The sequence below is a fragment of the Methylotetracoccus oryzae genome (assembly GCF_006175985.1).
GTDB classification, from domain to species: Bacteria; Pseudomonadota; Gammaproteobacteria; order Methylococcales; family Methylococcaceae; genus Methylotetracoccus; species Methylotetracoccus oryzae.
The window spans coordinates 172,661-229,770 of the sequence record NZ_SRSH01000005.1; the positions used below are offsets into that span (position 1 = coordinate 172,661).

Genomic DNA, 57,110 nt, shown 5'->3' on the forward strand with positions numbered 1-57,110 from the left:
GATTCCACGAACTGAGTGGGTCGCTGACGTTTACGAAGCGTCAGGATCCGCTGGTGTTCGTCGGGACCGCTTCCTACGAGGGCAGCTTTACGAAAAACGGTGTGACCCCTGGCGACCAGTTGGGATTCGCGCTGGGAGCCTTCCTCGCAGTCAGCCCGGAAACCGCCTTCAGCATGGTCCTGGACCAGTCATTCGTCGGCAACGTCAAGACTCGCGGCAGCGACATCCGCGGAACGGACCAGACGCTGGGAACGATGAACTTCGGGATCTCGTCGATCGTCGGTTCGGCGCAATTCGTCAACCTCACGGCTGGAATTGGACTGACGAATGCCGCACCGGACTATAGCGTCGCGCTCGCCTACACCTGGCGCTTCGACATCCCATTTCTTTCGGGCGTCTATTGATGAACAGGAGTCATACGGGCGAGCCGCCGAAGGGAAGTTGTGCGCTTCACAGCCGCGCGAAACGGTCCCGAAGCCTGTCCGCTCTCTAGCGTAGGTTCAGGAACTCTTTCGGTTTGGGCGCCAGTTGGTTGGGAGGGGACGAACCGTCCCGCCGGTCCACCACAAACCCGACTTTGCCGAGTTCCGGGTAGTCGATCCAGGCCGCCTCGAACCGCTCTATCCGCATGGTGCGATTGCCCCACGCCGGATCCGCCAGCAAAACCCGATCGCCCATGATGCCGCGAAACACGACGAAATGGTTGTATCCGTGGAGATTGAGCGCAACCATGATCGGCGCGCGCTGAACCAGTTCATCCAGGTGCAGCTTGCCATAGCCGGTACCGACGTAGCCGCGCTGGTCGACATACCGCTTCAAATCCAACAAGGAAAAGCCTTGCCGGATCTGGACCAGCCGCGGGTTCTTGACGTACTCCTCGCGTCTGAACAGCCCCTTGGCAATCTCTCGCTCCGACACCGGATCCCCGTGCTGGTAGTTCAACAGCGTGCCGAGCGCGGCCGCACCACAACTGATGTCCCATTTCTGGACGATCACCTTGTCCCGGCGCATTTCGAGCAACGAAGTCACCGCTGCATGAGCGGAGGAACCACCCGACGCAACGCAGATAACCAAAGCCACCACAAGCGCCGTGTCCCTCGACCAGTGAGCCTTGGTCGGTCGCAGACAGCGCCACCCAAGGGACGCCTTACCATCAGGAAACTCGCACGGGCCCGCAGATGAATACCACGCCATTGATGGTTCCAAAGCCAAGGGATGGCAGAGCGTAAGCGAAAGAAAAAGAGGCCCCGGCGACTGCCGGGGCCTCGCAGGCTGAGGCGCCTATTTCTGAAGATCGCTCAACTTAGTAGCCAGTAGCGGAAACCGAGGCACCGGCAGAGCTCGAGCTGTAATCCGTCGTCAAAGTCGCGGTCTGCACTTCCGTAAAGGTGTTATTGCCGTAGGCGTCTGCGCTTCCGGCAGCAACCGCGGTATTACCCAGAATCAAAGCTGCGCTCGTGACAAGCGATGTCTCCTTGATCGTTCCGGTGATGTTCTTGTTCAGGTTCAGTGAAATCCCACAATACGAGCAGCCACCACCCGTCACACCGTCCATCTGTGCGGCCGTTAGCGCCTCACCAGCGCTAGCAAGACCGGCACCCGACATCAGAACTGCACCTGCGATCAATGAAATTGCTTTCATGGCTATACTCCAACTTAATTTGCGAAAGGAAAACATATTTGCTCTGCAAAATATGTCTTCATAAGTTGACCAATTGCGAACCCGGGGGATTTTCGAATTGGTCGGCGAACAGGATAGGAATTTTCGCGGGCGACCGCTAGTACTATTTGGCGGTATCACCCAACGATTCATATACAAGGCGATTCACAACCCGACGCGGTACACAATGCAAATGATTGGATCAGTGGCCCGACCAGTGACGCCGAGTCCTTACCTGCCATTAAAGAATACTTGCGACGGAAGCCGTTAGACTGGCTGACTATCCGTCGACGTTAATCTGTTCACGCGACACGAGCTTCACCCGGCTATAAAACCTGATAACGGGCACCGCGTGTCGGCGAGGGATCGGCACGAGGATCCGTGAATTGATCTTCCAGATGGCTGCCTTGCGGCAGGGAAATAGCTATTCGTGGTAGGCGCCTTGATAGGAATTTTACCCCTAAGGGCTAGATTCGTTTACACCAACAGGTAATGACTTTTAAATTTTTCCTCTGCTAAACTCGGATTGGCATTGACGGGCGCCGGCATATCCGAGCTCGCATGTCGGTAGTTCCTAATGATGCGGAAAGGCATTGACCAAGGAAAAGTCCATAACCGCGGTATATTGGACAGGTCTTTTGCTTGGTTATTAGTAGCGGTCCGTCAGGCGTTCTGCGACAGAATCCAAACTTTGTCTGGTTTAACCTAAAGAAAAAAACACGAAGGTGAAGCACTATGTCCATTGGTAAAAAATCGGTAGTGATTGCGGCACTCGCGACGATTTCATTTTGCACTGAAGGGGCCATAGGCCCCACAAGCAAGACGCAAACACTCACGCACGGCTCGGTCCTGTCGCTCTCATGCTATTCGAGCGCGGCAGCCGCTGCACTCGCTCAGGCCTCTGCCGGCGCTGTGCCGGACAACTGGTACGAATCCTTTGGGTATGCCAGTGCCGAAGCCTGGTGGGCCGAGGCTCTTGCGAAGGGAGTGATCGGGCTCCGTTGGAACACGACGTTCAAAATATCCCGCGCAGGGCCTTTTGGGGCGGTGACGCGAGTCGATCTCGGATCAGACATCAACAATGCGACCCTGACGGTGGCGAGTGCCGACAGCGAAGCGTACGCGCAGAGTGTCAGCGTGGCATGGCAGCCCAGCATGTTTCGGTGGAGCCGGCAATTTGGCTCTGCCCGTTCGTTTTCGCGAGGCGGGTCCAGGGCTGTCGGCCAGGCCGGTAGTGGGACCAGTACCAATGTGAACAACCTGGTCTTTGTGAATGGGAGAGCCATTGACGAGTTCAGGAGTCAGCTGACTTTCCGCGCCGAGTCATTCAGCAGCGCTTCGGGCGCTGCAGTGAGTGAAGTGCTGTCCATAGCGGCAGCAGAACATGGCTGGTCCTATACGGACGGATTCGCCGCGGCTGCCTCAAGCGCTCTCGCCACGGCGATCGCAAAGTCGCGCGTGGTGCTGGACCTGGTGGCGCATTACCGGGCAGCCAAATCGGGGGATGGCGTCCTGGCGTCGATCGACAACGCCGCAGTTTCCCTCCAATGCCTGGGGGGGGCAAGCGCCGGGGCCGAAGCTGTCGCGAAAGCCTACCCCTACTGAGTCAGACGCCGTCGCGTTACGGGATGCGGCCTGAGCCACGCATCCCGTAAGCCTCACGGCTCACCCCTCGCCGCGAGATGGCTCGGACCTCACCATTTACGACTTGGGTGTTGCCGGCGTCTTGACTTTTCTCGGCTCGGACGGCCCTCGCCTCCCGACGGACTCTCCTTCTCTCATCCACACCGATCTTCTCAAGGGCCCCGTCCTCGCACCGCGGCGCGGACGCTTGCAGACCCAAGGGCATAGGTTATTGGTCCGAAGGGTCAATTGTGCGCCGCTGCACAGCCCGTAGACTGATGGTGGAGCGCTCGGGGGCGAACGGTTGGGACAACAGCCGCTCGACTGTCGGGCAATCTGAATGCGGGGCAAGGACTCCTTCCGCTGGCGCAGTTGTCAGGCAGGGTTCGCCGAGTGCCATCGGGCGCCCCTCGGATCTCGTGTCGAGTAACCAGGTCAAGCTCGACGGAACCGTGGGGTATGGGCGAGCCGAAGGCTGCCGCCAGCCATGGGAGGTCTTCCCGCTGGGGGCCGTCTCGCTCGCGAGAGCGGCCGTATCCGGTCCAGTAATGACCTTATCGGGGATTTTGGAGCAACAAGATGAAAGCTTTACGTGATGTCACTTTGGGAGTTGCATGCCTGCTGTGTGTAGGGCGCGCCGGCGCTGGACTCCCGCTGAACGATGCCCAGCTTGATCACATCAGTGCGGGGGGAGGCATATCGGTAACGTCAGTCGCCATCGGCAAGGGCCATTCCTCCGCGGCCGCCTATGCCTACAGCAAGGGCGGAAAATCTGTTGGCTGGGGTCGCGCTTCCACATCTCCCGGCGGGTTGGCGTACGTGTCGAAGCGTTACCTTCCGCACATTCCGCCCGTCCCGCACATCTTTACGGTAACCCCTCTCGTCAGGTGAAACGTCAGTGGGAATCATGAAGCTGCTGAGCTGTGGGTAGGCTACCCGCCTACGCGCGCTGTGCGCGGCGACCTCGTGCCCTTTCGGATGCAGAGTTCACCGTCGGCCGTGCTGGCAAGCTTGTGTTATTCGCCCCAGGCATGCGGAGCGCCACAGGGCATTCGTGATATGAGTGTTGGACCAGCACCGTCTCTTTTAGGGATTCGTTTTCTGAACACGCTGCGAGTGAGCACAGTTAATGAGAGCAGGCGCCATCAACAACTGATCTTTGTAAATGTGAGGTGAATGTCATGAACAAGAACCTGCATGAGAGATATCAAGCGACGGCAGTGTATCTTTTTCTGGGTTTACTGCTCCTGCCGTTGTGCACGGTCTCGGCAGATCCACCACCACGAGGGGACACGCATGGAAACCCTTATGGGCAGTTGGCGGCATCTTGGTGGTCTTGGGCACTCGAAACGCCAGTCGTTCTGCCGGACTCCCACCCGGGTTTTGATCAGGGCAGCGTCGACTGTTCGATTGGCCAACACGGGCAAGTGTGGTTCCTGGCCGGGAAAATATTCGATAGCCAGAAAGTGAATCGTTCCTGCTCGTTGCCCATGGGGAAGGGACTCTTTTTTCCGCTCTACAATAATGTTTACATCAACTTCGCAACCGATCCACCCCTGACGTCTGAGGTCTGTTATGCATTTACCCAAAGTGGAGTGAAGGCCTTGGGTAAAGTAAAAATTGAGGCTCTTCTAGACGGGAAGCCGTTGAATTACAGCCAAAAAGCGTTTGAGCAATCACCGATTTTCTCGGTACAGATGCCCGAGCCGACAGACACAGAAACCAATCTGCTCGCATACCTCGGTTTTTCAGAAACTGAATTTCCTGATTGGGTTGCCTCCGCCAACTGCGATTTCGGTTGGTATGGATACGTCGCGCCGCTGTCACCTGGCCGGCATTCCATCAAATGGAAAGTGGCGAGTTCGAAGTTGGGTCTGCTGCAGGACGTCGAGTACAAACTGACGGTCCTGCCACGCGGCAGATAGCGGGGGGAGAGTCAGCAGGACTCTCTCGTGCCCACTGGCTTCTAGATGCTGCCCACCAATCGGCTCAAGGGGGGCGCTTTGCGCTTAGGCGCTTGCGTCCCTTAGCCTCGTCCTTGGTCAGCAGGTGCCCGCCTGGTTTGTCGCCAAACGCCCCAGCGGAGAGGTTGCCGTCCAGTTCTTCATTCAGCCGGATCAGACGCGCGGACGCGCGAGGCGGCCGCGATCGATGACAACAGAATTACCGCCCTTGCCGCGACGTTAGTACAGCCGCAGCATACGCCCGAAATCGCGCCGGAACACCGCGGCAACCGCCGACAAGCCGCAGATCTTGTCGACGTCGTGGAACTCCGGCGTCAGGCTGTCCGGCCGTGGGTTTCGCGGCACCGGCCGCTCCCCGCGCCGGACACGGTCGGAGCCCGTGGGCGCGGGCGGCGCGCCGCGCCGCTTCGGTCTGTCTCTGCCATTCATGTACACTTCGAGCGCATGGCGCCTCGTCTCCGTTTGCTATTGGTCGATTTCGCCACCTGAGTCATGGCGCAGCTGATCCTGTTCAACAAGCCCTTCGGTGTGCTATCGCAATTCACCGATCGCGAGCGCCAGCGCCCGACACTGGCCGATTTCATTCCGCTCGACGGCGTCTATCCCGCCGGGAGGCTGGATTATGACAGCGAAGGCCTGTTATTGCTGACCGATGACGGTGGATGGCAGGCGCAGATCGCCGATCCGCGCTTCAAGTTACCGAAGATCTACTGGGCGCAGGTCGAGGGCATTCCCGACCAGGCCGCCCTCGCCGCGTTGGCTCATGGGGTCATGCTGTCCGACGGACCGACACGTCCCGCCAGGGCAGCGGCCATACCGCCTCCGGAACCGCTCTGGCCGCGCGAGCCGCCTATCCGTTACCGGGCCACGATTCCCACGTCGTGGCTCCGCCTAACCGTGCGCGAAGGGCGCAACCGCCAGGTGCGACGGATGACGGCCGCCGTGGGTTACCCGACGCTGCGCCTGATTCGCTATGCCATCGGAGAGTGGACGCTGGAAGGACTGGAGCCGGGTGCCTGGAAGGAGATCGAACTGCCGGCCCTGGCCGCGCGCAGACGGCGGCGCTGAGCAACAGTAGGGGTTGCCTTCAGGCCGCGACGTGGTCGTGCAGGACCTGAGCGACGCAGGCCGTCACGCGTCGGGCCGTCGGCAGATGCAGGAACTCGTTCGGGCCGTGCGCATTCGACTGCGGTCCCAGCACCCCGGTGATCAGGAACTGCGCGTCCGGGAAACGCGTTCCCAGCATCCCCATGAACGGGATCGTCCCGCCCTCCCCCATGTAGAGCGCCGGTTTGCCGAAAAACTGCTGTGACGCAGCGTCCACCGAGCGCGCCAGACGCTCGGTCAGCGCCGGGGCGTTCCAGCCATCCGCCGCCTGCTCCGGGCTGAAACGTACCGCGGCGCCCGCAGGGGGATCGCATTCGAGCAGTTCCTTGAGCGCTTCTGACGCCGCTGCGGCCCGCACGATTGGCGGCAAACGCAGCGCCAGTTTCAGCGCCGTCCGCGGGCGCAGCACGTTGCCCGCCTGTTCGAGAGGCGGAAGGCCGTCGGCTCCGGTGACTTCCAGTGCCGGCCGCCAGGTCCGGTTCAGGATCAATTCGACCAGACTCGTTCCGGCCGGCCGTACGCCTGACGCGAACGGAAACTTCGCATAGACCTGCTCACCGAGCACTTCCGCCGCCTGCTGGGCCTGGGTAACGCGCTGAACCGGAATGTCCGCGTGAAACTCGCTTCGGGCAACCGTGCCGGTGGTCTCGTCTTCGAGTCGCGACAGCAGTTGCCGCGCGATGCGGAAACTCGATGGCACGATGCCGCCGGCATCGCCCGAATGCACCCCCTCGGTCAGGATCTGCACTGACAATTCCCCGCCGATCAGGCCGCGCAGCGAAGTCGTCAGCCACAGCTGCTCGTAGTTGCCGCAGCCGGAATCGAGGCAGATCACCAGCGACGGCCGACCGATGCGGTCGCACAGGTGCTCGACGTAATCCGGCAGGTCGAAACTGCCGCTCTCTTCGCAGCATTCGATCAGCACGACGCAATGCGGGTAGGCCGCGGACTGTTCCCGCAGGGCTAGGATCGCCGCAACCGAGGCGAACACGGCATACCCGTCGTCGGCGCCCCCGCGTCCGTACAGACGGTCACCCTCGATGACCGGCAGCCAGGGGCCCAGGCCATCGCGCCATCCAGTCATTTCCGGCTGTTTGTCGAGGTGGCCATACAGCAGGACGGAATCGGGGGCGGTGCCGGGAATGTCGAGGAAGAGCACGGGCGTCCGCCCCGGCAAGCGGACGATCTCCAGCGTCGCGTCGGACGGGAGGTGCTCGCGGCACCACGACGCGGCCAAATTCACGGCCTCGTCCATGTAGCCGTGCGCTTCCCAGTCGCGGTCGAACAGCGGGGACTTATTCGGAATCCGGATGTACTCGATCAGCCGGTCGACGATCGAGTCCCGCCAGATCCCATCCACGAAACGAGTGACACGCGCAGCGTCCAAAGCAGAGGACTCCTCAGAAAAGTCTGGAAACCGAGTAACCCTTGGCACGCCTCAGCGGCACCACAAGGCCCCGCATTCCCCAATCCATCGCCGGGAGCCCCGCCACCGAGTCGTCCGTCTCGGAGGGTGCGCCCTGACATTCAGGGAATGGCGAACAGTCGTCGTCGCCGAACTCATCGGAAAAAGGATCGGAAAAGAGATCCGTCAACAGCTCGTAGGAATGGTTCACAGGTCCCCCCCAACGCAGTTACCACAAGCTCCACCCGTCGATGGACCGGGGGGCGGGCGAACAGTCGCGCGAATGCCGCGGGACACACGGCCAGCAGAGGACGCTACCCTAGCGCTGTCGCGTCCCGGAAGCAAGCCGGAGCCGGCAACTCGGCCTAGACGGCGGCTCGCCACGCGTCGCCTGGGCTGCAGCGCGGGCGGTCTCCGGGGAGAGTCGAGCGGACAGTCAGGGGATCACGATCGACAAGCCTTCACCCCGCGGATCGCTCGCGGCGCTCAGTCGGCCGTCGCGCTCGCGAACAACGATCTGCAGGTTGCCGTAGGGACGTTCCAGCGGCTGCAACCGATGCCCCAATGCGGTGAGCTGCGTCCGGTCCCCGGCCGGCAGTGCGTCGGGTTCGAGTTCGACCTGGTCGGGAAGATACTGATGGTGGAAACGCGGCCGCGACGCGATCCAGTGCGGGCCCCGCCCGTCGGCAAAGTCCAGCGTGGCCAGCAGCACCATCGAAATGATGCGGCTGCCGCCGGGGGTGCCGAGGACCGCGAAGCGCCCCCGGTCATCGAGAAAGGTCGGCGTCATACTGGACAGCATGCGCTTGCCCGGAGCGACGCGGTTGGCCTCGCCGCCGACCAGGCCGTAGACGTTCGGCACCCCCGGCAACGTCGCGAAGTCGTCCATTTCATCGTTCAGCAGAACGCCGGTGCCCGGCGCCACGAAACCCGAGCCAAAGCCGTAATTGATGCTGAGTGTCGCGGCGACGGCGTTCCCCTCGCGATCGACGATCGACAGATGCGTCGTGTTCGCACCGTCGCCTTCCGGGGCTGCCGCATCGGGCAGGTAGGCGCTGGGCAGCGCCCGGTCCGTTCGCAGCGCCGCATTGAGTCCGGCGGCATAGTCCCGGCTCAGCAGGCGGGTCAGTGGAATCCGGATGAAATCCGGATCGCCGAGGTAGCGGTCCCGATCGCGATAGGCCCGTCGCATGGCCTCTATCGTCACGTGGGTCGCGATCGGCGGCGGGTAGCGGTTCAGCTCGTGCTCCGCCAGGATGTTCAGCGTCTCCAGCAGCACGACGCCGCCGCCGGGGGGCGCGGCCGTGACGATCCTGACGCCGCGGTATTCCCCCCGTAACGGCTCGCGTTCGATCACGCGGTAGGCAGCGAGGTCTTCCGTTGCCCAGCGCCCGCCGGCGGCGCGTACGCCTTTCACCAAATCCGCCCCTACCGCTCCCCGGTAGAACCCGTCCGCGCCATCCTCGGCGAGCGCCTCGAGCGTGTGGGCGAGCTCGGTTTGCACCAGGCGGAAGCCCGGCCGGGGCGGCCGGCCGTGATCGAGAAAAATCCGTGCCGCCGCCGGTGACTGACGCAGTGCCTTCTCGCGGCGGGCGGCAGCGCGGCAGTAGGCTTCGCCAACCGCGAATCCGTTGCGTGCGATGGCGATCGCCGGTTGCAGCGTTGTGCTCAACGGCAGCGCGCCATAGCGTTCTGCAACGTGCGCCAATGTGGCCGGCAAGCCGGGAATTCCCGCCGCCAACGGGCCATCGATCGAAGCGCCGGGCAATGGCCGGCCGGCGCCATCGAGGAAAAAGTCGGCGTGCGCGGCCAGCGGTGCCCGCTCTCGCCCGTCGACCATGACTTCGCGGCCGTCGCGGGCGCGATGCAGCATCCAGAAGCCGCCGCCACCCAGGCCCGAGCCCGACGGTTCGACAACGGCCAGTGTTGCGGCGACGGCCACCGCGGCATCGAAGGCATTGCCCCCTTGAGACAGGATCTGCACACCTGCCTGCGTGGCGAACGGGTGCGCGCTGGCGATGGCAGCCCCTGCGGCAAGCGGACGCGCCACAGCGGCGCTCGATACCAGAATCAGGGCAGTGAGCACCCAGTTGCCAGCGACCAACCAATGAGGCCGAGTCGTGCGTTCGTGTGTCGGATCAGCCAGTGAATTCATCGGTGGCGGGAGCTGCATGGGCGGGCGGAACGGGCGCTTAATCGGGGTGATTCCTTGCTTGCCGGAGGATAGCACAGGCCCATCCCGCTGCCCGGTAAGACCGTGGAAGGCCGGAATTCAGGCAGAGCACACGCCGCGTGTCCCAAAGCTGGGAGGTAAGCCGCTCCGCCCGGACGTCTGGCAGGGCAGGCAGTACGGCGCCCAGCCGACAGCAGACTTGCAGCGCGCGGCCCATCGGCGGACACTGGGCGCCCCGTTGGCGGTTACCAAAGGTTCGAATGAAGCGACTGTGCGTATTCTGCGGTTCGCGCGAAGGCGCCCGCCCCATCTATCGCGTTGCCACCCAACAGCTTGGGAAATTGCTCGGCGAACGCGGCATCGGCCTGGTCTACGGTGGCGGCCGTATCGGCTTGATGGGACTACTGGCGGATGCGGTGCTGGCCAGCGGCGGAGAAGTAATCGGCGTGATTCCGGATTTCCTCGCGGGGCCGGAAGTCGCGCACGGTGGCCTGACAGAGTTGCGCGTCGTGCACACCATGCACGAGCGCAAGGCCATGATGGCGGAACTGGCCGACGGCTTCATCGCCTTACCCGGCGGTTACGGCACGCTGGAAGAGTTTTTCGAGATCCTGACCTGGGCCCAGCTCGGTCTGCATCGCAAGCCCTGCGCGTTGCTCAACATCGGGGGCTACTACGACCCCCTGCTGCGCGTCGTGGCGCACGCGCTCGACGAGGACTTCATCCGGACGCGTCACCGTGGCCTGATTCTCGACGACGCGGACCCGGCGCGTCTGCTCGACGACATGGCTCGCTACGTACCGCCCGGCGTGGAGCCCATCCTCCATACCGATCAGATCTGAAGCGCGCGCCGGCCGCTCAGGCGTTGTAGGTCCTGCCGCCCAGGCTCCTGCCCTGCGCCGCCAGGTGCGACTGCCACCATACCGTGAAGTCATCGGATGACAGCGGCTGGCTGAACAAATAGCCCTGCGCGAAATCGCAGCCTTGCGAGATCAGGATGTCACGTTGCTGCTCGGACTCGACGCCTTCTGCGACGACCTTCAGGCCGAGACTGTGACCTAGCGCGACGACCGTGGCCGCAATGGTCCGGTCGTCCGAATCGGTCGTCATGTCCCGCACGAAGCTGCGGTCGATCTTCAGCGACGCGAGCGGCAGATGCTTGAGGTACGACAGGCTCGAGTAGCCCATACCGAAATCGTCGATCGCCAGATCCACGCCCTGACACTTCAACTGTTCCAGGGTCGAGAGCGTTTGCTCTCCGGTCTCCAGCAGGGTCGATTCGGTCAGTTCGAGTTCCAGTGAATGGGGTGGCAGCCGGTATCTGTCCAGCAATTCCCGCAGCCGCTCCGCCAAACCGGGTTCGCTGACGTGCCGGGCCGAGACGTTCACGGCCACGGTCATCGGCGGAAAGCCCTCATCCCGCCACTGGGCCAGCTGCCGGCAGACATCGTCGAGTACCCAGTTGCCAATGCTGACGATCAGATCGGTACGTTCGGCTGCACTGATGAAATGTCCCGGCAGCAGCAGCCCTTCTTCCGGGTGTACCCATCGCACCAGGGCCTCGCTGCCGACCAGCGTGCCGTCGGTCAGTCGGATCTTGGGCTGGAAATAGGTGCGCAGTTCGCCGCTCTGGACCGCCTTCCGCAGCGCCGACATGAGCTTGAGGTACTGCAGCGTCGCCACGTTCATGTCGGCGTCGTAGAACCGGCAGGCATTGCGTCCCATCTGCTTGGACCGGTACATCGCGGTATCGGCGTTCTTCAACAACGCCTCAAAGTGTGTCCCGTCATGCGGGAACAGGCTGATGCCGATCGAGACCGTGATCGCGAAGCTGTCGCCCGAAATCTCGAAAGGCGTGTTGAACGACTCCATGATCTTATCGGCGACGTGCGAGGCGCCGTCCCGGCCGACGCCGGGCAGCAGCAGCACGAACTCGTCGCCGCCGACCCGGGCGATGGTGTCCGTCTCACGCACCAGGGCCTCGAGGCGGCCGGCCACCTTCTTCAGCAGGGTATCGCCCTCCTGATGGCCCAGCGAATCGTTGACGTACTTGAAGCGGTCGAGGTCGAGGAACAGCACCGCGAGCTGCTTCTGGCTTCGGGCATGCTGGGCCAGCGCGAGCTTGGCCCTGTCCGCCAGCAATTCCCGGTTGGGCAGCCCGGTCAGCGCGTCGTAATAGGCGAGTCGCCGGACGCGCTCCTCGGCACGCTTCAGGGTGGAGATGTCGGTCGAGACGCTGATGTAATTGACCAGCGCCCCGGCCGGATCGCGCACCTCGACGATGGTTTGCATCACCGGGCTGATCCGACCGTTCTTCTGGCGGTTCCAGATCTCGCCGCGCCAGGAACCCTCGCGCTCGATGGTGCGCCAGCGTGCCGCGTAAAAGTCTTCGTCGTGCAGGTCGGACCGCAGAATCCGGGGATCCTTGCCGATGACCTCGTCCTGGGAATACCCCGTCATCTCCTCGAAAGCCGGATTGACGGCAATGATGCGACGGTCGCAGTCGGTGACCAGAATGGCTTCGCGAGCAGCCTGGAACACCTTGCCGGCAAGGCGCAGCCGTTCCTCGGCCTGCTTGCGTTCGGTGATGTCGCGCGCGAACGCGCAGGCGAATTCCTGATCGTCGATCTGCAGATAGACCGCCTGCAGTTCCTTCGTCATGCGGCGGCCATTCCGGGCCGCATGCGTCGTTTCCACGACCGAGCTTTCGCCCTGTTTCAGTGCTGCGAAGAAGCTGGGAAACGTGGGGCCGTACACCAGATCGACCCCACCGAAACCCAGACGAAGCACTTCCTCGACGGAGTAGCCGAGACTCTGCGCCGCGGCGGCATTCGCATAGACCAGATCGCCGGAGGGCTTCGCCAGATAGATTTCCTCCAGCGCGCTTTCGACCATGAACTGAAACTGTCGGACCGCGCGTTCCGCACCTTTGCGCGCCGAGACATCCTCGATGACGGCGATGCACTGGTCCGACGGACCGCCGCCGGGGAGTGCCATCGACGTGACCGCGACGTAAACGGGGACCTCGGTGCCATCCTCGCGGCACCAGCGCTGCTCCAGGTAAAACTCGGCCCGCTGGCCCTGCTGCAACTCCGCCAGGCATTGCCGATAGGCTTCCAGATCCTCGGCGTGCATCATCGTCTCGAAACGCGCCCCGACGATTTGTTCGGGCGTGCGCCCCAGGATCGCGCAGCACCGCCGGTTGACCTGAACGAAGCGGCCGGTGTCGCGCTCGAATTGCGCCACGCCCACGGCGGCCTGTTCGAACAAGGCACGGAAGCGCGCTTCGCTCGCGAGCAGCGCGGCCTCGGCCACCCGCCGTTCGGTGACGTCGTTGGCCAGCACCAGTTCGGCGTTCCGCCCTCCGAAGTCGAGTGTATGGGACACCGCTTCGACCTCGATCAGGCGCCCGTCCTTCAGACGGTGGCGCTGGATTCCATGTTGCGCCAGACCGCTGTCGCTGCGCTCCGGGCTCGCCACCCGCGGACCGGAGGCTACCAAGTCGGCCAGCGTCATGCCGAGGAATTCTGCGCGGGTATAGCCATAGTGCGAGACGGCGGCATCGTTCACGGCCAGGAAGGCGCCGCTGGCGAGATCGTAGACCCACATCGGGTGAGGGTTGGCTTCGAACAGCACCCGGTAGCGTCGTTCTCCGTCGCGCAGCGCGGCGATCAGTTGCTGCTGTTCGGTCTGGTCGCGCAGGACGAGAACGCCACCGGCAATGTCCTGCTCGGCCTCCAGCCCTATCGGAGACCCCTTGAACGCAACCGGGCGCTCACGGCCGTCGCGAGCCAGCAGCAGCGCGTCCTGCGCCCAGGCGCGCGGTGCTTCGCAACCATCCCGCGGCAGTTGGAGGTCGCCCCGGGTTTCCGGATCAAGCAGCCTAAGCACGCGATCCAGCGGGAGTCCGTGCGCCTCGCTCTCGAGCCAGCCAGTCAGGCCTTCCGCCACGGGATTCATCAGCGTCACCCGCCCCGCCGCGTCGGTCGCGATGACACCATCCCCGATGCTCTGTAGGGTGACGCGAAGGTTTTCCTCGCTGTTGCGAATGTTTTCTTCGGCCTGTCTGCGTTCGCTGATATCGATCAGCGTGCCGATGATCGCCGGGGCGCCATCCTGGACGATCCGGCTGCCGAAGACCGCCACCCACAAGCGCCGGCCGTCGCTGCGGCGAACGCGGAACTCATGCTGACCGGAGGAGGCCACCCCACGCTGCAGCCGCAACAGCCGGCGCCACAGCGGGCGCAGGTCGTCCGGATGAACGAGACGGCCCAGTTCCTCGGCAGTGAGCGTATCGGAGGCGCAACCGAGCATCTCGGCCATGCGGGGGTTGCAGTAGACCAGGCGCCGGCGCTGGTACAAGTAGACGCCGACCGAACTGTTCTCGACGAGCCCGCGGAACCGCAGCTCGCTGGCGGCCAGCGCCTCGCTGGTATCGAGGATGTCCTGAATGTCGTAACTCGCGCCCAGGTACCCCTGGAACTCGCCTTCGTGGTCGTATACCGGCTCCGCATGGTCACGGAGCCAGCGGTAGCGCCCGTCCTTGTGCTTCATGCGGTATTCGAGGCTGAACGGTGCGCGCTGTACGGAAGCCCGGGCGATCTCCGCAAGGCACTGCTGCAGATCGTCGGGGTGCACGTCGTGCACCCAGGCTCGGCCCAACTCGGCCGCCCGCGGGCGCCCCGTGAACTCCAGCCAGGCCTGATTGACGTAGATGCAATTGCCGTCGCGATCGGTACGCCAGACGGGGTTTGGCAGGCAGTCGATCAGATGCGCGACTTCATTCCTACCGTGGACGATCTGCCGGCGCAGCGACCGGAGTTCGATACCGAGTTCGGCGACCTCGTCGTGGCCGCCGACCGGCGACTCTTCCGCCGCTTCGCGGACTGCCTCGCCGGACCGCGCGTACGCGAGCAAACGCTCGATACGGCCGAACAGGAACCGTTGCAGGATCCAGCCCAGGGCAGCCAGAATGATCAGCGCTCCACCGAAAACGGTCAGGGCATGCTGCCCGGCTTCCTGCCCGTTCTGGGCGGTCAGACCGTGCGTATCGGCGACCAGCAGCGCAAACCGGCCCGCTTGGCGATCGTCCTCCGTCGCACCGCCCGGCACTGGCACGGCCCCCCAGAGCAGGCCGCGTCCCGTGTCATGCCAGAGCGTCGATCCGTCCGCGCGGCGCAGCAGATTACGCCAGTTCGCGGGCGGCGGCGGATCGAGCTCGGTCCGGGTGTCGGCCCAGCCCGTCTCGGGGTACGCCACGCGCAGGCCCGTTGCCCCATCGATCAGGGCAATGTACTGGAGGTGCGGCGCGTCGATGGCGGCCGCTCCGATGAAACGCCACCACGCGGCCCATTCGATGTCTTCAATACCTTCGGCGCTGCTGCTGCCTATCAGATTCACCAGCCGCTGCATGGAGGCCCGCAGATCGTCCTGTCTTACCCGCTCCAGTTGTCCGCGTATCGACCAATAGTCGAATGCAGCCAGCAATCCGGAACACGCGAGCAGCGCGATGGAAATCCAGTATGGCGCGCGCAAGCTCATGCCCGTCGGTCCCTCAGGACGGCCGCCTCGTCCCGACGACAGGCCCTTCGGCATGCACGCGACCGCGCATCAGGATTGGCACCCGTCGCGTTTCGTTGCAGCGGGGGCGGGAAGGCCATCTTCGCAATCGTCACGGGGTAGGGGGAAAGTGTTCGAGGATCGATTCCACGGCCGCGCCGAGTTCTCGGGTCTGCGCCGACGTGTAGTAGCCGAAATCGTTCTTGTCGGTCATGTTGCCGTGCCAGATTACGCGCTGCGTCTTGGCGTCGATGACCACCAGATCCAGCTTCGCCTGCTCATACTCGGAGGAATACGGATCGGCCGCGGGAGGCAGCGCGCGGCCGTCGGTGCTCGTGTGCGTGTTGGACGCATGCAGGCCGGGGTAATACAGGCCGACGGCACCGTAGTGGGACGCCGAACTGCCCGTTCGCTTCAGTTCCCATTCGCCGAACGACCAGGCCACGCGGAACTGCGCCTTGTCGCGATCCCGCACGTAGCCCTTCCGGGCGAGCGCCGCGTCGACGCGGCTGCGGACCAGGCTGTCCAGCCGAATTCGTTCGGAGGTCTTGACGGCTGCCGGGGTCTCCAGGCTTCCGCTCTGTTCGGCCCAATCCCAGAAGTGCAGACGCGCGAAATCGTAACCGGCTTCGTGATCGGTGGTCAGATGCGCGCTGGAGCAAGCCACCAGCGCCAGCAGCATGGCGCCCAGGACAGAGGCTATCGGGAGTCGTCGGTTGTCGCGAGGAGTCGTAGAGGGCATGGTCACTAACGGTTTGGCCTACCGGAAATCAAAGCTTCGAACATTGCGGTTCGCTCGCTGCGCAATCCGAAGGGTGTCGCGGGGGGTATTGGCCCTGACTCCATGTGGTCGTAACATGCGGCACAGACCCGCTCGGCGCACGTCGAGCGCGCGGAACGGACAGCCAGCCGCCGCGGCGGCTGCCAACAGCCGACGTTTCCTGCGCGCGAGGACTCCGGGCACCATAGACGGTCTTTCGTTCAGCAAAACGTGACAAGGATAAATGAAAATGCGTACGGTCAGGCGGTTTAACCACCCGGCCGGTCCCGATACGGGCACCGGCTACCGCGCGCTCGGGTGCTGCGCCGCGCTGGGTTTAACACTGGCGGCTGGCCCCGGGTTGTCCGAGGATTACGAGCGCGGTCGCCAGCTCTACGAAAATCACTGTCAAGCCTGTCATTCCTCGCTGTTACATTCGCCGCTGTCGGGACGCATCAAGACCTTTCGCGAATTGCAATCACAGGTTTCCTCGTGGAGTACCCATGCGGCAAAAGACTGGTCCGTGGAAGAGGTCAACGACGTTTCGTATTACCTCGATCGTACCTTCTACCATTTCGGTGTCCGCGACGAATAGCACCATTTTGGTGAATGGACGGTTTCCCGGACGCCCGCACTTCACTTGCAATGACCGCAAATTCGCGGTGATGCCGTCGCTGTCCTGGCCGTCGGTCGCGCTGAGCACCGGTTTGGCTTGCGCCACGGCGGCGGCAGCGCCGCTCGGTTTGCCGGAGGTCCCGGTTCCACCGGACAATACTCAGAACAGCGCCAGGATCGCCCTGGGCGACAGGCTGTTCCACGACCCGCGTCTGAGTTCGACCGGAGCCGTCAGCTGCGCCACCTGTCATCAGGCTGCCAGTGCCTTCACGGACAGCCCGCTGGCCGTGTCGAAGGGCGTCGGCGGCGCTCTCGGCCAACGCAACGCTCCCACCGTGCTGAACGCCGTCTACCTCTCATCACAGTTCTGGGACGGTCGAGCCGGTACCCTTGAGGAGCAGGCCTTGCAGCCGCTGTTCAATGCCGTCGAGATGGGGCTGCCCTCGGTGGATGCCGCACTGGCGATAATCAGGGTGGACCCGGATTACCCGACCCGTTTCCGTGAGGCATTCGGCCCGCAGACCGAACCCTCGGCCGAAACCCTGGCCCAGGCGATCGCCAGCTATGAACGGACCCTGGTCGCGGGCGATTCGCCCTTCGACCGTTATCAGTTTGCCGGCGACAAGACGGCGATGTCGCCCGCCGCCGTCCGTGGGCTGGCGGTTTTCACCGCCTGGGGTCGCTGTGTGACCTGTCACACGATCGAGAAAACACACGCGACGTTCACCGATAACCGCTTCCACAATGTCGGCATCGGCTTCAACCGCTACCCGGAGGAAATCGAAAGTCTCGCCGCCGGCATGCCGCCGCCACGGATCGCCTACCGCGAGCAAACGCCCCCCACACCGGACCGCCTGGCCTCCGAACTGGGGCGTTTCGCCGTGACGCGCGAAAAGAATGATCTCGGCGCCTTCAGGACCCCGGGCTTGCGCAACGTGGCGCTGACCGCACCCTACATGCACGATGGCAGTCTGAGGACCTTGCGGGAAGTGGTGCTGCATTACGTCCGCGGGGGCTTCAGTCCCGGTGACCGGGCGCGCAACAAGCATCTGGATCGCGCGATCAACTTCCTCGAGTTGTCGAACGCTCAGGTCGACGATCTGGTCGAGTTTCTGAAGGCACTGACCAGTCCCGGGGTTCAGGGCACACCGACCGAGCACTAACCCGGAGTCATCAGGGATGACCCCGACGCTATCCTCAAGCGTTCCCGCGCACCGATTTTTCCGCTTGGGAACCCTCGCCATCGGCAGGAATCCAAGCCGATGCCAATGGCCTATGGAGTGAACGATGTCCGACAATCCTTTCCACCCGGACTTTGATCGGCTACCCGCGACCTTGCCGCTGTTTCCCCTGCCCGGTGCCGTGGTCATGCCAGGTTGCCAGTTGCCCCTCAACATCTTCGAGCCGCGTTACCTGAATATGGTTTTCGACGCGATGGCCGGCGAACGGTTGATCGGCATGATCCAGATCGACGCGGCAGCCGCGACGGCAAACGCCCCCGCGCTCTACGACATCGGAACGGCCGGCCGCATCGTCTCCTTCAGCGAGACCAAGGACGGTCGGCTGCTGATCGTTTTGTCCGGTGTCTGTCGTTACCGGATCACCGGAGAGATCCCTACGACGCGAGGCTACCGCCGCGCGACCGTTGACTGGGGCGACTTCCGCTCCGACTACGATACGGAGCACGCCATGGCGTTCCCGCGCGAGCGTCTGGAGCTGTTGCTCCGCGAATACTTCGCCGTCACCCAGCTCGAGATCGACTGGGAAGCGCTCACCAAACTCGACGACCTGATGCTGTGCAATCTGCTCGTGGGCGCCCTGCCCTGGGAGCCCGCCGAACGTCAGACGCTGATCGAGGCCGTGTCGTTGAATGACCGCATCGAACGGCTGGTGGGTTTGCTGCGCTTCGCCGTCGCCCCTACGGCCGCCGGTAGCGTCGCGACTCACTGACCATCCCGGCCGGTGAACACCACAGATCCGTCGCGTGCGCCCTCGTTTTCCGATCGCGCCGTCAACGACTCCCTCGGGCGCGCCTATCGCGGCGGAGCCTTACGTCCCGCCGCGGTCATCTGCGACCTCGATGGGACACTGGTGGACTCCGGCCTGGACTTCCGCGCCATCAAGACCGAACTCGGCCTGGGCAGCGAGGCCTCCGTACTGGAGGCGATCGACGCTTTCCCCCCAGAGGCGTTGGCCCGCGGCCACGCCGTGCTGTACCGGCATGAAATGGCGGGGGCACTCCAGGCCCGTCTGATGCCCGGCGTTACCGAGTTCCTGGCATTGATCGCCGCCCTCCGCCTGAAATGCGGGCTGTTTACGCGCAACAGCCGCAACGCCACGGCAATCACGCTGCAGCGCTGCGGGCTCATGTTCGAGCGCGTACTCACTCGCGACGACGGGCCCGTGAAGCCGGATCCGTGGGCAATCCTGGAACTTTGTCGCGGCTGGGGCATCGCCCCTTCGCAAACCTTGGTGTTCGGCGACTACTACTACGATCTCGCCGCCGGTCACGCTGCCGGCGCGGTGAACGTGCTCGTGTGTCAGCAGCGACCGCCGTCAGCCATCCGCGGCTACGAACTGGCTCACTTCCACCTCGACAGCTTCGCCGATACCGAACAGGTGTCGAGGATCCTGTCCGGTACCGCAGGGCGAATGCCGCAAGCTTGAACTCGCCGCCGCGCTTGTCGAAACGGCGCGCCTGTTCTACCGTTCCGAAGCATGAACGGAAATCCTTCGTTGCCCGCTCGCATGCGCGCCCTCTGGCTGGAACGCCGGACCCTGGCTTTCAGGGAAGATGTGGTCCGCCCGGAACTTGTCGAGCCGCTGACGGCAATCGTGCGGGTTCGTCTGGCCGGCATCTGCGGCACCGACCTGGCGCTGCTCGGCGGCTACTATCCCTATACCGGCATTCCCGGGCATGAGTTCGTCGGCGACGTCGTCGCGGCCGATGATGCCGCATGGATCGGCCAGCGCGTGGTCGGCGAGATCAACGTCGGCTGCGGCGGCTGCGAAGAATGTCGCCGGATGGGCCCGGCGCATTGTCGCTTCCGGAAGGCCATAGGGATTGCCGGCCATGCCGGCGCATTCGCCGAGTACCTGTCGGTGCCGACCGCCAATCTCCACCGGGTTCCCGACGCGGTCTCCGATACCGCTGCGGTGTTCACCGAGCCTCTCGCCGCGGCGCTGGCCATCCTGCAACAGGTGCATGTCCGGCCGGACGATCGCGTGTTACTGATCGGCGCCGGCCGCCTGGGACAGCTGATCGCCCAGACGCTGGCCCTCACCGGCTGCGACCTGTCGGTGATCGCACGACATCCGCTGCAGCAGCAGTTGCTCGCGCGGCAGGGTATCGCAAGTCTTTCCGAAGACGCGCCTCCGGCCGGACTTTTCGATTGCGTCGTCGAAGCCAGCGGGTCGCCGTCGGGCTTCGCGCTCGCGCGTCGTTTGCTTCGGCCGCGGGGGGCGCTGGTGCTCAAATCCACCTATGCGGGTGAAGTGCCGGTGCCGCTGTCATCACTGGTAGTGGACGAGGTTCGCCTCATCGGGTCGCGCTGCGGGCCCTTCGGTCCGGCGCTGCGCCTGCTGGAACAGCGGCGGGTCGATCCGACGCCGTTGATCAGCGCCGTTTATCCCTTGTCCGCAGGAATCGAAGCCTTCGCGGCCGCGCGCGAGCCGAATCGCTTGAAGATCCTGCTGTCGCCGGACGCCGAGGTGGGCGATCTACAGCGATAGGCCCACGCGGCGACGCGCATCGAGGCAGTGCTCACCGCCCCGTTCGAATTCGCGGCAACTGCGCGGGCGGCTGGGATAGATCTGACACCCATAGTCGGCGGCGGGCGTCTCGCCTCCGCACAGGGCGGCGCAACGTTCACCGGCACGCTTGAGCCGCCGATGCGTTGCCCGCTGCTCGACGAGTTCAGGATGTTTCCGGTTGACGAGTTCCGAGGCCGCGATCTCCACCGCCTGGTAGGCCTCGCGGCAACAGGCCCCACAGGTTCGGCAGTCGAGTTGCTCCGCCGCTTCCCAGCGCACACAGGCCGGCGCAGAGTCCGGTAACGCTACGGCGGGAGCGTGACGGCAGCGGCGGTGGCGCCGTGCGACGAAAGACCAGGCGCAATCGGCACAACCGTGACCCGGATGATAGCCGGCGATTGCGGCATGCCCGGCCGGATGAAGAGGTGACGGCTCGGTGCTCGTGTCCCACAACGGCGGCAGGCTTGCGGCCGCGTTGCCCGGATCCCCCAACCGCGACGGCACCGGTCTCGCGCGGGCCTTCGCAACCCGGTTCGCGATGTCGGCGGTCGCCTGCAGCGCCTCCGCCAGCGGTTCGGCCCAGCGCGCCTGGGCGGCACGCCAGGCACCGATGCGCGCCGCGACACAACTCGCCTCCCGTCGCCCGCCCGAGATTTCAGGGGCTGCGAACGGATCGGCCGGCAGACTGTTCCAGAAGGTGACGCGGAAGTCCGTCGTCGGTGCCATGAAGTCCCGCAGGCCGAAGCTGCCCGCCAGATAAGCCTGCAGCCGCAGGCAGGCCCGTTCACGCGACAAATGACGGTTGCTGGTGTTATCCAGTCCCCAGTCGGCGAGCGCTTCGCCACCCTCTCCTTCGATCAGCGCATGACACAGTTCGTGGAGAATCATCTGCGCGAGGGAATCGTCCGCGTCGAGTATGTCGTCGGTCCCGATCAGGAGGGTTCCTCGTCCGTCGGTCGAGGCGTAGACCTCCCGCGAGCGCTCGACCCGATAGCCGACCCGAGCGGCGCAGGCGATCCAGATCACGTCGAGCGGATCGGCATAGCGGTACACGACGGGGCGTGAGTTCGGCGGAGTGGGCGTCATGGGGGAGCACGTAAGCAAGGCCGCAGTGCGCTGCGGAAGGGCTAGTCGGCGGGGGGAGTATCATGCAGCAGCGTCACGAAACGATCCAGGCCCAGGGGACGGGAGAACAGGAATCCCTGACCGTAGCGGCAACCGTGGTGGCGCAGGAAGTCCAACTGCGCGGTCGTCTCTATGCCTTCCGCCACGACGTCGATCGATAGCGACCGCGCCATGGCCAAAATGGTCGACACGATGGACTGGCTGTCCGCCACGGTCTCGACCTCTTCGACGAAGCTCCGATCGATCTTGATCTCGTCGATGGGCAGGCGCTTCAACAGCTTCAGTGAGGAGTATCCGGTACCGAAGTCGTCGAGGCTCAGGCGGATGCCGATGGCCTTCAACTCGTGCAACAGCAGGCGCGTGTGCTCGACGTCGTCCATCAGGAAGCTTTCGGTAAACTCCAGCGTCAGCGTCTGCGATTCGAGCCGGTAGGCGGACATCAGGCGCCGCAGGTAGGCGTGAAAAGTCGATCGCTGGAACTGGCGCGGCGACAGGTTCACGGCCAGTCGGCACGGCATGGCGAAACCGCTTCGCCAATCACGCAGCCGCTCGAACGCCTGACTCATTACGAACTCCGCGACCCGATCGCTGAGACCGCAATTTTCGGCCACCGGAATGAAGCGCTGCGGGGCGATGACGCCCCAACTCGGATGCCGCCAACGGATCAGTGCCTCGGCACCGACCATCCGCCCGTCGGCGAGACTGTACTGAGGCTGATATTCCAGAAAAAGCTGGTCCTCGATGAAGGCGCGATGCAGGCCGGTCTCGATCTCCCAGCGTTCCTGGGCCGTGCGCCGCAGTTCCTCGCAAAAGAACTGAAAGTTGTTCTTGCCCTGTTCCTTGGCCAGGTACATCGCCGCGTCCGCATTCTTGATCAGTGTGGTCGGGTCGAGCCCATCGTTGGGATACAAGCTGATCCCGATACTGCTGCTGGTGAAGATCTCCCGCCCGTCGACTTCGATGGAGTCGCCGAGCATGGCGGCGATGCGGGTCGCGATCTGGCGGATGTCCTCCTCGCTGCTGATGTGCAGCAGCAGGATGAACTCATCCCCACCGAAACGCGACACGGTGTCTCCGATGCGCAGGCACTCGCGCATGCGTTCCGCCACCGCGCGTATGACCTGGTCGCCGACATCGTGCCCCAGCGTGTCATTGATGGTCTTGAAGTTGTCGAGATCGGCGAACAACACGGCCAGTCGCTGTTGCGACCGTTCCGCATTGGCGATGGCCACGGTCAGTCGGTCGATGAACAGACTGCGGTTCGGCAATCCGGTCATGGCGTCATGCGTGGCGAGGTACTCGTTTCTGGCCTGGGATTTCTGCAGTGGAGAGATGTCACTGAACAGACATACGTGATTCGTGGTTTCCCCTTGCCCGTTCTTGACGGTGCTGACGGTAAACCAGCAAGGATAGGCTTCGCCATTCTTCCGGTGGTTGACGACTTCGCCTTGCCATGAACTGGATTTCGCCAGTGCCCGCTGGACATCTTCGGACCAGCTGCTGGCGGCGCCATGCGAAGCCAGCACATCCGGCGTCAGACCGATGACTTCCTCTGCACGATGCCCCGTGATCTGGGTGAACGCCTCGTTGACCGTCAGGATCACGTGCTGCGCATCGGTCACCATGATGCCCTCGCCGGCCTTCTCGAACACGCGTGCGGCCAGCATCAATTCCTGCTCGCTGCGCTTGCGCTCGGTCACGTCGGTGGCCTGGGTGCAGGTGGCATAAATCAGGCCGTCTTCACCCAGCAGCGGGAACCGGACCGTGAGCAGACACCGTTCTTTCCCATCGCGGACCAGAATGTCTTCCGTTTCGAGCGGGGACTGCTGGCGCAGCACGTCCATGTCCTTGTCCCAGAACTGCTGCGCAACATCCGCAGGCAGCGCCTGATGCACCGTGCGGCCCAGCACAGCAGCAGCCTCTACGCCGAAAAACGCCTCGAAGGCCCGGTTGATGAAGATGAAGCGGCCGGCGACGTCCTTGACGCTGAGCAGCGCGGTCGAGTGATTCATGATCGCCAGCAATTTCTCTTCACTCTGCCGCAAGCGCAACTGGGCCTCACTGTAGGCCGTCGTGTCGACCATGACGATGACGGCCCCGGCGCCTGCGGCGCGTGGACCGCCATAGGGGTTGATCCGCAGCGAGTAATGCTGGGCCCCGCTGGTGAGCGCCAGTTCCACCGGGCGCCGCTCGGCGATGCTGCGTTCCACCTGCAGCGTGAAATCGTCGATGCCGGCCGGTCGTTGCAACTGGCCCAGTCTGAGCACGGCGTTGCCCGGCGCGATGCTGAAGATGGAAGCGGCGGTCAGGTTGTACCGCAGCACCGTCAGTTCGTTGTTGACGACCAGCACCGGATAACCGAGATTGTTCAGTACGTTCTCCAGGTCGTCGTTGGTGATCGACAGCTCCTGGGTCTTGTTCTGCAGTTCCTGATTGATCGTCGCCAATTCTTCGTTGGTCGACTGCAACTCTTCGTTGGCCGCTTCCAGTTCTTCGTTGGAGGCCTGCAATTCCTCGTTCGATGCCTGGACTTCCTCGTTCAGGGCCTGCAGTTCCTCGTTGGAAGTTTCCAGTTCCTCGATGACGGTCTGCAGATGCTCGCGGGTGGCCGACAGTTCGTCTTCGAGCGTCTTCAGCGAAGAATCGAAGCCCTCCTCCGGTGCCGCATCGCGTTTCGAGTCCTTGGACGGCTGCGCGGGCGCGGGTTCGAAAGCCACCAGGAAAAGCTGCCGCCCGTCCCTGACGAAGGGATGGACTGCGAGCCGGGTCGAAAGCGTCTGCCCGCCCGGCGCGCTGATGGATCGTGCCCGTCCGAGCGTCGACGACTGCCGCTTTCTGGCCTGCCGCAACAGGGTTTGCAGGTCGCTGCGCAGGCCCCGGCAAATCAGATGGGCGAGGTCGAACGACGGTGCGCCGTCTGGAACCTGCATCCAGTTGTTCACATCACCGAAGACGTGCAGCAACCGCGACTCTTCATCCACGACGACACTGGGCGGACCGTAATGCCGGAGCACTTCGTTGCGGTACTCGGACTCCGGCGTGAGCGGTGGGGGCGTCAGGTCGCTGCGCGGCAGGATGTCCCGAGCGAGGGATGGGCGGCCGCCGTTCAGCAGCGCCAGTCGCTTGTCCTGCGGACGCGGACGGAACAGCCGCGACTCCTTGTCCACCACACTGTAGAGGCCTTCCTGCTGGGAAATGCCCTCAGAACGCCCAAGAAACAGATAACCGCCCGGATTCAGCGCGTAATGGAACATCGCCAGGACGCGGGCCTGAAGGTCGTTCTTGAAATAGATCAGCACGTTGCGGCAACTGATCAGATCGAGCCGCAGGAATGGCGGATCCTGGTTGAGGTCCTGGCGCGCGAAGACGACCGCATCGCGGACCGAGGCTGCAATCTCGTAGCGATCCCCGGTCTTCTGGAAATACCGCCCGAGCAGCTCGGCCGGAATCTGGCTTACGGCACTCGAGGAATAAATTCCGCGCCGTGCCTTCGCCAGCGCGTTGATGTCGATGTCGGTTGCGAAAATCTGCAGGCGTAACGACTTGGCGGCCGACCTGCAGGCTTCGAGCAGTACGATGGCGATCGAGTAAACCTCTTCGCCGGTGGCGCAACCGGGAACCCAGACGCGGACTTCCTCACCCGGAGCCTTGGGTGCGATCAGCGTGGCGGTCGCCACCCTGAGATCACGGAACGCTTCCGGATCGCGAAAGAATGCGGTGACCGAGATCAGGATATCGCGGCACAACCGGTCCAACTCTTCGGTGTTGCCCTGCGCGAAGGCCAGGTAGTCATCGAGCGACGACAGGCGGTTGGCCGTCATCCGCCGCTCGATGCGCCGCATCAGCGTATTGTCCTTGTAGCCGGAAAAATCGATCCGTGTCCGCTTACGCACCTGCGCAAGCAGCTTTTTCAGCGTGAGAGGCAGTGAGACGGACTCCTGGGCGGGGACGACAAATCCCCGGGTGTGGACCAGCGCCGCGATTTCGTCGGCGACCCGGGCGGGTGGCAGTATCCAGTCTACGCAATCCGTGTCGATGGCTGACTGGGGCATGCCGTTGTACTTGGCCGACTCGGGCTCCTGCGCGAAGGTCAGCCCGCCGCCGGCCTTAATGTCCCGGATACCCAGTGCGCCGTCCGAGCCGGTCCCGGACAGAATGACGCCGATGGCGTCCTCCCCCTTGGCCTCGGCCAGCGAGGCGAACAGCGTGTTGATCGAGGGTCGCGGTACCACGCCCTCTTCCAGGGCCACCAGGCGCAGCGCATTGCCGCGCAGGACGACGTTGTGCGTCGCCGGTGTGACGTAGATCGTGTTGGGTAGAGGAATCGTCCCGTCGACGACTTCCACGACGTCGAGAGCGGTCTCGCGGGCGAGCAGCTGGACGAGCATGCTGCGATAGGTCGGCGAGGAGTGCTGTACGACGACGCACGGAATCCCGAGGTCTCGCGGCAGGTGTGCGACGAGTTGGCTCAGAGCCTCCAGTCCGCCCGCCGAAGCTCCGATGCCAACCACGAAACGGCGAGCCGACGACTCATCGCCAGTGGCGTCCGGGTCGGGATCGGTGTGCGCTGCTGTCGTGTTCATAATCGAGGTGCGGTTCTGATGCCTCGTTACGCGATTGGGCCCGGTCGTCGAACAAGCAACCGGATTGCATCTCATCGCGAGCGCAACATCCCTGGCGCCGGCGATGCGGCATTCCCCTAACTCCTTCGAATTATCGCGACTCGGGGAGGCTTTGCAAAGGCATAACCGCGCCGCGCTCCCGGACGGACCTGTGCTGGATTACTGATCCCCGTCCGAAAAGCGTCTCCCGCAGCGAGGTCCTCAACTCGCAATCAGTCCATGGCGATAGGCGAGCCGGGCCATCTCCGCCGAGGTGTTGACGCTCAGCTTCGACTTGATCAGGGTCGTATAGTTGGCGACCGTCTTGTAGCCCAGGCGGAGTTCCTCGGCCACCTCGCGCGTCGTGTAGCCCTTGGCGAGCAGACAGAACACATCGAATTCGCGGGCGGAGAGACTGTTCAAGGAACTGCTCTGCGCCGTCGTCCCGGTTTGCAGGGCCAGCTTCTGCGCGATTTCGTGTTCCAGATAGTTCTGGCCCCCGGCGATGCGCTCGACCGCTTCGACAAGAATCTCCGGCGCACAGCTCTTCGTGATATAGCCCTTCGCGCCCGCCTCCAGCGCCCGCACCACATAGGCCGGCTCGTCGTGGATGCTGAACATCAGGATTCTTGCATTCGGATCGCGGGCGATCAGCCGCCGCACCGTCGCCAGACCGCCGATACCGGGCAGGCTCAAGTCCATGACGACGACCTGCGGGCGATGCAGTCCGTAAAGCTGGCAGGCTTCCTCACCGCGCTCGGCCTCGCAAATGACCTTGATGTCCGAGGACTGTGTCAGCAACAGACGGTAGCCGGCCCGCACCACGGCGTGGTCGTCGACCAGCATGACACTGATAGTGTTGATCATTGCACCGTACCTCCGCACGGGACGATTACCCGCAGAACAACGCCTCGACCCGGGTGGGTCCGTAGCTCGAATTGCCCTCCCAGACTGGCCACCCGCTCCCGAATCCCCAACAGACCGAAGCCACGGCGGGGCTGGGCCGGCTCGAAACCCCGACCGTCGTCCGCCACCTCCAGCAACACCTGATCCATGCCGTCACCGCCGCGCAGCAGTCGCAGCCCGATGTCGGCGCGGTGCGCACCGGCGTGCTTGACGATATTCGTCAGACCCTCCTGAACGATGCGGAACAGGTGAATGCGCGCCTCGCCGGCGCATTCGTCGACACCGGCCTCGCAATCGAAGGCCAGACTCAGCTCGGGATGTCGCTGCCGCCAGGTCTCGACGAGATCCTCGAGCGATACACTCAGCCCGAGTTCATCGAGTACGGTCGGGCGCAGCCGGCGCATCATGCCGCGAACCACGCCGAACAGACGGTCGCAAATGGTCATGATCTGCTCGACTGCTTCCTTGTGTTGCTCTCCGGCGGCTCGCAGCGTCGCTGCCATGACCTTGATCGCCGTCACCGACTGTCCGAGTTCGTCGTGCAGTTCCTGAGCAAGGAAGCGCCGCTCCTCTTCCTGGATTCGCAGCGACTGCTGCGTCAGGGCACGATTTTCCTCCCGGGCATGTTCCAGCGTCGCCGCCATGTGATTGAAGGCCCGCGAAATGAGGGCGAACTCGGGGAGCGGAAAATGCGGCAGGCGTTTGCCGAAATCGCCCTTGTCGATGTTTTCCAGTCCTTCCAGGATCACTCCGACCGAGCGGAACGCGCGCCCGACCGTCACGTGGACCAGCGCGTAAATCGCCACGGCAAGCACGAGCAGCAACAGCAGGAACCCCTGGGTTTCATTCCAGGCCTCGACAATCTCGTCGCCGGCGTTGGCCTCGATCCGGATCATGGCCTCGGCACCGCCTTCGACCGGCACGCGACGCTCAGCCACCCCGGCCGGCGGCGTCACGGCCCAGCCGAACCACGCTGGGACTTCCCGCGAGGTCGGGACCGGGCTGAGCGCGCCCTGATGCATTCCCCCCGGGGGCTGATCGATGTGGATACGCAGGTGACGGGTTCGGTCCAGCGACCGCAATTGCGCCAGCCAGGCCTGGTCCGGCGGGTCGGAACCGCGGCGCTCGGCGATCCCGGCTTCGATCAACTGCATCGCCAGATTGACCGTCGAGGCAACCTCTTCCGCCACGGAGCGGCGGGCATTAAGGATGGCGAATACGAATCCGAGGCCGATGATCAGCAGCATCGTCAGGCCGATCATCAAATTCAAACGAAAGCGCAGACTCACGGCAGCCCCGTCTCCATCCTTATCGCCGACGCCCGTCGCCGCCAAGGCCCATCGAACGCATCGCGCTAGTCACGGCCGGTCTGGTGGAACTCTTCGTGCGCATCGTCGACGATACGCCCGCTGGCGGCATCGACCTCCAGTTTCCATTCCCTACCGTCCGAGCCCCGTATGTCGAACTCATAGGATGCTGCGCCGCTGTTCTTGATCTCGTACTCGGCTTCCACGACCTCACCGGGATACCGCTCCAGCGCGACGCGACGCGCTTCTTCGAGACCGATCCGACGGTTGGCAGCGAACAGGGGGTCATCCGGACTCGCGACTTCCCGTTCCGTCCCGACGATCTTCCCGGAATAGCCGTCGCATTCGATTTCCCAGCGCGTACCGTCCTCGCCCGCGACTTCGAACTCGTAGATCAGACGTCGCTCGCGCCACTTGTATTCGATCTTGATTACCGGACCCGGGTGCGCGGCCGCGACCGCCGCACGGCAATCCTCGATCCGTATCCGTGTCGTAATGGCTTTGAAGTTCTCCGCCGCACCGGGCGTCACCGGCATCGCGAGTAGCGTTGCCGCGAGCGGGGCGAGCGAGGTTCGATGAGTCATGAACAGACAATGGATGGGACGAACGGGAAGTCGGCGGCGGGTGTCGCGATATGGAACTGCCGTCGATCCCGCAGCCTAGCCCAAGGCCCGGAGAGTCACAAGCCGAGCGGTTAGCCCCGGCCCACTTTCGGGAAAACTTCCCTAGCGAGGAAACCCTGGACAATCGCGAGCATCCGGCGGAACCCACCCCTGATGCGGCGTCGGGATCTTCATACGGCGGAACCCGTCCATGGTTCCGCCCTACTCTCCGTAGGTGTCGGAGTGTTTGTCGATGCTGGCGGTCCAGTCTGTCGGCAGCAGGCCCAACCGGAGATAGCGGTGAAACGATGAATACGGCCAATCGCCCACCCGATCAACGTAACCGTGTTTGACCGGATTCCAATGCACGTAGTCGACATGGCGGGCATAGTCGCGATCATCACGAATCAGATGTTCCCAAAAGCGCCGATGCCAGATCCCGCGCTCGCCCTTGGCCTGACGCACCGCTGAGCGCCCTTCCGTGCGCGGCAGACCGCGCACGAAGCGGATCTTGATCGCCTTCCAACGATTCGAGAAATCGTCGTCGCCTGGCGGCAAGGTCCAGACGCAATGCAGATGATCGGGCATGACCACTCACGCATCGATATGGAACGGCCGCTCCTCCCGGGTGCGCCGCACCGCTTCGCGCAACCGGTCGACGTGCCGCACCAAGATATCCCGACGGCGCTCCAGCAGGTTCACCGTAAAAAAATAGGTCCCGCCCGGTACCCGATGACGCCGATAATCCGGCATCCGCTCTCCCCGCTTCCACGCCTCATCGTAGGGCGGATGCCCGCAGGGCGATCCGCCAGAACCCAACACGCTACGTCAAACACACAGTGTAGGGTAAGGCATCGCCATCATCCGGCGGAACCCGTCCACGGTTCCGCCCTACGGCCGTTGCACGCCTGATCGTAGGCGGATGCCCGCAGGGCGATCCGCCAGAACCCAACACGCTACGTCAAGGACACAGTGTAGGGCGAGGCATCGCCATCATCCGGCGGAACCCATCCATGGTTCCGCCCTACGGCCGTTGCACGCCTCATCGTAGGACGGATGCCCGCAGGGCGATCCGCCAGGTAGAACCCATCCATGGTTCCACCCTACGGCTATTCCGACCGACGGCCATGATGGGTGGAGCACCGCCGGCACATGGTATGCGCGGCCGGGCCGGATTTTTTCCCGCCCCCAATCAGGCCGAATTCCGTAGGTCGCCGCGTGCCCTCGGCCGCAGAATTCACCGCCGAAACGACGAGATCTCATGCCCGCCCCGACCGTGGGTTGGCATGACAAGACCAACGACCTGGAGGAGCAGTTCACATGCATGTACGAAAAGTGGCCCTCAGCCTGCTAGCCGGCGGAATAGCCGCGGCAATGGCCCCGGCGCAGGCCAATCCGGACCTCATCCGGATGTCCGAAAGCGACGAGAACTGGGTCATGCAGACCAAGGACTACAGTGCCACGCACTTCTCGAAGATGACCCAGATCAACGCGTCCAACGTGAAGGATCTGAAAGTCGCCTGGACCTTCTCCACCGGCACGCTGCACGGTCACGAAGGCGGCCCGCTGGTCGCGGACGGCATCATGTATGTCCACACGCCATTCCCGAACAACATCTATGCGCTGGATCTCAACGAGCCCGGCAAGATCCTGTGGCAGTACAAGCCCAAGCAGAACCCCGCGGCCCGCGCGGTCGCCTGCTGCGACGTGGTCAACCGCGGCCTGGCCTATGTGCCATCCGGCGATCACGGCCCGGCGAAGATCTTTCTGAACCAGTTGGACGGGCATGTCGTCGCACTGAATGCGAAGACCGGCGAGGAAATCTGGAAGATGGAGAACTCCGACATCACGGTCGGCTCCACGCTGACCATCGCGCCTTTCGTCGTCAAGGACAAGGTGCTGGTCGGCACCTCGGGCGCCGAGTTGGGCGTGCGCGGTTACGTCACCGCCTACAACCTGAAGGACGGTGCCATGGCGTGGCGTGCCTACGCGACCGGCCCGGACGAGGAGATGCTACTCGACAAGGACTTCAACAAGGCCAATCCGCACTACGGCCAGTTCGGCCTGGGCCTGTCGACCTGGGAAGGCGATGCCTGGAAGATCGGCGGCGGCACCAACTGGGGCTGGTATGCCTATGACCCCAAGCTCGACATGATCTATTACGGCTCGGGGAATCCAGCGCCGTGGAACGAGACCATGCGTCCCGGCGACAACAAATGGACGATGACCATCTGGGGCCGTGACGTCGCGACGGGCAAGGCCAAGTTCGGCTACCAGAAGACTCCGCATGACGAATGGGACTACGCCGGCGTCAACTACATGGGGCTGTCGGAACAGGAAGTCGACGGCAAGATGCAGCCGCTGCTGACCCACCCGGACCGCAACGGCATCGTCTACACCTTGAATCGTGAGACGGGCGCGCTGGTCAACGCCTTCAAGATCGACGACACCGTCAACTGGGTCAAGAAGGTCGACCTGAAGACCGGTGTGCCGGTACGCGATCCGGAATACGGCACGCGGATGGACCACGAGGCCAAGGGCATCTGCCCGTCCGCCATGGGCTATCACAACCAGGGCCTCGAAGCGTATGACCCCAACAAGAAGCTGTTCTACATGGGCGTCAACCACATCTGCATGGACTGGGAACCGTTCATGCTGCCCTACCGGGCGGGCCAGTTCTTCGTCGGCGCGACGCTGAACATGTACCCGGGCCCGAAGGGCACGCTGGGCCAGGTCAAGGCAATGAACTCGGTGACCGGCAAGATGGAATGGGAGATCCCCGAGAAGTTCGCGGTCTGGGGCGGCACGCTGGCCACCGCGGGTGATCTGGTCTTCTACGGCACGCTCGACGGCTACATCAAGGCGCTGGATTCCCGCAGCGGCAAGGAACTGTGGAAGTTCAAACTGCCGTCCGGGGTCATCGGCCACCCGATCACCTTCGGCCACAAGGGCAAGCAGTACCTCGCGATCTATTCGGGCGTCGGCGGCTGGCCGGGTGTCGGCCTGGTGTTCGACCTGAAGGATCCGACCGCGGGCCTCGGCGCAGTGGGCGCGTTCAAGGAACTGGCGCACTACACGCAGATGGGCGGCTCGGTCTTCGTGTTCTCGCTGTAAACGGATCGATATAGCTGCCGCGACGCCGCGTGCCGGCGCGTGGCAGCTCTTCCCCGCCATGGACGCCGTCCGTTGCCGGCCGGCGCACCGGCGAGCCGCGCAGCGTAATCCCTAACCCCCACAGGAGATCTCCACTTCCATGCGTTCCGCACGCCTCATGTGTTTGAGTGGCGTCCTGGCGTTGTTCGGCGCCAGTGCCGCCGACGCCGCGCAGCCGCTCAAGGTCTGCGCCGCCGAGAACGACCTGCCCTATTCCAATCAGGCTGGCCAGGGCTTCGAGAACAAGCTGGCCGAACTGATCGGCAAGGAACTGGGACGGCCCGTCGAGTACGTCTGGTGGACCGATCCGCGTTACTTCGTGCGCGATCAACTCGAACGCGGACTTTGCGACGTCGTCATGGGCGTCGATACCGGGGATCCGCGCATGCTGACCAGCAAGCCGTATTACCGCTCCGGATACGTGTTCGTGTACCGCAAGGACAAGATCGCGTCCGTAAAGGACTGGAACAGCGAGGCCTTGAAGAAGGCCGGGCACATCGCCTTCATGCCGGATACCCCGGCCGAAACGATGATCCGGTCGATCGGCCGCTACAACGACCAGTTCCACTACCAGCAGTCCCTGGTGGGCTTCAAATCGCGGCGGAATCAGTACGTTCGCTACGACCCGGAGAAGCTGGTGCAGGAAGTTGCCAGCGGGAATGCCGAAATCGCCGTGCTGTGGGGCCCGCAGGCTGGCCGCTATGTGCGCGCAGCCGACAAGCCCCTGGCGTTGACCGTCATTCCCGACCACCAGCAACGGTCCGACGGGCTGAAGATTCCGCACCATTATTCGACGTCGATCGGTGTACGCAACGGCGAGCAAGCCCTGCTGAACGATATCAATCGTGTCTTGGCGAAGCAGCAATCGAAGATCGCCGCGGTCCTCAAGGCCGAGGGGATTCCGTTGCTCGCGCTGGATGGCGAGACGCAGCCGACGGCCAAAGCCGTGGCACCGACCGCTGCCTCGCAGCCCGCAGCTTCTGTCACAAAAACGACTACGAAAGACAAATCCTAAGGAAAACCACCCCATGGCATCGATGAGATTCAAGCTCCCAGCGCTGGCTCTGCTCGGCCTGTGCCTCAGCGGCACGGCCACCGCGGAGATTACTTTCCGCCACGCGATCACCGGCGAAACCCTCGACTTTTCGTTCGGCAAGAAAGGCGGCGACACGGACGCCTTCAAGAAATTCAAGGAGACCGGCAAGAACCCGTACAACGGGGACGCCGCCGCCATCGAGAAGGGCCACAGTCTGTACCTGACGGCCTGCTCCGGCTGCCATGGGCACAACGCCGAAGGCAAGCTCGGCCCGGGTCTGGCCGATGATTACTGGACCTACCCGCGTAACTCCATGGACGTGGGTCTGTTCGAGACGCTCTGGGGCGGGGCGCAAGGCATGATGGGTCCCCAGAACACCAACCTGAACGCCGACGAGATGCTGCAAGTCATGGCCTGGCTGCGCAGTGTCTACACCGGCGACCCGAAGAAGGCCGACTGGCTGAAGTGAGATCACTGCGATCCCAACCTAAGGAGGAGTACACGATGAAAATGCACACATTGCCGGCAGCCATGATGTTGGTGTTCGCCGCGGGCACCGCCAATGCCTATGACGGCACCAACTGCAAATACCCCGGTAACTGCTGGGAGCCGAAACCCGGCTACCCCGACAAGGTGGCGGGCAGCAAATACGACCCCCAGCACGATCCTGCCGAGCTGAACAAACAGCAAGAGTCGATGCGCGCCATGGAGGCCCGCAACCGCAAGCGCGTCGAGCACCTCGCGACGACCGGCAAGTTTGTCTACAACGTCGACGACCTCAAGTGATCGGGTAACGACACCCCTTCCTGACTTTTGGGGGGGCTCGCCCCCCTTCTTTTGCGTTCCTGACCGGTCGCCGCGGCAACGCGGCACGCTTTATCTGCCCCAGTCGTTCTATGACCAAACCCCATACGCTCGCCGACTGGCGGGCCCCGGCCCTGCTGCTGGAAGCGCATCTGAATCAGGTCATCCTCGGTCAACCGCAGGCCATACGGCTGTTGTTGATCGCCGTCTTCGCGCGCGGCCACGCCCTGCTCGAAGGGAATGTCGGTATCGGCAAGACGACCTTGCTGCGGGCCATGGCCCGTGGCCTGGGTGGTGAGTGCGGCCGGATCGAAGGCACCGTCGATCTGATGCCCACGGACCTGGTCTATCACACCTATCTCGATGCGAGCGGCAAGCCCGGCGTGGATCCGGGTCCCCTGCTGCGTCACGGCGAACAGCTCTCGACATTTTTCTTTAACGAGATCAACCGCGCCCGCCCGCAGGTTCACTCGCTGCTGCTACGCGTCATGGCTGAACAGAGCGTCAGTGCCTTCAACCGGGAGTTCTATTTCCCGCATCTGCTCGTATTCGCCGACCGTAACCGCGTCGAGAAGGAGGAAACCTTCGAACTCCCGGCCGCGGCTCGCGACCGCTTCACGATGGAGATCGCCCTCGACTACCCCCGCGATTCGGGGGATCTGCAGGCCGTAATGTTCGAGCCGCGCTTCCATGACACCTCCGAACTGATCCGTGCGGTCCCGGAGGGTCTCATCGATTTCAAACGTCTGAATAGCCTCGCCGCGGAAGTCCAGGAGTCGATCCACGCCAGCGAGCGGCTGCGCCTGTACGCGGTCGACCTGTGGCGGGCGACTCATCACCCGGGTGATTTCGGCATTCAGTTGCGCGATGCCGAGGGCATCGGCGCCATTCAGGCCGGGGCCAGTCCGCGTGGCATGAGCCTGCTGGTGCGCGCCGCCCGGGTACACGCCTGGCTGCAGGCCCGGGAAGCGGTGCTGCCTGAGGACGTCCAGGCCGTGTTCCACCCGGTGATCGCGCACCGGTTGGTGCTGGACCCCGTCTACGAATTCCATCGTTCGGAACTCGTGCCGGAACTGATCTGCAAGATCCTGAATGCCGTTGCCGCACCATGATGTACATGGCGGAGATCGACTATCGGTTACGCGGACGCGCCCGCGGCGTGCGGGCTGGCAGTCATCCCGGGCGTGCGAGCGGCGACGGGCAGCAGTTTTTCGATCTGGCGCCGTTTCTGAGCAAACCGGATGCCAGCCACCTCGACCTCCGGCACAGCCTGAACGACCCGCTCGGTGCCTTGTGGGTGCGGCGCCAGCAGCAACTGGTGACCATTCCGGTCTGGCTGATCGCCGACCTGTCGGCGTCCATGGACTACCCGGGCGTGTACTCGAAGATGGATACGCTCGCCGATTTCGTAGTGGCCCTGTCCCAGTCCGCCTGCCGGGTCGGTGACCGCTTCGGCTTTCTGGGCTGCGACGAGTCGCCGCGCCTCGAATGGCGGCTGCCGCCGACGCGCCAGCCGACGGCAGCCCAGCGCCTTGCCGCCCGACTGCGGCAGTTTCACCCGCGCGGCAGTCATGCGCGGGGTCTACTGCGGGCGGCCCGGCTGTTGAGTTCCACCCGGGCCCTCGTTTTCCTGATCTCCGATTTCCATTTGCCCCTGCCCGTCATTCGGGAACTCATGCTCACGCTGCACCGGCACGAGGTCGTGCCGGTCGTATTGTGGGATCCCGCCGAGTCGGGGCGGGTTGCGCGGGGCAACGGGCCGGCACGGTTCACCGACCTCGAGACCGGACATGAACGCGCGCTATGGCTGCGCGCGGACCTCCGGGAGCGACTGTTGAACGCCTTCAACGAGCGACGGCAGCGGCTCCGTGAAACCCTGCGCTCACAGGGACGGGACCCCTTGTTCCTCGAAGGTTCCTTCGACGCGGCCGCCGTCAACCAGTATTTCCGCGCGGTGCGCTGATGCGGACGCCGGCTCTCGTCCTGGCCCTGCTCCCGCTGCCGGTCAGCGCAGCGACCGAGACGCCACCGGTGCTGATCGACGCGCCGCGACCCTTCGGCTATGTGATCGGAGACCGCGTGCCCCTGGCCGCCGAGTTCGTCCTACCTGCCGGCTGCGAGCCGCTGCCGGCAGCGTTACCGCAGCCGGGTCGGGTCGACTATTGGCTGGAGTTGCGCAGTGCCGTACTACAGCCACTCGGGTCTGGCCGCTTCCGGCTGGAACGCGTTTATCAGACCTTCTTCGCACCGCTGGAGGTCAAGACCCTGACGATTCGGGCCGTATCCATTGCCTACCGGTGCCAGGGAGTCAGCCAGCCATTGCCGATTCCTGCCTGGAATTTCACGATGGCACCGATCCGACCGGTCGCAGTCGGAAAGGGACATGACGACAGTTACATGCGGCCCGACCGGCCACCAGAGCCGCCCTCCCTGGCGCGTCACCTCGGGCCCCTGTCGGGCTGGAGCCTGATCGCAGTCGCCTGTGGGTTGACTCTCGCCTGGCTCAATGGATGGCTGCCGAGGTCGCGCCGTCGGCAGGCGTTCGCCGCCGTGTTTCGCTGGCTGCGGGCGGAGCTCCGCCAACCGTTGGCCGGTCCGCGGTTGCTGGAGGCCTATGCACGGGTGCACCAGGCTTTCAATGCCACTTATGGCAAACCCCTGTTTGCGACGAAAATGGATGACTTCGTGTCGGCACACCCGTCGTGGGGGCAGATCCGACCGCAAATCGAGGCATTCTTCCAGGCCTCGTATGCCGTGCATTTCGGTTCCGATGCAGGCCGGTCTCCCGCCGACTACCCACCCGAGCGCCTGCTGGAACTGGCGACGCTGTGTCGCCAACGCGAGCGCCGTGCATGATGTCGGTGACCTTCGGACAGCCGCTGTGGCTGTTGTTATTGCCTCTGGCGCTATTGCCGTTGCGCCTGTCGTCGCTCGAGAGTCGCGGCTATTCCAGCCTGGGACGCGTTCCAGCCGACCCGCTGTCTCGCGCCTTCGGCGTTTCGCTGATCGTCGCCGGGATCGTCGGCATCGCGGGCCTGATACTCGGTCTGGCCGGCCCGGCGCGCGAAGGCCGTGAGATTCTGCGCGTGGGCGAAGGCGCCAATATCGCGATGCTGATCGATCGTAGCAACAGCATGGATCACAGTTTTGCGGGTCGGACGCCGGCCGGCGGCGAGGAGTCCAAATCCCACGCGGCGGAGCGGTTGCTCGCCGACTTCGTGACGAAGCGCGCCCACGACCGCTTCGGCGTTGCCGCCTTCAGCACCGCACCGCTGTTCGTCGAACCGCTGACGGACAATCGGGAGGCGACGCTGGCGGCGCTGCGGGCACTGTCCACCCCTGCCCTGGCCTACACCCATGTCAGCAAGGGCCTCGCGCTGGCGCTGAGCCTGTTTCGCGAACCGACGGCGGAAGAAGGCGGCGCCCGCATCGTGCTGCTGGTGTCCGACGGCGCCGCCGTCGTCGACCCGGACAGCGAACGCCTGCTGCGCACGCGCTTTCGCGAGAGCGGCGCTCACTTGTACTGGCTGTTCCTGCGCACGGCCAACACACCGGGCCTGTTCGAGACCCCTGAAGACCCGCGCGACGACACGCCGCAGATTCGCCCCGAACGTCACCTGCATCTGTTCTTCGAGACCCTCGGTGTGCCCTACCACGCGTTCGAGGCGGAGTCGGCCGACGTCATGGCGGCCGCGATGCGCGAAATCGACCGGATCGAACGCCTGCCCATGCGCTACCGGGAGCGTGTGCCCCGCCTGCCGCTGCAGGCCTGGTGCTACGCCACCGCCGCGCTCGCGATCGGCTGGTTGCTGGCAGTGAAGCTGGCGGAGGCACGGACGTGAAGTCGCTGCGACCGCTACTGGTGCTGGGCATCGTGCTAGGCGTGTTGGGATCGATGATCGAGATCGGTGCGCTGCGCCGTGTCTCCCAGCAGCGGGCCGATCTTGCGTTGCTGACTTCCGGCCAGGACCTTCCGGTGGAGCGCCGCCCCGGCGCCACGCCGCCGGTGCAACTGGCGCGTGCGATTCATCTGGCCGCGCGCGAACGTCACGACGATGCTTTGGAGCTCTACAACTGGCTGACCGGAAGGGGCGATCCGGCGTTCACCGCGTTGCTGCAGTACAACCTGGGCAACCTGCACCTGCGCCGCGCCGTCGAGCAAGTCGAAAAGATGGAGATTTTCCGCGCCGTACCGGCTCTCGAACTGGCCAAGGACGCCTACCGTAAGGCCTTGACCCTCGCGCCGGACTTCTGGGATGCGAAGTACAACCTGGAAGTGGCCATGCGTCTGCTGCCGGAAATGGCCCGGCGCGACCATCGATCCGACGAGGCCGAGGAAGAAACCGAGACCCATCGCAGTTGGGCGACGCTGCCCGGATTTCCGCGAGGTCTGCCATGAGCCGCATGATCGCCGACGCGGTGCGTGCCGATCCCGGCGGCCCTGCAGCCCGCATCACACTGCCCGGAGTCCGGGTCGGGTGCCTGGCCGTTGCGCTGACTGGTACGCTATTGGCCGCGTTCGGTCTGACCGGTTCCCGCGCACAGCCCGTCTATCGGGCGATCGTCGTGGTCGATATCACGCGCAGCATGAACGTGCGCGACTACAGCCAGGAAGCCGGCCCCGAAAGCCGTCTCGACTTCACCAAAAAGGCGCTGCTGCAGACCGTGCGAGACCTGCCCTGCGGTTCCCAGCTCGGCCTCGGCCTGTTCACGGAGCGGCGCTCCGCATTGCTGTTCGAGCCCATCGAAGTGTGCCATGGGTTTGCGGTGCTCAGCGCTGCCGTCGAACAACTCGACTGGCGCATGGCCTGGGCTGCGGACAGCCGTATCGCCGACGGGCTTGTGGACGCCCTGAGAACCCTGCCGGACGCCGATACCGCACTTGCCTTCGTGACCGACGGTCAGGAGGCTCCGCCGCGGAATCCACGCTATCGCCCGGCGCTCGCCGATTTCGCCGGGAAGCGCCACGGCATCGTGCTCGGGGTAGGTGGGCTTGCGCTGTCACCCATTCCGAAATTCAACGAAAAGGGTGAGCCCGCCGGGTTTTACGCAGCCGAGGAGGTGCCCCATCGCTCCAGTTTCGGTCTGCCGAACCGCCATCCAACCGAGATCGAGGGTTACCACGAGCGGAACGCCCCCTTCGGCAGCGCGTGGGAAATCGGCAATGAGCACCTGTCGTCGCTGAAAGAGGACTACCTGAAGGAACTGGCTGGCGAGGCAGGCTTGGTGTACCGGCGCCTGGAACGGCCCGAAGACCTCCCGCACGCCCTGATGCTCCCCGACTTCTCGCGAAAACAGCGCGTCCGCACCGACCTCAGCGCGTGGCCGGCCAGCTTGGGGCTGCTCGCCCTGGCGCTGACCTTTCTTGTGGAGCCGCTGCTGCTGCTCGCCGGACGTCTGCGCCGGGCTCTATTGACCAACCACTGACGAAGCATGAAACCAATGAAACGTTTGCTTGTATTGCTTGCCTGCCTACCGCTGACCGCCCTCGCCCACGGCCCGACCCCACAAAAGATCGACGAGGCGGTGGATATCCACGCGCCGGCGGCCAAGGTCTGGGAAACGGTCGGAGATTTTGGCGGTCTCGATCGATGGAATCCCGCGGTGAAGAAGATCGAACTGCAGGGCGGCAACATGGCTGGCAGTTCGCGGACTCTCACTTTCGAGAATGGCCAGAGCGTGACCGAGAATCTCGATGCTTTCGACGACGCGCAGCGGGAGTACCGTTACCGTCTGGCGAAGGAGAACCTGGAAGCCCTGCCGGTGAGTTCGTATTCGGCGACCCTGCGGGTCACGCCGATCGACGAAGCCAACAGTAAGGTGACGTGGATCGGCCGCGCCTACCGCGGCGATACCAGCAACGAACCACCGGAGAAGCTCAGCGACGAAGCCGCCCAGACGGCGCTGCGCAGACTGTTTCGCAGCGGTCTGGATCAGTTGAAGCAGCAGTTGGAGACGGGTCAGTGAAACCCTGAGATCGCGGCAACCCTTGGGCTGGCGATCCCCCTCAGGCAGCGGGCACCCACAGGTCCGCCAGTGAGAACGTCAGTTCCACGAACGGCGGCGCTGTAACCTCCTCCGCCTCCTGCCAGGCGTGTTCCATGACCCAGTGCCCCTCGTGCAAACGGAAGACTTCGAGGGTGCGCTGGTCCGGATCGACCAGCCACAGCCACGCGACGCCTTCGGCAGCATAGATCGGCATCTTGACCACCCGGTCGGTGCGCGCGGTGCCGGGCGACAGCACTTCGCAGACCCAGTCGGGCGCCAGTGTGAAATACGCCTCGTCGGGAAATGCCGGCAGCCGCTCGCGCCGCCAACCCGCGAGATCGGGGACCAGCACGTTCGACCCGAGATGCAGCTCCGGCTCGTACAGGATCCACCAACCGCCTGGCCCCCCACGGCCACGATGATAGGGCCCAATGAGCTCATCACTGATAATCGATGCGGCAAGGGCATGCCGCGGCGCCGGCCGCGGCTGTGTGACCAGCGTTCCGTGGAGAATCTCGCCGATCAGGTGCTCGGGCAGGCCGAATAAATCCTTGTAAGTGGCCAGGCGGTTAGCAGGCTGATTCATCAGATGTTCCTGGACGGGGGCTGGAAGTAGCGCTCAGGCAGCGGGTACCCACAGGTCCGCCAGTGAGAACGTCAGTTCCGCGAACGGCGGCGCTGTAACCTCCTCCGCCTCCTGCCAGGCGTGTTCCATGACCCAGTGCCCCTCGTGCAAACGGAAGACTTCGAGGGTGCGCTGGTCCGGATCGACCAGCCACAGCCACGCGACGCCTTCGGCAGCATAGATCGGCATCTTGACCACCCGGTCGGTGCGCGCGGTGCCGGGCGACAGCACCTCGCAGACCCAGTCCGGTGCGAGCGTGAAATACGCCTCGTCGGGAAAGACCGGCAGCCGCTCGCGCCGCCACCCGGCCAGATCGGGCACCAGCACGTTCGAGCCGAGATGCAGCTCCGGTTCATCCAGTATCCACCAGCCACCGGGACCGCCGCGGCCATGGTCGAACGGATTCATCAACCCGCCGCCGATGGCTGATGCGGCGCGGGAATGCCGAGGCGCCGGCCGCGGCTGCGTGACCAGCGTTCCGTTGAGGATCTCTCCGATCAGATGCTCGGGCAGGTCAAGCAAGTCCTCGTAGGTGGCCAAGCGGTTCGCAGGCTGATGCATGGAAGAGTCCTCTCAGGTGCCTGACAGACGCTACCACGGTTGGTGCATCAGACCAAGAGATTGGAGGGCGCCCGTCCGTCAGTCCGGCGCGAACTTTTTTCCGGCCAGCACGAAGGAGATAGTCACGGCGGCAGTCCCTGGATCGGGTCATCCCTGGTGGCCCTTGAGGAAGCTGTATCCAGCGGTGCTGCGACGGCCGGATTACACCCTCGCTTGACTAAGGGAAATTGTCCCGTTGACGGCGATCGCTGCTGAAGGCAGTGTTCGGCCAACCAGCACGGGGAACCGCAGGGCCTTCGAACAGAACTCGCGACAACAGCATCGCGGGTCCTGCTTCGGAGCAATGCCCCGGCCGACCGGGTGCCCCGAGAGGGCGTGATATCCTAGGCGAACACGAACAATACGGAGGCTTATGCCATGAAGCGCCATACCCTTTCCTGCGCCATTGCTCTGGTCACCGGAGCCATTGCCGGCGCTGCGAATTCGGCCCCCGAAACGAAGAATGCGATGGATCTGTGCATGGACAGCGTACTCGCGAAGCACCCGGGGACGGTGGTGAAAGTCGAACGCAAGACCGAAAGCGGCGAAGCCGTGTTCGAACTGGACGTGCGCGGCAGCGATGGCAAGATGTACGACATCGAGTGCAGCGCAGCGACCGGCAAGATCACCGAAGAGGAAGAGGAAGTCGAAACGCCCGATCATCCGGCGTTCAAAGCCAAGGCGAAGATCAGCCTGGCGCAGGCGAAAGACATCGCACTGAAGCAGTATCCGGGTGAGATCAAGGAAATCGAGTACGAGATCGAATCCGACGGTGCCGCGTCGTATGAGGTCGACATCGTGTCCAAGGATGGCAAGGAAATCAAAGTTGAAGTCGACGCGACGACCGGCAAGATCGTCGAAGCCAACGAGGAAGTCTGGCAGATCGGCATCGAATAGCCTTCGCACCTCGCTGAGCGCTGGCCGACTGCAGGCGGAGGAGGACAGCGCAATGTGACCGATGATCCGTCCGGTAAAAGCATGTCGGACGGTTCCTCTCCCCCTGAGATACCTGCCCCTGACTCCCGATTCGTTTCGTTGGACGGTCGAAGCCGATTGGGGGAAATGAACCGAGAAGCCTCTATGGAAACCCCGATCCCTGCACGGCCGGCGGCGCTCGATGCGCAACCGCCTCGCCCCTGCCGCCGTCCCACCGCGGTCGCCTTGATTCTGGCGCTCGCAACCGCAGTGACCGCCGCACCGAGCAGCGCCTCGGGCGAAGTCGCGCGTGTCAGCGAGAACGCCAACGGCCGTGCGCGGGGCGACTCGGCCGGCGGCGCAATGTCATTCGACGGCCGTCTGGTCGCCTTCACCTCCACAGACTTCAGGCTGGTCCGAGACGACAGCAACGGCGAGGATGCGGATGTGTTCATCCGTGACATGCAGACAGGAGCGGTGGAACTCGTCAGCCTCGACAATGCGAACGAGCCATTACGCATTCAGGGAAGCGGAAGCCCGGCCGGCAGCGATAGGCTGGCGCTATCGGACACCGGACGTTACGTCGCCTTCAACGCCGCGGTCGTTGCCAACAACGGACTCACCGCTGCCCGGACCTTTGTCCGCGACCGACAGCGGCGCACGACCCTCCAAGTGCCGATCGAGGGCGGAGGGCAACTGGCCCACGAACAGCAGGCCAACGCCGACAGCATTGCCATCTCAGGGAACGGCCGTATCGTTGCCGTCGTCCTGAACGGTGCGATTACGTTCGACGGCAGACGCTTCTGTGGTTTCCCTGAACTGTTCGTGCACGACAGGGTGACGGGATCGGTTGAACGCATCACGCGGGATGTTGCGCGGACCAACTTGTGTCCGATACGAGAGATCTCCGATCTCCATCTCTCCAGTGATGGCCGCTACCTCGCCTTCACCGAACTCTATTTTTACACCAGGGAATTGTCGGGGCTGTTCGTCTACGACCAGCGCAACCGCCAGCGCACCCGCGTGGATGTCAATTCTGACGGCATTCCGGCGAACGGTCAGTCCTCTTTGAAGGCCATATCCCCGGACGCCCGGTACGTGCTGTTTGGTTCGTCCGCCAACAATCTCGTTAGCGGGGATAGCAACGGCGAAAGCGACGTGTTCCTGCACGACTTGCGGACCCGGGAAACGACCCGTGTGAACGTCAGTTCGTCCGGGTCTCAGGCGACGGGTTACACCGATTTCATGAACCCGATGACCTTGTCGGCCGATGCGCGCTTCGTGGCCTTCACTTCTTATTCCTCCAATCTGGATCCGGACAGTGCGCCCTCGGGCGCTTTGAAGATCTACATCCGCGATCGCGAAGCCCAAACGACGGTTTCGACCGGGATCGATTCGACGCTTGGCAGCGCCACCCCGCGCGTCGGAACATTTTCATCGGAAGGGCGTTTCCTGACCTTCAACAGCTACGGCGAGAATTCGAACCTCAACGGCCGAAAAGGGCACTGGGATGTTTTCCGGCTGGACCGGACTGTGGATCCGTCGCTCAGCGCCGACGTGAGCATCAGCCAATTGGTCCCGTCTGCGTTCGAATTCGGTCATCCGATCACCTACACGGTGTCCACCGTCAATCGGGGAACCGACAGCGCGGAAAGTGTCAATGTGATCGATCGACTGCCGAGCAGCGCTCGCTTTTTGTCGGCCACGGCAAGTCAGGGCAGTTGCAGCGGGGAAAGCATCCTGGTGTGTCGCCTGGGCAGTTTGGCACCCGGAGCCGTCGGCACCGTGACCTTTACCGTCGAACCGAAGTGGGCCCTGACCTCCAGTTTGACCAACTCGGTCTCGGTGAACGCAGCGCCCCTGGATCCGGACGTGACGAACAACCGGAGTGTCGTGTCGATTCCGGGCTTGCGCTGAGTCGTCCTCGATGCCCACACCGTGCATTGCGCCCGTCTTGCACGACGCATATCGGTAGCCGGCCACGGACTTCTCGACGCCCGTGGCTTTGCCCACCTCCACTTCCCTGTGAGCGTTCCCGAGGGGCGCACCGGTCGGATCCCTGCCTCGACGATACTCTGCTCCTTTATGCCGCGCAACCACGACCCCAATCTCCCACGCCCCTCCAAGCTGACGCCTGCCCTGCCGATAGCGCAGCGCGGCGGTGTATGGCTGACGCTGCTGCTCGTGTTGCTGGTGCTCGTCGCCGGTGGTTTGGCCGTGATCGCCTACGGGCTGCAGCAGGAGGTCGAGCGGCAACGCAGCACGGCGGCGGACGAACGTCGGCGGGGCGAGGATCTGGCGGCGTTCATCCTGACGGGGTTTGCGGATCAGCTCACGCCGCTGGGCCGTATCGAATTACTGGAAACGCCGGCCCGCAAGGTGTTGGACTACTACGCCTCGCTGCCGGCCGATGCGGCCACCTCGGACACGGCGCTGAGGGCGCGCAGCGTCGCGCTCGACCTGCTCGGCGAGGCATTGGCGCGGCGTGGCGACTTGCCGCGGTCACTGGACGCCTATCGCGAGGCGCTGGCGCTGGCGGAGGAACTGGCGGCACGCCAGCCGGAGGACGAAGAACGGCAGCGGGATCTCGCCGTCAGTCTGACGAAAATCGGCGATGCGAAGGAAGCCCGCGGTGAACTCGCCGCGGCGCGGGATGCGTACGGCAAGGCGCTGGCGATCTTCGAACGCCAGGCCAAGGCCCGGCCCGAAGACCGGCAGGTTCGCCACGATCAGGCCCTGATGCACGAACGTCTGGGCCGTGTTCTCAGTGCGCAGAGCGATTTCCCCGGCGCGCTGAAGGCCTTTCGTCTGCGGCAGATCACCCTCTTGCAGCTGACGAACGAGGCGCCGGACCAACTCAACTGGCAGCGGGAGCTCGGGCACAGCTACGGCGCCCTGGGCGACCTGTTCCTGACGCAGGGCGACCGTCCGGCTGCCAACGCCGCCTACCAGCGCTATCAGGAGATCGCCCAGCAGGTCGTGCGGCGCGAACCGGACAACGCCGAGTGGCAGCGCGATCTGGCGGTCAGTTTCGAGAAGGCCGGTGACCTTCGCGCCGTTCAGGGCGATATCGGCGGTGCCCGCGCCGCTTATCAGAAATTCTCCGAAATCGCTTCCCGTCTGTCCGCCCAGGACCCGGGCAACCTGCAATGGCAGCGGGATGTCGCTGCGGGACAGGAGCGCGTCGCGGCCTTGCTGGCCGCACAGAACAAACTCGGCGAGGCCGTCGTTCTGCAGCAACGCGGCGCCGACCGGCTGGCCGTCATCGCCGGCAAGCTGGGCTTGCCGGCGGCACGCTCCGAAGCGGCCGAGGCTTATGGGCGCCTATCGCGTTATCTGCTGCTGCATCGCCAGCCGAAAGAAGCCGTGGACGCCGCCCAGCGGGGGCTGGCGATCGACGGCAACCAGACGCGTCTGCGTTTGAATCTGGCTCATGCGCTGCTCTACAGCGGCCGCGTCGCCGAGGCCGAGCAGGTCTATCGGCAAAACCGCCATGCGGTACTGCCCGGGGAGAAACGCTTCGACGAGGAAGCCCTGGCCGAGCTCCGGGACCTGATCGTCAAGGGACTGGTGCCGCCCGAGATGGCTCCGGTAGAGACTTGGCTCAAGGGCGGCGGCGGAGCCAGAAAGCCGGCTGCGGACTAGTCCTGTTCGCTGATCAGCACGCGCATACCCACCGGCACGCGTTCGAACAGGTCGAGCAGATCCGGGCTGCGCATGCGGACGCAGCCGTGGGATTGCGGGATGCCGCAGACACCGCGATCGGGGCTGCCATGGATGTAGATGTAGCGCCAGGTCGTATCGACCGGACCGTAGCGATTGAAGCCCGGTTCGAGTCCCCCGAGCCACAGGATGCGCGTCAGTATCCAGTCCCGGCCGGGGCAGCGGGATTCGAGTTCGTCACCGTAGACCTCCCCGGTCGGTCGGCGCCCGACGAACACGGCCCCTGAGGGTTGACCAGCGCCGATCTTGGCGCGAATCCGGTGCCAGCCGCGCGGCGTGCACTCGCTGCCGCGCCGTTCGCCGGGGCCATTGCGGGCCGTCGACACCGGGTAGCTGAGCAGCACATTGCCGTGCTCTACCCAGTCGAGCGCCTGCCGCGGGATGCTGACCCGCAGGAAGCGCTCGGCGGACTCGGGCGCCGGACCGCTCATCGCTCGAACACGGCCACCGATTCCACGTGGGCCGTGTGCGGGAACATGTCCATGATGCCGGCTTGCGTGAGCCGGTAGCCGTGCTCATGCACCAGCACTCCGGCATCGCGGGCCAGCGTCGCCGGATTGCACGACACATAGACGATACGGGGCGCCCGCCAGCGCGGCACGCAGGTCAGGATCTCGCGCCCGCCCGAGCGCGACGGGTCCATCAACACGCGGTCGAAGGGCTTGTCGATCCAGGGCACGCCGGTCTGCGGCTGGAACAGGTCGGCGACGTGAAACTCGGCGTTGGCGATGCCGTTCAGGCGCGCATTCGAGCGCGCGCGCTCGACCAGCCCGAGTTCGCCCTCGACGCCCGTGGCCCGCGCCACGCGGCGGGCGACCGGCAGCGTGAAGTTGCCCAGCCCGCAGAACAGGTCCAGCACTTCATGTGAGGCCTCCAGGTTCAGCAGTTCCAGCACCCGGTTCACCATCCGGCGATTGATGTCCTGATTGATCTGCGTGAACTCGGTCGGCGCGAACTCGAAGGTGATGTCCTGTTCGGGCAGCCGGTAGGCCAGCGGCTCCGGCTGCTCCGGATACAGCGGGGCGATGCTGGTCGGCCCGCCGCGCTGCAGGTACAGCGTGAGCCCGGTCGTTGCAGCAAAGTGCTTCAGCGTCTGGAGGTCATCCGGCGATGGGTCGGCGAGGACGCGAAACACCAGCGCGACCTGTTCGTCGCCGGCCGCCACTTCGATTTGCGGGATCTGATCGCGAATGCGCAGGGAATGGATCATGTCGCCGAGTTCGGCGATGCGCGTCCCCACGGCCGGATGCAACACCGCGCAGGAATCGATGGCAGCCAGCAGTGCGCTGGCCTTCTCACGGAAACCGACCAGAACCCGCCCGCGCTTCGGCACATATTTGACGCCTAGGCGCGCCTTGCGCCGATAGCCGAAGGCCTCGCCGACCAGCGGCGGCAGCACCGCTTCCGGCCGGACCTGGCCGATGCGCTGCAATTGCTCCAGCAGCAAGCCCTGTTTCAGCGCAATCTGCTCGCCGCGGGCCAGGTGCTGCAGGCGGCAGCCTCCGCAGGCCGCGAACCACGGACAGGGAGCCTCCACCCGGTGCGGCGAAGCCGACACGATCCGGTCGAGCCGCCCTTCGGCATAATCCCGGCGGATCAGCGTATAGGTGAACTCGACCTCCTCGCCCGGCAACGCGCCGTCGACGAACACGGCCTTGCCATCGACATGGGCCACGCCCCGCCCGTCGTGCGTGAACGAATCGATCGGTGCGATCGCCGGCGGCATCGCGGCCAGCCGCGCCTTGCGGGCGGCGCCACGCGTCGGCTTAGCGGCCATGGCTCAGTCGTCCTGCCACAGAGGCGATCGCGGTGACATGGGGAAGCGTGAGGTGACTCATGCCGGAAACACGCCGGTCGACAGATAGCGGTCCCCGCGGTCGCAGATGATCACGGCGATAACGGCGGATTCCAGCTCGCGCGCGAGTTCGAGCGCCGCGAAGACCGCGCCGCCTGACGACACCCCGGCGAAGATGCCCTCCTCTGCCGCGAGCCGGCGCGTCGTTTCCTCGGCGTCCTCCTGTCCCACATCGATGATGCGATCGACGCGCGCCGCATCGTAGATCTTCGGCAGGTATTCCTGCGGCCAGCGCCGGATGCCCGGTATCTTGGCGTTGTCCCGGGGCTGCACGCCGACGATCTGGATGTCCGGATTCTGCTCCTTCAGGTACCGCGACGTGCCCATGATGGTGCCGGTCGTCCCCATCGAACTGACGAAATGGGTGATCGTCCCGCGTGTGTCGCGCCAGATCTCCGGCCCCGTGCCCTCGTAGTGCGCCCGGGGATTGTCCGGGTTCGCGAACTGGTCGAGGATCTTGCCTTCGCCGCGCGCTTCCATGGCGCGCGCCAGGTCGATGGCGGCTTCCATGCTGCCCGCCGCCGGCACCAGGATGATCTCGGCACCGAAGGCCTTCATCGTTGCGCGACGTTCGGCGCTCATGTTGTCCGGCATGATCAGCGTCATGCGGTAACCGCCGATGGCGGCGGCCATGGCCAGCGCGATGCCGGTATTGCCGCTGGTCGCCTCGATCAGACGATCGCCGGGTTTGATCTCGCCGCGCTCCGCGGCGCGCTTGATCATGCTGAGCGCGGGCCGGTCCTTGACCGATCCGGCCGGGTTGTTCCCCTCGAGTTTCGCCAGAACCACGCTGCGGCTGTTTCCCGGGAGGCGCTGCAGGCGAACCAGCGGGGTATTGCCGACAAAAGCCTCTATCGTCTGGAAATTCGGTGCTGCTGGCGTCATCAAAATCCTGCGCGTCGAAACGGCGTTTACGTTAAACTTCCGGGCTGCCCACGCCCCCGAGTGTACCATCCCGTCCCGCCATGAAGAACGTCGAACTGCTGTCGCCGGCCGGCACGCTGAAGAACATGCGGTACGCTTTCGCCTACGGCGCCGACGCGGTTTACGCCGGCCTGCCACGCTACAGCCTGCGCGTCCGCAACAACGACTTCCTGGCCGGCAATCTCGCGACCGGTATCGCCGAGGCGCACCGGCTCGGTCGCAAGTTCTTTCTGGCGGCGAACGTGCTGCCGCACAACCGCAAGGTCCAGACCTTCATCCGGGACATCGAACCGATCGTCACGCTGGGACCCGATGCCGTCATCATGGCCGATCCCGGCCTGATCATGCTGACGCGCGAGGCCTGGCCGGACCTGCCGATCCACTTGTCGGTGCAGGCCAATACGTTGAACTATGCCGCCGTACGCTTCTGGCAGTCGGTCGGGATACGCCGGATCATCCTGTCGCGCGAGCTGTCGCTGGACGAGATCGCCGAGATCCGCCAGCAATGCCCCGACATGGAACTGGAAGTCTTCGTGCACGGCTCGCTGTGCATCGCGTATTCCGGGCGCTGCCTGCTGTCGGGTTATTTCAATCACCGCGACCCTAACCAGGGCACCTGCACGAATTCCTGCCGCTGGAAGTACCGGGTGGCGCCTGCCGAAGAAAACGCCGAGGGCGACTACGTGCCCGGCGCGATCAAACTGAACCTGGCCGATTTGAACGAGGCCGCGAGCGCGGGCACCTGCGGCGATCGTCACCCGCTGGCGGACGAGGTGTATTTCCTGGAAGAGGAAACGCGTCCCGGGGAACTGATGCCGGTGCTGGAGGACGAACACGGCACCTACATCATGAACTCGAAGGATTTGCGGGCCGTCGAGCACGTGCATCGGCTCGTCGAACTCGGCGTCGACAGCCTTAAGATCGAGGGACGCACGAAGTCGTACTACTATGTCGCGCGCACGGCCCAGGTCTATCGCCGGGCGATCGAGGATGCGCAGGCCGGCCGGCCGTTCGATCCGTCTCTGTGGGGCGTGCTCGAAAATCTCGCGCAGCGCGGCTATACCGACGGCTTCTACCAGCGCCACCATAGCCACGAATACCAGAACTACGTGCGCGGGCACTCCGAAAGCCACCAGCAGCAGTTCGTCGGTGAGATCACCGGTACGGAAGCCGACTCGGGCATGGCCTCGATCCTCGTCAAGAACAAGTTCGGCGTGGGCGATCGCCTCGAACTCATCGCGCCGGCCGGCAACCGCGACATCGTGCTCGAACATATGGAAGACACCGGCGGCAACGCCCTGCACGAAGCACCCGGTGGCGGCTGGCAGGTCCGCATCCCGCTGCCGCCCGGCACCTGGGACAACGGGTTGATCGCCCGATACCTGTGAATTTCCGCCCCTCACCTGCTGATAACGCCAAACACCGATGAGCTTTCGAACCGCCGACCTGTGCGACCGCTTCGCGGATCGCCATCTCCAGATCGCCGAACCGATCTTCAAGCCCTACGGACAGTCCACGGTCTTCAGCGGACCCGTGAAGACGCTCAAGGTGTTCGAAGACGATGTGTTGCTGCACAAGGCGCTAGCGGAACCGGGCGCCGGCCGGGTGCTCGTGATCGACGGCGGCGGTTCCCACCGTTGCGCGCTGGTCGGCGCCGATGCTGCCCGGGATGCGGTCGCGAATGGCTGGGCCGGCCTGGTCATTTATGGCTGTGTCCGCGACTCCGCGGTCCTGAATACGCTGCCGATCGGCATACGCGCGATGCACACGCACCCGGCGCCCAGCCATCACCGCCGTGGCGCGGGGGAACAGGACACCCTGATCAGTTTCTCCGGCGTCAATTTCAAGACCGGCTATTTCCTGTATGCCGACGAAGACGGCATCATCGTGGCCGACAGCGAGCTGCTCTGATGGGCAACCGCCTGACCCGAATCTATACCCGCACCGGAGACGACGGCAGCACCGGCCTGGGCGACGGCACACGGGTCGCCAAGGACGCCCTGCGCATCCAGGCCTACGGCACGGTCGACGAACTGAACAGCCAGCTCGGCGTTTTGCTGGCCCTGGACTGTCCGGAAGACATCGCGGCCTGTTTGGGCGAAATCCAGCACGCCCTTTTCGATCTCGGCAGCGAGTTGTGCATTCCCGGTTATCGCGTGCTCGGTCCGGACGCCACCGATTGGCTCGAAACCTGGCTCGACCACTGGAACGCCGAGTTGCCGCCGCTGAAGGACTTCATCCTGCCCGGCGGCAGCGCCCCGGCCGCGGCCTGCCATGTCGCGCGAACCATTTGCCGACGCGCCGAACGGCTGATGGTCGGCTTGATGGCCGTCGAGGAAATCAATCCGGCGGGTTTGGCCTACATCAATCGGCTATCCGACTTCCTGTTCGTCATGGCGCGCGTGCTGGCGCGCCACGCCGGCGCCGAGGTTTTGTGGTCGAAAGAGCGCCAGCGGCCGTTGCCGCGTTGATTCCCCCCTGCCCTAGATGTCACAATGCCCCAGTCACGGGGTATGAAATTACGAGAGCGAACCATGGAAATCATTCTTGCGAACCCACGCGGGTTTTGTGCGGGCGTCGACCGAGCCATCGAGATCGTGGAACGCGCGATCGAGGTGTTCGGGGCTCCTATTTACGTTCGGCACGAAGTGGTTCATAACCGCTATGTGGTCGATGGCCTGCGCGACCGTGGCGCCGTCTTCGTCGAGGAACTGGCGGAGGTCCCCGAGGCGTCGACCGTGATCTTCAGCGCCCACGGTGTCTCGAAAGAGATCCAGGATGAAGCCAAGGAGCGCAAGCTGCAGGTGTTCGATGCCACCTGCCCGCTGGTCACGAAGGTGCATATCGAGGTGCACCATCACGCCGCCGAGGGGCGCGAGATTGCCTTCATCGGGCACGCCGGCCACCCCGAGGTCGAAGGCACGATGGGCCAGTATGCCAACTCCGCCGGCGGCATCTATCTGGTGGAATCGCCGGAGGACGTCGCGACGCTCCAGGTCAAGAACCCCGACAACCTGGCTTATGTGACGCAGACAACGCTGTCGATCGACGACACCCAGGCCATCGTCGAGGCGCTGCGCGCGCGCTTCCCGAACATCATCGGCCCGAAAAAGGACGACATCTGCTACGCGACCCAGAACCGGCAGGATGCGGTGAAGAAGCTGGCCGTGCAGTGCGACGTGATCCTCGTCGTGGGCTCGCCCAACAGCTCCAACTCGAACCGACTGCGCGAGATCGCCGAGAAACTCGGTAAGCGCGCGTACCTGATCGACCACGCAGGACAACTGGATCGCTCCTGGATCGAGGGCGCCGAGCGCATCGGCGTCACGGCCGGCGCCTCGGCCCCCGAAATCCTGGTGCAAAACGTCGTCTCGCAGCTCAAGGAATGGGGTGGCCATACGGTCAGCGAAAAGGAAGGCATCGAGGAAAAGGTCGTCTTTTCGCTGCCCAAGAATCTGCGCCGCTCGGCCTGATCCGACCGCGTCCCAATTCCACCCACCCGACGCAATACCCAAATTCAGGCAAGTCATCATGGCCATGACCGCAATGGAGCTCGTCGCTTCCGCCAAGCAGACGATCACCGAAATCGACGCCAGCCAGGCACAGGCGAAGCTGGGCGCAGCGTTGATCGACGTGCGCGAACCAGAGGAATACGCCGCTGGCTGCCTGCCCGGCGCCGTCAACATTCCGCGCGGCGTGCTCGAATTCCGCATCGACGGCCACCCGCAGATTCAGGGACGCCGGGATGGCGAAGTCATCCTGTATTGTCAGTCGGGCGGTCGCTCGGCGCTGGCGGCTGAGGCGCTTGGCAAACTCGGGTTCACGCGGGTCGTGAGCCTTGCGGGCGGTTACAAGGGCTGGTCCGAGGCCGGACTGCCCACGCAGCATCCGAGCCGCTGAGCCCGACCCGGCGCACGGCCTCAGGCCCACGCGCTGCGATCGCCGGTTGCGGCCACCCTCATGAGCGGTCCCGGAAAACCGTCATCCCCCGCCGAAGGCGTACGGCTGGACAAATGGCTGTGGGCCGCGCGCTTCTTCAAGACCCGCCAACTCGCCAACGAAGCCATCGCCGGCGGTAAAGTCCATCTGAACGGGCAACGCACCAAGCCCGGCAAGGACGTGACCGTCGGTGCCACGCTCGAAATCTCCAAGGACCATTTCTCCTGGGAAATCACCGTGATCGCGCTTAGCGGCCGCCGTGGTCCCGCCAAGGAAGCCGTGCTGCTATACGAGGAAACCCCCGAAAGCCTTGCGAAGCGCCAGGCCGAAATCGACCGTCGGCGCGCGGAACAAGCCTCCGACGTCGTCAGCGACGGCCGCCCGAACAAGCGCGACCGGCGGCTGATTCATCGGTTCAAGGATACGTTGGGTTAGGGCGTCCCTGCCGCCTCACGCAGCTTAAGGCCGGCTAGTTCCGGCACACCCAAGTCGCCTCCGTCCCAAGACACCACGCACCGCGCTCCGCAGCAAACCTTCGGACGCGGCCCGCCGCCTGCGCTACAAAACAATGCCCGGCTTCCCAATGAAGAGTTGACCTGGTGTCGCCTCCCGGATACAGTTTGCCAATGATGGAGATTCGCAAAACGGATTTTTGTGCCAAGTGGCTCGATAGCCTGCGCGATGTCCGGGCGTGTGCCCGGATTCTCGTCAGAGTGGAACGATTGGCAGAAGGAAATCCAGGCGACACCCAACCCGTTGGAGAAGGCGTCTCCGAGTTGCGAATCAAAGATGGCCCCGGTTTCGGGTCTACTACAAATAGCAAGGAAGAGATCTGGTCACCTTGTTGGCTGGCGTTGATAAGGGCAACCAGTTAGGAGATATCAAGGCGGCTTTAAGGCTTGCTCGTAATCTGTAGGAATCCTATGAAAAAGACAGCAACCTCACGCTACGACGTTGCCGAACATCTGCGCACTCCTGAAGAAATGGCCGCTTATCTTGAGGCATGCCTGGAAGAGGCGGATGGTAACGCCGCATTTATTGCCAAAGCGCTCGGCGACATTGCGCGTGCCAGAGGCATGTCGCAAGTTGCTCGTGATGCGGGCATGTCACGGGAAAGCCTTTACAAAGCACTTTCCGGTGAAAGATCTCCCAGTTTTGACACAATTCTCAAGGTGGTGACGGCCCTGGGTATTCGGCTCCACGCCGAACCCTCGTATATCGCAAATCATGCCCAACAAGGCGATCCAACCGCATCTCCTCCCTCGCCCGGTTGAGCTCTGCCGTCAGGCATTCGCACAGACCAGTGATGTCGCCGACGATCTTTCTCAGCTATTTCGCATCCGGGGCACGGGCGGAGTTTATCACGTGAGTTCGCGCCGGGACCGGAAAGAAGCGTTCTTCCGAGCCGATCCTGTGCCACGAGAGTTGCTGGCACTCCCACGCCTAAACCTCTGATCGCGAAGCTACCGGAAGCAGGCCTACCCGTTCGTAGCGAAGTCTTCACACGCGGTTTTGGCACTGGCCGTTATTCCATGCAGCAAAGCTGCCGATCACTTCTGTTTGCACTCCACCAATGTCAGCCGAGCATTCCGTTGACGCGAACCGTCCGAACGCAACAATGCATGAGGGCAAGACTCGACCCAATAAACCAATCGCCCAGCCCTACCGTCAAGCGCATCAACCTCGGCGTTGACCCAGCACGCCACATGTATTACTTTCAACATATCAGGCTGCCTCCGCCCGAAAACTGAACCGAATCAGTGACAAATCGCGATAGGTGGCACGCTTCACAGAATCCGCATAGTACGTTCATCCCACATTCTGTAAAGCGCGCTTAGAGCAGATTCCGCAAAAGAACAACGTTGGGCGGCACTCTTGGGTATTGCTACGATTCAGGAGGAAGGGAGAAGACTTTGGCGTACAGAAACAAGACTTATGTGTGCTTCGATGGCGACGAAGATATTCGTTACTACCGACTGATGACGGCTTGGAAGGCAAATGACAATTTGCCGTTCAATTTTCATGATGCGCACGATCTCAATACGGCGCGAGACTCGAGCGCTGAAGAGAGCATTAAGCGCAAGCTTCGCGAGCGCTTTGCCAACTCCAAGATGTTGATTGTCTTGATTGGAGAAAAGACACGCTATCTCAGAAAGTTCGTGAAGTGGGAAATGGAAGTTGCGATACGCCTAGACCTCCCGATTGTCGGCGTGAACTTGGATGGTGCGAGAGCAAGAACGGATCGCTGCCCCGGAGCAATTCGGGACGAGTTGGCGGTTTACGTTCCTTTCCAGCAAAAAATTATTCAGCACGCAATGGATTCGTGGCCTGCTGATCACGCAACCTACAAGAGAGCCGGTAGTTCTGGCCCTTACTACTACAATGACAGCGTTTACACGAGGCTGGGGCTCTAGCGTGCGATATTTCTGGGAAACTATCTCTAGCTGGGCGTATTGGAGATATGTGATTTTCTCTGCCGCCGGATTTCAGTCTGTACTGACGGTCTTTGGCGCAATTTACCTAGTAGTTGAAGCTCTAGACTTCTTCAGAATTTACTCTCGCGACGAGTACGGGAAGTACGCATTCTTTGTGTTTCTGTTTATTGCTGCAATCCTCGCAATCGCGAGTAGGCGCCCGATTACCAGCACCATCGTTAGGTTTGCGCAGCGGGATTTCGAGATAGAAGTGCGAATTGGGGATCTATTTGACGCCGCTGGCGCCGTACTGGTTAGCACAAACACGAACTTCGAATGCGATGTTGCGTCGGGAAAAATCTCAAGCAAAAGCCTGCAGGGTCAATTTACCGCGAAGTATTTCACAGGGAATCAGAGCAAGCTGATAGAGGAAGTTGCCGCCGGGCTACCTGCGGAGCTTGAGCCTCCTTACCCCATGGGCACAACCGTGCCAGTTAACACTCATGGTAAGACGTTCTACTTCACAGCAATGGCAGCATTAAATGATGATGGCAATGCCTCGACTACGATCCCTGATGTAAAGAAAGCCTTAAACGGTCTTTGGGAATATGTACGCAGAGCTGGTGAACTTCAAGAACTAGCAGTGCCGGTCATCGGCACGGGTCGCGGCAGGCTTCAGGTGCCAAGAAACAAAATGATTGAGTTGATCTCGGAATCATTCGTTGAGGCAGCCGCCAAAGGCAAATTTTCCGATCGGTTGGTAATTGTGATCCACCCAGATGACGCCAAGCGTTTTCAGGTGAATCTATATGAAGTTAAAGATCGCCTTCGGCAGGCCTTAGTCGTTTGATTTGCATAGATTTCATGGCGGTCAGTACGGTGCCGCCCAACAAATCGTTGCACCGGACGTTTGACCCGCTGCTCGGTTTGGCTACGCCAAACCCTCACATCGGCTCAAACGCCGTTGAACTCAAGCGTTAGCGGGCACATCAACCGACCGGAGGAAAAATCCATTGGGAAATCATCCAAGCCACAAAGATCTCTCCTTAAGTCTCGCTTCGGAGTTCACGGAGGTATTACCAGGTGACTTTGTCCGTGACCGCCCATCTGTGCGTGACAAGCGATTTCCCATACTCGGACCACGTCCCTCAGGCCCAAACACGCAGCCGCATGAGAACGCCTCTGCTTCTGGGCCATACATCTATTTCGTATATAGCGCTCTGGGTGAAATTAAGTACATCGGAAAGGCCGACGAGCGAACGGTGCTCTATCGTTGGATACGTCCTGACGGGCGAACCGGCCTGCACCAGTGGTCCCATGGCACGAACTCCGCTAAGAAGAAGGCGACCATTGAGTTCATTGCTGATGAGTTGCGCTCCGGCAAATCCCCAGTACGGCTGTACTTTTCGAATGCCAGATCACTCCGTGCTTCTGTAGTCAAACGAGCCGCAACACTTGGAATTACGTTAGCGAACTTGGAAACCCTTCCTGGCCATCCCTGGGCAGCTTTTCGGAAGCTAAAGTCGCTCCGAGACGAGCACTTCCAACACAGGAAGTCGACATCTTCGGGCATTGGGCGAAACGAGCACTTAGCGTTGTTGAACGAGTTCAAGCACGCCATTCCAAGGCTGCTTCTTCAACTGCACATTCACTTCGGTGTCCGCTGTCCCGCAGCGATCATTCGCTTCGCCTACTTTCCCGAGATCGAGCGTGCGCCTCGCACAGATGCGGAAGAAAGGGGATCAGGTTAGATTGTTTTCGGACATCCAGGCCTACGGCCGTGCGTGTTGCCCCATCGGATAACCGAATGCATGGCCCGGAAGCCTAATCCGACCTGTCTTTCGCATGTTTTTCGTGTTTCCATGTCGGGCCGACCCATCTACCGTTGACAATCCAGGAGGAACCGTGGGCATGCGCCTGAACGAGATCGATCAAACCGCGCTGGAACAGTTACAGGGCAAAGTCATCGGCGAT

53 protein-coding genes and 1 pseudogene (2 of these 54 running past the window's edge) are annotated in these 57,110 nt (G+C 63.5%); 35 read left to right on the top strand and 19 right to left on the bottom strand.

From position 1 onward, the window contains the following. On the top strand, positions 1-404 hold the final stretch of the coding sequence (locus tag BWR02_RS07105; RefSeq protein ID WP_139557053.1) for a hypothetical protein. Its footprint begins 829 nt before the window's first position; only the last 404 of its 1,233 coding nucleotides appear in the window; its start codon lies beyond the left edge, outside the window; its stop codon occupies positions 402-404. Between the two features lie 85 nt (positions 405-489). Here BWR02_RS07105 and BWR02_RS07110 read toward each other — a convergent pair whose 3' ends face one another. Both BWR02_RS07110 and BWR02_RS07115 read right to left on the bottom strand, forming a co-directional pair. Further along, on the bottom strand, positions 490-1,029 hold the full coding sequence (locus BWR02_RS07110) for a C39 family peptidase (RefSeq protein ID WP_201276190.1): 540 nt from the start codon (positions 1,027-1,029) through the stop codon (positions 490-492). 274 nt (positions 1,030-1,303) lie between these two features. Continuing rightward, positions 1,304-1,642 carry a hypothetical protein gene (locus BWR02_RS07115; RefSeq protein ID WP_139557054.1) on the bottom strand — a complete coding sequence of 113 codons (339 nt, stop codon included), beginning with the start codon at positions 1,640-1,642 and terminating at the stop codon, positions 1,304-1,306. Between the two features lie 753 nt (positions 1,643-2,395). On the opposite strand from BWR02_RS07115, the gene BWR02_RS07120 reads away from it, so the two are divergent. From BWR02_RS07120 to BWR02_RS07130, 3 genes are all read left to right on the top strand, one after another. Then, on the top strand, positions 2,396-3,265 hold the full coding sequence (locus tag BWR02_RS07120) for a hypothetical protein (protein WP_139557055.1): 870 nt from the start codon (positions 2,396-2,398) through the stop codon (positions 3,263-3,265). Between the two features lie 597 nt (positions 3,266-3,862). Then, positions 3,863-4,174, top strand: a complete 312-nt coding sequence (locus BWR02_RS07125) for a hypothetical protein (protein WP_139557056.1) — start codon at positions 3,863-3,865, stop codon at positions 4,172-4,174. Positions 4,175-4,464: 290 nt separating this feature from the next. Further along, positions 4,465-5,208 carry a hypothetical protein gene (locus tag BWR02_RS07130; protein ID WP_139557057.1) on the top strand — a complete coding sequence of 248 codons (744 nt, stop codon included), beginning with the start codon at positions 4,465-4,467 and terminating at the stop codon, positions 5,206-5,208. Positions 5,209-5,466: 258 nt separating this feature from the next. On the opposite strand, the gene BWR02_RS21435 is transcribed toward BWR02_RS07130, so the two are convergent. Further along, positions 5,467-5,592, bottom strand: coding sequence for a hypothetical protein (locus BWR02_RS21435; protein ID WP_268921400.1), 126 nt, complete (start codon positions 5,590-5,592; stop codon positions 5,467-5,469). A gap of 147 nt (positions 5,593-5,739) precedes the next feature. Here BWR02_RS21435 and BWR02_RS07135 point away from each other — a divergent pair, with 147 nt between their 5' ends. Further along, complete coding sequence (locus BWR02_RS07135) at positions 5,740-6,315, top strand: pseudouridine synthase (RefSeq protein WP_139557058.1); 576 nt, start codon at positions 5,740-5,742, stop codon at positions 6,313-6,315. 19 nt (positions 6,316-6,334) lie between these two features. On the opposite strand, the gene BWR02_RS07140 is transcribed toward BWR02_RS07135, so the two are convergent. From BWR02_RS07140 to ggt, 3 genes are all read right to left on the bottom strand, one after another. Further along, complete coding sequence (locus BWR02_RS07140; protein WP_139557059.1) at positions 6,335-7,741, bottom strand: M20 family metallopeptidase; 1,407 nt, start codon at positions 7,739-7,741, stop codon at positions 6,335-6,337. 13 nt (positions 7,742-7,754) lie between these two features. Beyond that, positions 7,755-7,970 carry a hypothetical protein gene (locus BWR02_RS07145; protein ID WP_139557060.1) on the bottom strand — a complete coding sequence of 72 codons (216 nt, stop codon included), beginning with the start codon at positions 7,968-7,970 and terminating at the stop codon, positions 7,755-7,757. 225 nt (positions 7,971-8,195) lie between these two features. After that, positions 8,196-9,914, bottom strand: coding sequence for a gamma-glutamyltransferase (ggt, locus tag BWR02_RS07150; RefSeq protein WP_139557061.1), 1,719 nt, complete (start codon positions 9,912-9,914; stop codon positions 8,196-8,198). Between the two features lie 278 nt (positions 9,915-10,192). Here ggt and BWR02_RS07155 point away from each other — a divergent pair, with 278 nt between their 5' ends. Beyond that, complete coding sequence (locus BWR02_RS07155; protein ID WP_139557062.1) at positions 10,193-10,774, top strand: LOG family protein; 582 nt, start codon at positions 10,193-10,195, stop codon at positions 10,772-10,774. 16 nt (positions 10,775-10,790) lie between these two features. Here the strand turns inward: BWR02_RS07155 and BWR02_RS07160 are convergent, their stop codons facing one another. Together BWR02_RS07160 and BWR02_RS07165 are read right to left on the bottom strand one after the other, a co-directional pair. Then, positions 10,791-15,473, bottom strand: a complete 4,683-nt coding sequence (locus BWR02_RS07160; protein ID WP_139557063.1) for a PAS domain S-box protein — start codon at positions 15,471-15,473, stop codon at positions 10,791-10,793. 130 nt (positions 15,474-15,603) lie between these two features. After that, positions 15,604-16,233 carry a DUF4136 domain-containing protein gene (locus BWR02_RS07165; protein WP_139557064.1) on the bottom strand — a complete coding sequence of 210 codons (630 nt, stop codon included), beginning with the start codon at positions 16,231-16,233 and terminating at the stop codon, positions 15,604-15,606. A gap of 268 nt (positions 16,234-16,501) precedes the next feature. On the opposite strand from BWR02_RS07165, the gene BWR02_RS07170 reads away from it, so the two are divergent. The 5 genes from BWR02_RS07170 to BWR02_RS07190 all read left to right on the top strand — a co-directional run bounded on the left by BWR02_RS07170 (position 16,502) and on the right by BWR02_RS07190 (position 20,598). Next, positions 16,502-16,846, top strand: a complete 345-nt coding sequence (locus BWR02_RS07170) for a c-type cytochrome (protein ID WP_139557065.1) — start codon at positions 16,502-16,504, stop codon at positions 16,844-16,846. Positions 16,847-16,916: 70 nt separating this feature from the next. Beyond that, a complete protein-coding gene (locus tag BWR02_RS07175) occupies positions 16,917-18,029 on the top strand; it encodes a cytochrome-c peroxidase (protein ID WP_139557116.1) in 1,113 nt (370 codons plus the stop codon). A 124-nt stretch (positions 18,030-18,153) separates the two neighbouring features. Next, positions 18,154-18,816: an LON peptidase substrate-binding domain-containing protein gene (locus BWR02_RS07180; protein WP_139557066.1), complete on the top strand. Its 663-nt coding sequence runs from the start codon at positions 18,154-18,156 to the stop codon at positions 18,814-18,816. 12 nt (positions 18,817-18,828) lie between these two features. Continuing rightward, the gene (locus BWR02_RS07185; RefSeq protein ID WP_139557067.1) at positions 18,829-19,533 is read left to right on the top strand and encodes an HAD family hydrolase; all 705 of its coding nucleotides are present in this window, start codon (positions 18,829-18,831) and stop codon (positions 19,531-19,533) included. A gap of 51 nt (positions 19,534-19,584) precedes the next feature. Continuing rightward, entirely contained in the window at positions 19,585-20,598 is a 1,014-nt protein-coding gene (locus tag BWR02_RS07190) for an MDR/zinc-dependent alcohol dehydrogenase-like family protein (RefSeq protein WP_201276191.1), read from the top strand. Here the strand turns inward: BWR02_RS07190 and BWR02_RS07195 are convergent. From BWR02_RS07195 to BWR02_RS07220, 6 genes and pseudogenes are all read right to left on the bottom strand, one after another. Then, positions 20,587-21,705 (bottom strand): YkgJ family cysteine cluster protein, encoded by a 1,119-nt coding sequence (locus BWR02_RS07195; protein ID WP_139557068.1) that lies wholly within the window; start codon positions 21,703-21,705, stop codon positions 20,587-20,589. The two genes, BWR02_RS07190 and BWR02_RS07195, sit on opposite strands and share 12 nt — an antisense overlap. 41 nt (positions 21,706-21,746) lie before the next feature. Further along, entirely contained in the window at positions 21,747-26,327 is a 4,581-nt protein-coding gene (locus BWR02_RS07200; protein ID WP_162560059.1) for an EAL domain-containing protein, read from the bottom strand. Between the two features lie 240 nt (positions 26,328-26,567). Beyond that, positions 26,568-27,212: a response regulator gene (locus tag BWR02_RS07205; RefSeq protein ID WP_139557070.1), complete on the bottom strand. Its 645-nt coding sequence runs from the start codon at positions 27,210-27,212 to the stop codon at positions 26,568-26,570. Beyond that, entirely contained in the window at positions 27,209-28,540 is a 1,332-nt protein-coding gene (locus BWR02_RS07210; protein WP_236102006.1) for an ATP-binding protein, read from the bottom strand. Before BWR02_RS07210 ends, BWR02_RS07205 begins: the two co-directional genes overlap by 4 nt. 65 nt (positions 28,541-28,605) lie before the next feature. Further along, positions 28,606-29,142: a PepSY domain-containing protein gene (locus BWR02_RS07215; protein ID WP_139557071.1), complete on the bottom strand. Its 537-nt coding sequence runs from the start codon at positions 29,140-29,142 to the stop codon at positions 28,606-28,608. A 240-nt stretch (positions 29,143-29,382) separates the two neighbouring features. Further along, a pseudogene (locus tag BWR02_RS07220) lies at positions 29,383-29,913 on the bottom strand (REP-associated tyrosine transposase). A gap of 567 nt (positions 29,914-30,480) precedes the next feature. Here BWR02_RS07220 and BWR02_RS07225 point away from each other — a divergent pair. From BWR02_RS07225 to BWR02_RS07275, 11 genes are all read left to right on the top strand, one after another. Beyond that, positions 30,481-32,274, top strand: a complete 1,794-nt coding sequence (locus BWR02_RS07225) for a methanol/ethanol family PQQ-dependent dehydrogenase (protein ID WP_139557072.1) — start codon at positions 30,481-30,483, stop codon at positions 32,272-32,274. A 139-nt stretch (positions 32,275-32,413) separates the two neighbouring features. After that, positions 32,414-33,328: a methanol oxidation system protein MoxJ gene (gene moxJ / locus BWR02_RS07230; protein ID WP_139557073.1), complete on the top strand. Its 915-nt coding sequence runs from the start codon at positions 32,414-32,416 to the stop codon at positions 33,326-33,328. A gap of 22 nt (positions 33,329-33,350) precedes the next feature. Beyond that, the gene (gene moxG / locus BWR02_RS07235) at positions 33,351-33,818 is read left to right on the top strand and encodes a cytochrome c(L), periplasmic (protein WP_139557074.1); all 468 of its coding nucleotides are present in this window, start codon (positions 33,351-33,353) and stop codon (positions 33,816-33,818) included. Positions 33,819-33,853: 35 nt separating this feature from the next. Continuing rightward, entirely contained in the window at positions 33,854-34,135 is a 282-nt protein-coding gene (locus tag BWR02_RS07240) for a methanol dehydrogenase [cytochrome c] subunit (RefSeq protein ID WP_139557075.1), read from the top strand. A 110-nt stretch (positions 34,136-34,245) separates the two neighbouring features. Next, a complete protein-coding gene (locus BWR02_RS07245) occupies positions 34,246-35,265 on the top strand; it encodes an AAA family ATPase (RefSeq protein WP_139557076.1) in 1,020 nt (339 codons plus the stop codon). Continuing rightward, entirely contained in the window at positions 35,262-36,116 is an 855-nt protein-coding gene (locus BWR02_RS07250; RefSeq protein ID WP_236102008.1) for a DUF58 domain-containing protein, read from the top strand. Before BWR02_RS07245 ends, BWR02_RS07250 begins: the two co-directional genes overlap by 4 nt. Then, complete coding sequence (locus tag BWR02_RS07255; protein WP_139557077.1) at positions 36,116-37,009, top strand: hypothetical protein; 894 nt, start codon at positions 36,116-36,118, stop codon at positions 37,007-37,009. The genes BWR02_RS07250 and BWR02_RS07255 overlap by 1 nt, the downstream gene beginning before the upstream one ends. Next, the gene (locus BWR02_RS07260; protein WP_236102010.1) at positions 37,006-37,995 is read left to right on the top strand and encodes a vWA domain-containing protein; all 990 of its coding nucleotides are present in this window, start codon (positions 37,006-37,008) and stop codon (positions 37,993-37,995) included. Before BWR02_RS07255 ends, BWR02_RS07260 begins: the two co-directional genes overlap by 4 nt. Further along, complete coding sequence (locus tag BWR02_RS07265) at positions 37,992-38,552, top strand: MxaK protein (RefSeq protein ID WP_236102012.1); 561 nt, start codon at positions 37,992-37,994, stop codon at positions 38,550-38,552. Before BWR02_RS07260 ends, BWR02_RS07265 begins: the two co-directional genes overlap by 4 nt. After that, a complete protein-coding gene (locus BWR02_RS07270; protein WP_139557078.1) occupies positions 38,549-39,580 on the top strand; it encodes a vWA domain-containing protein in 1,032 nt (343 codons plus the stop codon). Before BWR02_RS07265 ends, BWR02_RS07270 begins: the two co-directional genes overlap by 4 nt. A gap of 15 nt (positions 39,581-39,595) precedes the next feature. Beyond that, positions 39,596-40,120 carry an SRPBCC family protein gene (locus tag BWR02_RS07275; protein WP_236102014.1) on the top strand — a complete coding sequence of 175 codons (525 nt, stop codon included), beginning with the start codon at positions 39,596-39,598 and terminating at the stop codon, positions 40,118-40,120. Positions 40,121-40,160: 40 nt separating this feature from the next. Here the strand turns inward: BWR02_RS07275 and BWR02_RS07280 are convergent, their stop codons facing one another. After that, the gene (locus BWR02_RS07280; RefSeq protein WP_139557080.1) at positions 40,161-40,727 is read right to left on the bottom strand and encodes a Uma2 family endonuclease; all 567 of its coding nucleotides are present in this window, start codon (positions 40,725-40,727) and stop codon (positions 40,161-40,163) included. A gap of 33 nt (positions 40,728-40,760) precedes the next feature. Further along, positions 40,761-41,327: a Uma2 family endonuclease gene (locus tag BWR02_RS07285; RefSeq protein WP_139557081.1), complete on the bottom strand. Its 567-nt coding sequence runs from the start codon at positions 41,325-41,327 to the stop codon at positions 40,761-40,763. Between the two features lie 417 nt (positions 41,328-41,744). On the opposite strand from BWR02_RS07285, the gene BWR02_RS07290 reads away from it, so the two are divergent. The 3 genes from BWR02_RS07290 (at position 41,745) to BWR02_RS07300 (ending at position 45,926) form a co-directional block, all read left to right on the top strand. Beyond that, positions 41,745-42,263: a PepSY domain-containing protein gene (locus BWR02_RS07290; protein WP_139557082.1), complete on the top strand. Its 519-nt coding sequence runs from the start codon at positions 41,745-41,747 to the stop codon at positions 42,261-42,263. A gap of 183 nt (positions 42,264-42,446) precedes the next feature. Beyond that, a complete protein-coding gene (locus BWR02_RS07295; protein ID WP_162560060.1) occupies positions 42,447-44,198 on the top strand; it encodes a DUF11 domain-containing protein in 1,752 nt (583 codons plus the stop codon). Between the two features lie 168 nt (positions 44,199-44,366). Then, the gene (locus BWR02_RS07300; protein ID WP_139557084.1) at positions 44,367-45,926 is read left to right on the top strand and encodes a tetratricopeptide repeat protein; all 1,560 of its coding nucleotides are present in this window, start codon (positions 44,367-44,369) and stop codon (positions 45,924-45,926) included. Here BWR02_RS07300 and BWR02_RS07305 read toward each other — a convergent pair. From BWR02_RS07305 to cysM, 3 genes are read right to left on the bottom strand one after another with little or no spacing between them, the layout of a single operon-like run. Next, positions 45,923-46,435: a L,D-transpeptidase gene (locus tag BWR02_RS07305; protein ID WP_139557085.1), complete on the bottom strand. Its 513-nt coding sequence runs from the start codon at positions 46,433-46,435 to the stop codon at positions 45,923-45,925. The genes BWR02_RS07300 and BWR02_RS07305 overlap by 4 nt on opposite strands. Further along, the gene (gene rlmD, locus BWR02_RS07310; RefSeq protein WP_328591508.1) at positions 46,432-47,781 is read right to left on the bottom strand and encodes a 23S rRNA (uracil(1939)-C(5))-methyltransferase RlmD; all 1,350 of its coding nucleotides are present in this window, start codon (positions 47,779-47,781) and stop codon (positions 46,432-46,434) included. The genes BWR02_RS07305 and rlmD overlap by 4 nt, the downstream gene beginning before the upstream one ends. A 57-nt stretch (positions 47,782-47,838) precedes the next feature. Then, the gene (gene cysM, locus BWR02_RS07315) at positions 47,839-48,744 is read right to left on the bottom strand and encodes a cysteine synthase CysM (protein ID WP_139557086.1); all 906 of its coding nucleotides are present in this window, start codon (positions 48,742-48,744) and stop codon (positions 47,839-47,841) included. Positions 48,745-48,824: 80 nt separating this feature from the next. Between cysM and trhP the strand changes: the two genes are divergently transcribed. The 10 genes from trhP to BWR02_RS07370 form a co-directional block, all read left to right on the top strand. Beyond that, positions 48,825-50,171 carry a prephenate-dependent tRNA uridine(34) hydroxylase TrhP gene (gene trhP, locus BWR02_RS07320; RefSeq protein ID WP_139557087.1) on the top strand — a complete coding sequence of 449 codons (1,347 nt, stop codon included), beginning with the start codon at positions 48,825-48,827 and terminating at the stop codon, positions 50,169-50,171. Positions 50,172-50,208: 37 nt separating this feature from the next. Continuing rightward, positions 50,209-50,694: a ribonuclease E activity regulator RraA gene (rraA, locus tag BWR02_RS07325; protein WP_139557088.1), complete on the top strand. Its 486-nt coding sequence runs from the start codon at positions 50,209-50,211 to the stop codon at positions 50,692-50,694. Then, entirely contained in the window at positions 50,694-51,254 is a 561-nt protein-coding gene (locus BWR02_RS07330; protein WP_139557089.1) for a cob(I)yrinic acid a,c-diamide adenosyltransferase, read from the top strand. Before rraA ends, BWR02_RS07330 begins: the two co-directional genes overlap by 1 nt. Positions 51,255-51,317: 63 nt before the next feature. After that, complete coding sequence (gene ispH / locus BWR02_RS07335; protein ID WP_139557090.1) at positions 51,318-52,256, top strand: 4-hydroxy-3-methylbut-2-enyl diphosphate reductase; 939 nt, start codon at positions 51,318-51,320, stop codon at positions 52,254-52,256. A 58-nt stretch (positions 52,257-52,314) separates the two neighbouring features. Next, on the top strand, positions 52,315-52,683 hold the full coding sequence (locus BWR02_RS07340; protein WP_139557091.1) for a rhodanese-like domain-containing protein: 369 nt from the start codon (positions 52,315-52,317) through the stop codon (positions 52,681-52,683). Between the two features lie 60 nt (positions 52,684-52,743). Then, positions 52,744-53,157: an Hsp15 family ribosome-associated heat shock protein gene (gene hslR / locus BWR02_RS07345; protein ID WP_139557092.1), complete on the top strand. Its 414-nt coding sequence runs from the start codon at positions 52,744-52,746 to the stop codon at positions 53,155-53,157. Positions 53,158-53,645: 488 nt separating this feature from the next. Beyond that, complete coding sequence (locus BWR02_RS07355; RefSeq protein ID WP_139557093.1) at positions 53,646-53,996, top strand: addiction module antidote protein; 351 nt, start codon at positions 53,646-53,648, stop codon at positions 53,994-53,996. 639 nt (positions 53,997-54,635) lie between these two features. Continuing rightward, the gene (locus BWR02_RS07360; protein WP_139557094.1) at positions 54,636-55,136 is read left to right on the top strand and encodes a TIR domain-containing protein; all 501 of its coding nucleotides are present in this window, start codon (positions 54,636-54,638) and stop codon (positions 55,134-55,136) included. Between the two features lie 49 nt (positions 55,137-55,185). Beyond that, the gene (locus BWR02_RS07365) at positions 55,186-55,986 is read left to right on the top strand and encodes a macro domain-containing protein (protein WP_139557095.1); all 801 of its coding nucleotides are present in this window, start codon (positions 55,186-55,188) and stop codon (positions 55,984-55,986) included. 1,061 nt (positions 55,987-57,047) lie between these two features. Then, positions 57,048-57,110 carry the beginning of a class I SAM-dependent methyltransferase gene (locus BWR02_RS07370; RefSeq protein ID WP_139557096.1) on the top strand. It continues 1,005 nt past the right edge of the window, so only the first 63 of its 1,068 coding nucleotides appear in the window; the start codon lies at positions 57,048-57,050; its stop codon lies off the right edge, out of view.

What these genes read in the sequence shown, in the direction of transcription:
- BWR02_RS07115 (WP_139557054.1), bottom strand. Translation starts at nt 1,642, where the DNA reads ATGAAAGCAATTTCATTGATCGCAGGTGCAGTTCTGATGTCGGGTGCC.
- BWR02_RS07120 (WP_139557055.1), top strand. Translation starts at nt 2,396, where the DNA reads ATGTCCATTGGTAAAAAATCGGTAGTGATTGCGGCACTCGCGACGATT.
- BWR02_RS07125 (WP_139557056.1), top strand. Translation starts at nt 3,863, where the DNA reads ATGAAAGCTTTACGTGATGTCACTTTGGGAGTTGCATGCCTGCTGTGT.
- BWR02_RS07130 (WP_139557057.1), top strand. Translation starts at nt 4,465, where the DNA reads ATGAACAAGAACCTGCATGAGAGATATCAAGCGACGGCAGTGTATCTT.
- BWR02_RS07135 (WP_139557058.1), top strand. Translation starts at nt 5,740, where the DNA reads ATGGCGCAGCTGATCCTGTTCAACAAGCCCTTCGGTGTGCTATCGCAA.
- ggt (WP_139557061.1), bottom strand. Translation starts at nt 9,914, where the DNA reads ATGAATTCACTGGCTGATCCGACACACGAACGCACGACTCGGCCTCAT.
- BWR02_RS07155 (WP_139557062.1), top strand. Translation starts at nt 10,193, where the DNA reads ATGAAGCGACTGTGCGTATTCTGCGGTTCGCGCGAAGGCGCCCGCCCC.
- BWR02_RS07160 (WP_139557063.1), bottom strand. Translation starts at nt 15,473, where the DNA reads ATGAGCTTGCGCGCGCCATACTGGATTTCCATCGCGCTGCTCGCGTGT.
- BWR02_RS07165 (WP_139557064.1), bottom strand. Translation starts at nt 16,233, where the DNA reads ATGCCCTCTACGACTCCTCGCGACAACCGACGACTCCCGATAGCCTCT.
- BWR02_RS07170 (WP_139557065.1), top strand. Translation starts at nt 16,502, where the DNA reads ATGCGTACGGTCAGGCGGTTTAACCACCCGGCCGGTCCCGATACGGGC.
- BWR02_RS07175 (WP_139557116.1), top strand. Translation starts at nt 16,917, where the DNA reads ATGCCGTCGCTGTCCTGGCCGTCGGTCGCGCTGAGCACCGGTTTGGCT.
- BWR02_RS07180 (WP_139557066.1), top strand. Translation starts at nt 18,154, where the DNA reads ATGTCCGACAATCCTTTCCACCCGGACTTTGATCGGCTACCCGCGACC.
- BWR02_RS07190 (WP_201276191.1), top strand. Translation starts at nt 19,585, where the DNA reads ATGAACGGAAATCCTTCGTTGCCCGCTCGCATGCGCGCCCTCTGGCTG.
- BWR02_RS07195 (WP_139557068.1), bottom strand. Translation starts at nt 21,705, where the DNA reads ATGACGCCCACTCCGCCGAACTCACGCCCCGTCGTGTACCGCTATGCC.
- BWR02_RS07200 (WP_162560059.1), bottom strand. Translation starts at nt 26,327, where the DNA reads ATGAACACGACAGCAGCGCACACCGATCCCGACCCGGACGCCACTGGC.
- BWR02_RS07205 (WP_139557070.1), bottom strand. Translation starts at nt 27,212, where the DNA reads ATGATCAACACTATCAGTGTCATGCTGGTCGACGACCACGCCGTGGTG.
- BWR02_RS07215 (WP_139557071.1), bottom strand. Translation starts at nt 29,142, where the DNA reads ATGACTCATCGAACCTCGCTCGCCCCGCTCGCGGCAACGCTACTCGCG.
- BWR02_RS07225 (WP_139557072.1), top strand. Translation starts at nt 30,481, where the DNA reads ATGCATGTACGAAAAGTGGCCCTCAGCCTGCTAGCCGGCGGAATAGCC.
- moxJ (WP_139557073.1), top strand. Translation starts at nt 32,414, where the DNA reads ATGCGTTCCGCACGCCTCATGTGTTTGAGTGGCGTCCTGGCGTTGTTC.
- moxG (WP_139557074.1), top strand. Translation starts at nt 33,351, where the DNA reads ATGAGATTCAAGCTCCCAGCGCTGGCTCTGCTCGGCCTGTGCCTCAGC.
- BWR02_RS07240 (WP_139557075.1), top strand. Translation starts at nt 33,854, where the DNA reads ATGAAAATGCACACATTGCCGGCAGCCATGATGTTGGTGTTCGCCGCG.
- BWR02_RS07245 (WP_139557076.1), top strand. Translation starts at nt 34,246, where the DNA reads ATGACCAAACCCCATACGCTCGCCGACTGGCGGGCCCCGGCCCTGCTG.
- BWR02_RS07250 (WP_236102008.1), top strand. Translation starts at nt 35,262, where the DNA reads ATGATGTACATGGCGGAGATCGACTATCGGTTACGCGGACGCGCCCGC.
- BWR02_RS07255 (WP_139557077.1), top strand. Translation starts at nt 36,116, where the DNA reads ATGCGGACGCCGGCTCTCGTCCTGGCCCTGCTCCCGCTGCCGGTCAGC.
- BWR02_RS07260 (WP_236102010.1), top strand. Translation starts at nt 37,006, where the DNA reads ATGATGTCGGTGACCTTCGGACAGCCGCTGTGGCTGTTGTTATTGCCT.
- BWR02_RS07270 (WP_139557078.1), top strand. Translation starts at nt 38,549, where the DNA reads ATGAGCCGCATGATCGCCGACGCGGTGCGTGCCGATCCCGGCGGCCCT.
- BWR02_RS07275 (WP_236102014.1), top strand. Translation starts at nt 39,596, where the DNA reads ATGAAACGTTTGCTTGTATTGCTTGCCTGCCTACCGCTGACCGCCCTC.
- BWR02_RS07280 (WP_139557080.1), bottom strand. Translation starts at nt 40,727, where the DNA reads ATGAATCAGCCTGCTAACCGCCTGGCCACTTACAAGGATTTATTCGGC.
- BWR02_RS07285 (WP_139557081.1), bottom strand. Translation starts at nt 41,327, where the DNA reads ATGCATCAGCCTGCGAACCGCTTGGCCACCTACGAGGACTTGCTTGAC.
- BWR02_RS07290 (WP_139557082.1), top strand. Translation starts at nt 41,745, where the DNA reads ATGAAGCGCCATACCCTTTCCTGCGCCATTGCTCTGGTCACCGGAGCC.
- BWR02_RS07295 (WP_162560060.1), top strand. Translation starts at nt 42,447, where the DNA reads ATGGAAACCCCGATCCCTGCACGGCCGGCGGCGCTCGATGCGCAACCG.
- BWR02_RS07300 (WP_139557084.1), top strand. Translation starts at nt 44,367, where the DNA reads ATGCCGCGCAACCACGACCCCAATCTCCCACGCCCCTCCAAGCTGACG.
- BWR02_RS07305 (WP_139557085.1), bottom strand. Translation starts at nt 46,435, where the DNA reads ATGAGCGGTCCGGCGCCCGAGTCCGCCGAGCGCTTCCTGCGGGTCAGC.
- rlmD (WP_328591508.1), bottom strand. Translation starts at nt 47,781, where the DNA reads ATGGCCGCTAAGCCGACGCGTGGCGCCGCCCGCAAGGCGCGGCTGGCC.
- cysM (WP_139557086.1), bottom strand. Translation starts at nt 48,744, where the DNA reads ATGACGCCAGCAGCACCGAATTTCCAGACGATAGAGGCTTTTGTCGGC.
- trhP (WP_139557087.1), top strand. Translation starts at nt 48,825, where the DNA reads ATGAAGAACGTCGAACTGCTGTCGCCGGCCGGCACGCTGAAGAACATG.
- rraA (WP_139557088.1), top strand. Translation starts at nt 50,209, where the DNA reads ATGAGCTTTCGAACCGCCGACCTGTGCGACCGCTTCGCGGATCGCCAT.
- BWR02_RS07330 (WP_139557089.1), top strand. Translation starts at nt 50,694, where the DNA reads ATGGGCAACCGCCTGACCCGAATCTATACCCGCACCGGAGACGACGGC.
- ispH (WP_139557090.1), top strand. Translation starts at nt 51,318, where the DNA reads ATGGAAATCATTCTTGCGAACCCACGCGGGTTTTGTGCGGGCGTCGAC.
- BWR02_RS07340 (WP_139557091.1), top strand. Translation starts at nt 52,315, where the DNA reads ATGGCCATGACCGCAATGGAGCTCGTCGCTTCCGCCAAGCAGACGATC.
- hslR (WP_139557092.1), top strand. Translation starts at nt 52,744, where the DNA reads ATGAGCGGTCCCGGAAAACCGTCATCCCCCGCCGAAGGCGTACGGCTG.
- BWR02_RS07355 (WP_139557093.1), top strand. Translation starts at nt 53,646, where the DNA reads ATGAAAAAGACAGCAACCTCACGCTACGACGTTGCCGAACATCTGCGC.